Source organism: Pseudomonas sp. Pseusp3 (assembly GCF_047304225.1).
In the GTDB taxonomy this organism is placed as follows: Bacteria; Pseudomonadota; Gammaproteobacteria; order Pseudomonadales; family Pseudomonadaceae; genus Aquipseudomonas; species Aquipseudomonas fluorescens_CD.
The window spans coordinates 1-45874 of the sequence record NZ_JBGLYV010000052.1; the positions used below are offsets into that span (position 1 = coordinate 1).

Annotated in this window: 47 protein-coding genes and 1 pseudogene; 24 read left to right on the top strand and 24 right to left on the bottom strand. The window is 61.4% G+C overall.

Features of this window, described 5'->3' with window-relative positions; genetic code table 11:
• Window positions 1–263: Ppx/GppA phosphatase family protein (locus ACCD00_RS18320; protein WP_413426587.1), on the bottom strand; the 263-nt coding region annotated here is incomplete at its 3' end.
• 177 nt (window positions 264–440) lie between these two features.
• Between ACCD00_RS18320 and ppk2 the strand changes: the two genes are divergently transcribed.
• Window positions 441–1358 (top strand): polyphosphate kinase 2, encoded by a 918-nt coding sequence (gene ppk2 / locus ACCD00_RS18325; protein WP_413426589.1) that lies wholly within the window; start codon window positions 441–443, stop codon window positions 1356–1358.
• Between the two features lie 170 nt (window positions 1359–1528).
• Here the strand turns inward: ppk2 and ACCD00_RS18330 are convergent, their stop codons facing one another.
• The 3 genes and pseudogenes from ACCD00_RS18330 to ACCD00_RS18340 form a co-directional block, all read right to left on the bottom strand.
• Window positions 1529–1867 (bottom strand): hypothetical protein, encoded by a 339-nt coding sequence (locus ACCD00_RS18330; protein ID WP_413426591.1) that lies wholly within the window; start codon window positions 1865–1867, stop codon window positions 1529–1531.
• Window positions 1868–1931: 64 nt separating this feature from the next.
• Window positions 1932–2594: an ATPase gene (locus ACCD00_RS18335; RefSeq protein ID WP_413426593.1), complete on the bottom strand. Its 663-nt coding sequence runs from the start codon at window positions 2592–2594 to the stop codon at window positions 1932–1934.
• Between the two features lie 191 nt (window positions 2595–2785).
• Window positions 2786–3118 (bottom strand): annotated as a pseudogene (locus tag ACCD00_RS18340) (hypothetical protein); the annotation flags it as partial.
• A 216-nt stretch (window positions 3119–3334) separates the two neighbouring features.
• Between ACCD00_RS18340 and ACCD00_RS18345 the strand changes: the two are divergent.
• Window positions 3335–3652 (top strand): NIPSNAP family protein, encoded by a 318-nt coding sequence (locus ACCD00_RS18345; RefSeq protein WP_413426595.1) that lies wholly within the window; start codon window positions 3335–3337, stop codon window positions 3650–3652.
• A gap of 1 nt (window position 3653) precedes the next feature.
• Here ACCD00_RS18345 and ACCD00_RS18350 read toward each other — a convergent pair whose 3' ends face one another.
• The 5 genes from ACCD00_RS18350 to speB form a co-directional block, all read right to left on the bottom strand.
• Window positions 3654–4112, bottom strand: a complete 459-nt coding sequence (locus ACCD00_RS18350) for a GNAT family N-acetyltransferase (RefSeq protein ID WP_413426597.1) — start codon at window positions 4110–4112, stop codon at window positions 3654–3656.
• 211 nt (window positions 4113–4323) lie between these two features.
• Window positions 4324–6012, bottom strand: a complete 1689-nt coding sequence (betA, locus tag ACCD00_RS18355) for a choline dehydrogenase (RefSeq protein ID WP_413426664.1) — start codon at window positions 6010–6012, stop codon at window positions 4324–4326.
• A 17-nt stretch (window positions 6013–6029) separates the two neighbouring features.
• The gene (locus ACCD00_RS18360) at window positions 6030–7604 is read right to left on the bottom strand and encodes a purine-cytosine permease family protein (RefSeq protein ID WP_413426599.1); all 1575 of its coding nucleotides are present in this window, start codon (window positions 7602–7604) and stop codon (window positions 6030–6032) included.
• Window positions 7605–7937: 333 nt separating this feature from the next.
• Window positions 7938–9449: an aldehyde dehydrogenase family protein gene (locus ACCD00_RS18365; RefSeq protein WP_413426601.1), complete on the bottom strand. Its 1512-nt coding sequence runs from the start codon at window positions 9447–9449 to the stop codon at window positions 7938–7940.
• Window positions 9450–9514: 65 nt separating this feature from the next.
• Window positions 9515–10513, bottom strand: a complete 999-nt coding sequence (speB, locus tag ACCD00_RS18370) for an agmatinase (RefSeq protein ID WP_413426603.1) — start codon at window positions 10511–10513, stop codon at window positions 9515–9517.
• Between the two features lie 151 nt (window positions 10514–10664).
• On the opposite strand from speB, the gene ACCD00_RS18375 reads away from it, so the two are divergent.
• The 7 genes from ACCD00_RS18375 (at window position 10665) to ACCD00_RS18405 (ending at window position 17844) form a co-directional block, all read left to right on the top strand.
• On the top strand, window positions 10665–11579 hold the full coding sequence (locus ACCD00_RS18375; protein WP_413426605.1) for a LysR family transcriptional regulator: 915 nt from the start codon (window positions 10665–10667) through the stop codon (window positions 11577–11579).
• 69 nt (window positions 11580–11648) lie between these two features.
• Entirely contained in the window at window positions 11649–13157 is a 1509-nt protein-coding gene (locus ACCD00_RS18380; RefSeq protein WP_413426607.1) for a sigma-54-dependent transcriptional regulator, read from the top strand.
• Window positions 13158–13538: 381 nt separating this feature from the next.
• Window positions 13539–13922: a glycine cleavage system protein GcvH gene (gene gcvH, locus ACCD00_RS18385; RefSeq protein ID WP_413426609.1), complete on the top strand. Its 384-nt coding sequence runs from the start codon at window positions 13539–13541 to the stop codon at window positions 13920–13922.
• Between the two features lie 30 nt (window positions 13923–13952).
• Window positions 13953–15209 (top strand): serine hydroxymethyltransferase, encoded by a 1257-nt coding sequence (gene glyA / locus ACCD00_RS18390; RefSeq protein ID WP_413426611.1) that lies wholly within the window; start codon window positions 13953–13955, stop codon window positions 15207–15209.
• A 139-nt stretch (window positions 15210–15348) separates the two neighbouring features.
• Window positions 15349–16341: a lipoyl synthase gene (gene lipA / locus ACCD00_RS18395; protein WP_413426613.1), complete on the top strand. Its 993-nt coding sequence runs from the start codon at window positions 15349–15351 to the stop codon at window positions 16339–16341.
• Between the two features lie 31 nt (window positions 16342–16372).
• Window positions 16373–17131, top strand: coding sequence for a M15 family metallopeptidase (locus tag ACCD00_RS18400; protein WP_413426615.1), 759 nt, complete (start codon window positions 16373–16375; stop codon window positions 17129–17131).
• On the top strand, window positions 17128–17844 hold the full coding sequence (locus tag ACCD00_RS18405; RefSeq protein ID WP_413426617.1) for a L,D-transpeptidase family protein: 717 nt from the start codon (window positions 17128–17130) through the stop codon (window positions 17842–17844). Before ACCD00_RS18400 ends, ACCD00_RS18405 begins: the two co-directional genes overlap by 4 nt.
• A 28-nt stretch (window positions 17845–17872) precedes the next feature.
• Here the strand turns inward: ACCD00_RS18405 and ACCD00_RS18410 are convergent, their stop codons facing one another.
• From ACCD00_RS18410 to ggt, 7 genes are all read right to left on the bottom strand, one after another.
• A complete protein-coding gene (locus tag ACCD00_RS18410; RefSeq protein WP_413426619.1) occupies window positions 17873–19261 on the bottom strand; it encodes a purine-cytosine permease family protein in 1389 nt (462 codons plus the stop codon).
• Between the two features lie 46 nt (window positions 19262–19307).
• The gene (locus ACCD00_RS18415; protein ID WP_413426621.1) at window positions 19308–20048 is read right to left on the bottom strand and encodes a TorF family putative porin; all 741 of its coding nucleotides are present in this window, start codon (window positions 20046–20048) and stop codon (window positions 19308–19310) included.
• Window positions 20049–20156: 108 nt separating this feature from the next.
• Entirely contained in the window at window positions 20157–21896 is a 1740-nt protein-coding gene (locus tag ACCD00_RS18420; RefSeq protein WP_413426623.1) for an amidohydrolase, read from the bottom strand.
• Window positions 21897–21914: 18 nt separating this feature from the next.
• Window positions 21915–23711, bottom strand: a complete 1797-nt coding sequence (locus ACCD00_RS18425) for an amidohydrolase (RefSeq protein WP_413426666.1) — start codon at window positions 23709–23711, stop codon at window positions 21915–21917.
• 202 nt (window positions 23712–23913) lie between these two features.
• The gene (locus tag ACCD00_RS18430; protein ID WP_413426668.1) at window positions 23914–24936 is read right to left on the bottom strand and encodes a helix-turn-helix transcriptional regulator; all 1023 of its coding nucleotides are present in this window, start codon (window positions 24934–24936) and stop codon (window positions 23914–23916) included.
• A 229-nt stretch (window positions 24937–25165) separates the two neighbouring features.
• Window positions 25166–25699 carry a cysteine hydrolase family protein gene (locus tag ACCD00_RS18435; protein WP_413426625.1) on the bottom strand — a complete coding sequence of 178 codons (534 nt, stop codon included), beginning with the start codon at window positions 25697–25699 and terminating at the stop codon, window positions 25166–25168.
• Window positions 25700–25769: 70 nt separating this feature from the next.
• Complete coding sequence (ggt, locus tag ACCD00_RS18440) at window positions 25770–27497, bottom strand: gamma-glutamyltransferase (protein ID WP_413426627.1); 1728 nt, start codon at window positions 27495–27497, stop codon at window positions 25770–25772.
• Window positions 27498–27633: 136 nt separating this feature from the next.
• Here ggt and ACCD00_RS18445 point away from each other — a divergent pair, with 136 nt between their 5' ends.
• Window positions 27634–28146, top strand: coding sequence for a methylated-DNA--[protein]-cysteine S-methyltransferase (locus ACCD00_RS18445; protein ID WP_413426629.1), 513 nt, complete (start codon window positions 27634–27636; stop codon window positions 28144–28146).
• Here ACCD00_RS18445 and ACCD00_RS18450 read toward each other — a convergent pair whose 3' ends face one another.
• Window positions 28147–28740, bottom strand: a complete 594-nt coding sequence (locus ACCD00_RS18450; RefSeq protein WP_413426631.1) for an NUDIX domain-containing protein — start codon at window positions 28738–28740, stop codon at window positions 28147–28149.
• A gap of 166 nt (window positions 28741–28906) precedes the next feature.
• Here ACCD00_RS18450 and ACCD00_RS18455 point away from each other — a divergent pair, with 166 nt between their 5' ends.
• Window positions 28907–29332 (top strand): GNAT family N-acetyltransferase, encoded by a 426-nt coding sequence (locus ACCD00_RS18455; protein ID WP_413426633.1) that lies wholly within the window; start codon window positions 28907–28909, stop codon window positions 29330–29332.
• 130 nt (window positions 29333–29462) lie between these two features.
• Here ACCD00_RS18455 and ACCD00_RS18460 read toward each other — a convergent pair whose 3' ends face one another.
• Window positions 29463–29813 (bottom strand): hypothetical protein, encoded by a 351-nt coding sequence (locus tag ACCD00_RS18460; protein ID WP_413426635.1) that lies wholly within the window; start codon window positions 29811–29813, stop codon window positions 29463–29465.
• A 149-nt stretch (window positions 29814–29962) separates the two neighbouring features.
• Here ACCD00_RS18460 and ACCD00_RS18465 point away from each other — a divergent pair, with 149 nt between their 5' ends.
• The 9 genes from ACCD00_RS18465 (at window position 29963) to ACCD00_RS18505 (ending at window position 34895) form a co-directional block, all read left to right on the top strand.
• Window positions 29963–30211, top strand: coding sequence for a hypothetical protein (locus ACCD00_RS18465; RefSeq protein ID WP_008015571.1), 249 nt, complete (start codon window positions 29963–29965; stop codon window positions 30209–30211).
• Window positions 30212–30231: 20 nt separating this feature from the next.
• On the top strand, window positions 30232–30561 hold the full coding sequence (locus ACCD00_RS18470; RefSeq protein ID WP_413426637.1) for a DUF6388 family protein: 330 nt from the start codon (window positions 30232–30234) through the stop codon (window positions 30559–30561).
• Between the two features lie 25 nt (window positions 30562–30586).
• Entirely contained in the window at window positions 30587–31291 is a 705-nt protein-coding gene (locus tag ACCD00_RS18475; RefSeq protein ID WP_413426639.1) for a YoaK family protein, read from the top strand.
• 125 nt (window positions 31292–31416) lie between these two features.
• Window positions 31417–31809 (top strand): sulfurtransferase complex subunit TusD, encoded by a 393-nt coding sequence (tusD, locus tag ACCD00_RS18480; protein ID WP_057399841.1) that lies wholly within the window; start codon window positions 31417–31419, stop codon window positions 31807–31809.
• A gap of 1 nt (window position 31810) precedes the next feature.
• Window positions 31811–32173: a sulfurtransferase complex subunit TusC gene (gene tusC / locus ACCD00_RS18485; RefSeq protein ID WP_413426641.1), complete on the top strand. Its 363-nt coding sequence runs from the start codon at window positions 31811–31813 to the stop codon at window positions 32171–32173.
• The gene (gene tusB / locus ACCD00_RS18490; RefSeq protein WP_007986875.1) at window positions 32173–32466 is read left to right on the top strand and encodes a sulfurtransferase complex subunit TusB; all 294 of its coding nucleotides are present in this window, start codon (window positions 32173–32175) and stop codon (window positions 32464–32466) included. Before tusC ends, tusB begins: the two co-directional genes overlap by 1 nt.
• Window positions 32463–32798, top strand: a complete 336-nt coding sequence (locus ACCD00_RS18495) for a TusE/DsrC/DsvC family sulfur relay protein (RefSeq protein ID WP_046037873.1) — start codon at window positions 32463–32465, stop codon at window positions 32796–32798. Before tusB ends, ACCD00_RS18495 begins: the two co-directional genes overlap by 4 nt.
• The gene (locus ACCD00_RS18500) at window positions 32795–33796 is read left to right on the top strand and encodes a glycosyl transferase family protein (RefSeq protein WP_413426643.1); all 1002 of its coding nucleotides are present in this window, start codon (window positions 32795–32797) and stop codon (window positions 33794–33796) included. Before ACCD00_RS18495 ends, ACCD00_RS18500 begins: the two co-directional genes overlap by 4 nt.
• Before the next feature lie 91 nt (window positions 33797–33887).
• Entirely contained in the window at window positions 33888–34895 is a 1008-nt protein-coding gene (locus ACCD00_RS18505; RefSeq protein WP_413426645.1) for a glutathione S-transferase family protein, read from the top strand.
• Between the two features lie 143 nt (window positions 34896–35038).
• On the opposite strand, the gene cysG is transcribed toward ACCD00_RS18505, so the two are convergent.
• The 6 genes from cysG to ACCD00_RS18535 all read right to left on the bottom strand — a co-directional run bounded on the left by cysG (window position 35039) and on the right by ACCD00_RS18535 (window position 42691).
• On the bottom strand, window positions 35039–36433 hold the full coding sequence (cysG, locus tag ACCD00_RS18510) for a siroheme synthase CysG (RefSeq protein WP_413426647.1): 1395 nt from the start codon (window positions 36431–36433) through the stop codon (window positions 35039–35041).
• Window positions 36434–37714: a serine--tRNA ligase gene (serS, locus tag ACCD00_RS18515; protein ID WP_413426649.1), complete on the bottom strand. Its 1281-nt coding sequence runs from the start codon at window positions 37712–37714 to the stop codon at window positions 36434–36436.
• Between the two features lie 16 nt (window positions 37715–37730).
• Entirely contained in the window at window positions 37731–38105 is a 375-nt protein-coding gene (gene crcB / locus ACCD00_RS18520; RefSeq protein ID WP_008015556.1) for a fluoride efflux transporter CrcB, read from the bottom strand.
• On the bottom strand, window positions 38105–39427 hold the full coding sequence (locus ACCD00_RS18525; protein ID WP_413426652.1) for a replication-associated recombination protein A: 1323 nt from the start codon (window positions 39425–39427) through the stop codon (window positions 38105–38107). The genes crcB and ACCD00_RS18525 overlap by 1 nt, the downstream gene beginning before the upstream one ends.
• A 162-nt stretch (window positions 39428–39589) precedes the next feature.
• Window positions 39590–40213, bottom strand: a complete 624-nt coding sequence (gene lolA, locus ACCD00_RS18530; protein WP_413426654.1) for an outer membrane lipoprotein chaperone LolA — start codon at window positions 40211–40213, stop codon at window positions 39590–39592.
• Window positions 40214–40279: 66 nt separating this feature from the next.
• The gene (locus ACCD00_RS18535) at window positions 40280–42691 is read right to left on the bottom strand and encodes a DNA translocase FtsK (protein WP_413426656.1); all 2412 of its coding nucleotides are present in this window, start codon (window positions 42689–42691) and stop codon (window positions 40280–40282) included.
• Window positions 42692–42996: 305 nt separating this feature from the next.
• Here ACCD00_RS18535 and trxB point away from each other — a divergent pair, with 305 nt between their 5' ends.
• The 4 genes from trxB to infA all read left to right on the top strand — a co-directional run bounded on the left by trxB (window position 42997) and on the right by infA (window position 45793).
• Complete coding sequence (gene trxB, locus ACCD00_RS18540; protein ID WP_413426658.1) at window positions 42997–43956, top strand: thioredoxin-disulfide reductase; 960 nt, start codon at window positions 42997–42999, stop codon at window positions 43954–43956.
• 62 nt (window positions 43957–44018) lie between these two features.
• Window positions 44019–44699, top strand: coding sequence for a leucyl/phenylalanyl-tRNA--protein transferase (gene aat / locus ACCD00_RS18545; protein WP_413426660.1), 681 nt, complete (start codon window positions 44019–44021; stop codon window positions 44697–44699).
• Window positions 44700–44755: 56 nt separating this feature from the next.
• Window positions 44756–45463 (top strand): arginyltransferase, encoded by a 708-nt coding sequence (locus ACCD00_RS18550; RefSeq protein WP_413426662.1) that lies wholly within the window; start codon window positions 44756–44758, stop codon window positions 45461–45463.
• Between the two features lie 111 nt (window positions 45464–45574).
• Entirely contained in the window at window positions 45575–45793 is a 219-nt protein-coding gene (infA, locus tag ACCD00_RS18555) for a translation initiation factor IF-1 (protein WP_002553999.1), read from the top strand.
• Window positions 45794–45874: the final 81 nt, after the last annotated feature.

Here is a 45874-nt window from a genome sequence, read left to right on the forward strand (position 1 = left end):
GCACTGGTGGCCACCGCCCGCACGCGCCCGGCCTCGAAACCGCGCAATTTCTTGCCGAATCGCGCCAGCGCCTGCCAGCCCCGGTCCAGCGCCAGCTCATCGAGTGCCCCGCCCTGCAGGCCTTCGGCCAGACGCACCGGCTCACGCAGGGTCTTCACTTCCTGGATGACCATCTGCTGGTTCCGTCGCACCGACTGGCCAATCATCATGCGAAACGCATTGGAGCCCAGGTCGATGGCGGCAAAAAGCGGGGCGTCTTTCATACGGGGTTCCTTGCACATTCATCTGCCGGCAGGCTGGCGGCCGCCGGGGACTCAAGACGGATTGCGAGGATCTTGCCATTGCTTCGATGACACCCGGATGACAACGCTGGGCATCACCACTTCGTAACAAACTGTGACTAACGTCGGCTGTGCCACCCATGACGCGAGTGTCTCACCATGCTTTCCAATCAGGACACCTTGATCCAGCGCATCCACCGCGAGCTGCTCGATATCAGTGACGAAGAGCTGGAACTGGAATTATCGGAAGACGGACACAACCTGGACGCACTGTTCGATGAACACATCGAGGATGGCAGCGAGAAAGAAGCCCGGCGCCGTTACTTCGCCGAACTGTTTCGCCTGCAAGGCGAACTGGTGAAATTGCAGAGCTGGGTGGTGAAAACCGGGCACAAAGTGGTGATTTTGTTCGAAGGCCGCGATGCCGCCGGCAAGGGTGGCGTGATCAAGCGCATCACCCAGCGCCTCAACCCCCGGGTTTGCCGGGTGGCCGCCCTGCCCGCACCCAATGACCGCGAACGCACGCAGTGGTATTTCCAGCGCTATGTATCGCACTTGCCCGCTGCCGGGGAAATCGTGCTGTTCGACCGCAGCTGGTACAACCGCGCCGGGGTCGAAAAGGTCATGGGGTTCTGCAATGACGACCAGTACGAGGAATTCTTTCGCACCGTGCCGGAATTCGAGCGCATGCTCGCCCGCTCCGGCATCCAGCTGATCAAGTACTGGTTCTCGATTTCCGACCAGGAACAGAACCTGCGTTTTCTCAGCCGCATTCACGATCCGCTCAAGCAGTGGAAACTCAGCCCCATGGACCTGGAGTCGCGCCGCCGCTGGGAGGCCTATACCAAGGCCAAGGAAATCATGCTCGAACGCACCCACATCGCCGAAGCGCCCTGGTGGGTGGTGCAGGCCGACGACAAGAAGAAGGCCCGACTCAACTGCATTCATCACCTGCTCAGCCAGATGCCTTATGAAGAAGTCGAGTTGCCCACGATCGAATTGCCGCAGCGTGTGCGCCAGAAAGACTATTCGCGGGTGCCGGTACCGCAGGAAATCATCGTGCCGGAGATTTACTGAACACTCATGAATCAGCGGTGCCCTGCTTGGCGATGAGCAGGGTTACCCGATGAAAGGCCATCAATCCGTCATCGAATCGTCATGTACCAGGCGCCATACTCAGGCCATCCAATGCGTGCTTTAACTTTCTGCTGCCTCTCCCGGCGGCTTTTTTTTGCCTGAAATTGTGCTTACAGACATTCCTGCGCCGCTCGCTCGAACGTCGACGGCACGAACGCCGACGCCAGCAGCTTGCGCTCGTACAGGAACACCTTGCCACCATTCGAGGCCTTGTAGGTTTCGAGCACGTTGTCCGCCGCCACTTTGCTCGGGACGACGATCCGGTAGCTGCGCTGGGTCTGCGACACCGTTGGGTTGAGCGCATCGTGCTGCAACTTCGGCACCACGCAATGGGTGTATTCCTCAGGCGACTTGCTGGTCTGCAAGGTCAGCGTCGGATCGTTTGGTGTGGCACAACCGGCCAGCAGCAACGGGGCGAATACCAGGGTTGGGGCGAAAAAAGTGCGCATGAATCAGGTCCTGAAAAGAAATCCACGGTTCGGGTTGCCCGCCGCTCAATGGACGCCGGGCCAATTAATTTGTCGTAGCGGTCAATCCGGCGGTTACCAGCGCCTTCAACGACGCATCGAACTGTTTCAGTGCAGTCAGTTGCAGGTCGCGTTGCTGTTCGATTTGCGCGGCAATCTCGGGCGCGGCCTTGTCGTGTACCCACACCGACGGCAGTTGTTTCTCCACCGCGCCTTCGGCCTTGCCGATGTATTGCAGATTGGCGTCGTAGAACCGCGCGGCGAAACGCGCCTCGACCCGGTCGTTACGCTGGGTCAGCAATTGGTTGTGGGTATCGAGCATCACCACCACATCCGGGTGGGCCTGCACCAGGGCATCGAGGTTGTCGTAGACCGTCACCGACAGGAAGGTGTGGTGCAGCGAACTCATCAGCCAGTCGATGGCCAGGTCCGGATCTGAGCTGTTGACGAACGCCTGGCGAATCCGCGCATCCAGTGCGTTCTTCGCGCCGTTCACCGCGACCGAGTGGTATTGCTCAAGGTATTGCAGGTTTTCCAGGGTGTTTTCGCTGTAGAGCACCCCGACCGTCTGCCCGTATTGCAGCCCGCCCTGGCTCCCGGTGATGGGCGGCAAATGGCAGTCGCGCGCGCCCTCGGCGTAGGCCGATGCGGTGGATGCAACACTGCCCAGCAACAGGGCAATCACAGCCAGTCGGGTCAACATTTTCATCGCGCAGGTTCCTTGAGCAGCGTATTCAATGCAGGCGATTTTCCGCCTTTGCACAAAAAACAGAACTTGCGATTCTTGATGGTGACTATTGACTGAACCGATAGTGCGGGGCCGCCGACGTCAACCAGCGACAAGCACTTTGTGGGGCGGGGGCGTGCTGCCACGCCCCAGGGGGGCCGGTGGGGTGGGTTTTTAACCGTGTTGAGCTTGACCACATCGCCGGAGATTTTGGTGGTGTAACCGGTCAGAACCCACGCCCAGAACCAGCGTTCCTGCACCTGAGTGTTGATCATGGCGTCACCGCCCCTGGCCTTGATCGCCTCGTCCTGCGCACGCACGAAACGGCTGTTCTGACGGATCGGAATGACGCCGAACAGCAACAGGCCAGTGGCGCTCGCTTCGCTATGGCCCAGGACGGTGTACTGACTGCTGTCGTAATGCTGGGTATTCATGGGAGCACTGTTGCAACCGGCAAGCACCAGACCGAACAGGGTTACCGCGGCCACTTTACTGAGATATTTCACTGAAGACTCCATTGGAAAACGCCCGGGATCCATCTCTCGGACGGCGCGCATTCTAACGAAAATGATGGCCTATTGACATTGTCTCCATGGTAAAAACAGTCCACCCAAGGCATCCGGCGAAAATTCACCGGTCAAAGTCGCGTTCGCTGCTGTGCCGCGCACCGGATGCACATTAGAGTGACGACGGTCCTGAGCACCTCAATCAAGGAGAGAGAAATGGTCACTTGCTACCTGAAATACGTACTCGATCCCTACCAGCTCGACGCCTTCGAGCACTACGGCAAATTGTGGATTCCCCTGGTGGAAAAATTCGGCGGCCAGCACCACGGCTACTTTTTGCCGTCCGAAGGCGCCAACAACATCGCCATCGCCTTGTTTACCTTCCCCAGCCTGGCGGCGTACGAGCATTACCGGCAGCAGTCGATGAACGATCCGCAGTGCCTCGCGGCGTTCAAATATGCCGAAGAGAAGAAATTCATCCTCAGCTACGAGCGTTCATTCATGCGGCCGGTATTTGGCGAACAGGATCGCTGATTCAGTCTTTTTTCAGATCCAGGCAATAGGTGTAGTAACCGGGGTCACGCACCCAGCCCAGGGATTCGTACAAACGCTGGGCGGTGAAGTTGTCGGTGGCGGTTTCCAGGGTCATGCCTTTGCCGCCGGCCAGCTTCGCAAAGTCCCGGGCGGTGTTCATCAGCAATGTGCCGACGCCTTTGCCCCGGGCGGCGGGCGTAGTGAACAGGTCACCCAGCAGCCAGGTGCGATGGGCGTCGATGGAAGAAAAGGTCGGGAACAGCTGGACGAAGCCGAGGTTTTCGCCGTCGCTGTCCCGGGCAAGAAAGATCACCGATTCGTCCCGGGCAATGCGCTCGGCGATGAAGGCGCGCGATTGCGCCAGGTTCGACGGCTGCTCGTAGAACATCCGGTAGGCGTCAAACAAAGGGGCGATCTGGTCGATATGCGATGCGTCGGCGCGCAGGGCCTGTATAGCCATGAGGGTGCTCCATTGCGGTCTCAAGGAATTACAGACTAGCAATGGCGACGGAACTGCGGGGTAAAACTTTCTGAATTCACCGCCGTCCACTGTGGGAGCGGGCTTGCTCGCGAAGAGGTCGTGTCAGTCGACATAAATGTTGAATGACACACCGCTTTCGCGAGCAAGCCCGCTCCCACACTGAGTTCCCACATTGGATCGCGGGTTGCGGTCAGACCCGCACGTTACGCCCCGGCAGCGAAGTACGCTGGCTGCTCTCCCAGCCTTCGACCAGCCCCACCGGTACATCCGACGCCGGCAACATCTGCACGCCACGCACCAGATCGGCGGCGCGTTCGGCGAGCATGATGGTCGGTGCATTGAGGTTGCCGTTCGGCTCGGTCGGGAACACCGACGAATCGATCACCCGCAGACCGGCGATGCCATGTACGCGCAATTGGGAATCGACCACCGCCATGTCGTCCTCGCCCATGCGGCACGAACCGCAGGGATGGTAGGTGCTTTCCAGGTTGTCGCGCACGAAGGCGTCGAGGTCTTCGTCGCTGGTCACCTGCGCGCCCGGGGCGATTTCGCCGTCGCGGAAACGGTCCATGGCTTTCTGGCCGATGATCTCGCGGGTCAGGCGGATACAGCGGCGGAAACCTTCGCGATCCTCTTCCCGCTCCAGGTAGTTGAAACGGATTTCCGGATGCTCGTACGGGTCGGCCGAACGAACCCGCACATAGCCGCGACTTTTCGGTTTGTTCGGCCCGGTAAGCACCATGAAGCCGTGGCCCTTGATCGGCTTGTTGCCGTCGTAGCGCATCGCTGCCGGCAGGAAGTGGAACTGGATGTCCGGCCAGCGCAGGCCCTTCTCGGAGCGGATGAAACCACCGGCCTCGAAGTGGTTGGTGGCGCCCAGGCCGTCCTTGAACAGCAGCCAGCGCAGACCGATCATCAGTTTGCTCAGCGGGTCCATCTTGCTGTTGAGGGTCACCGGTTCCTTGCAGCCGAACTGGATGTACACCTCGGCGTGATCCTGCAGGTTCTCCCCTACTCCCGGCAGGTCATGGCGTATGCCGATCCCGGCCTTGCGCAGGACGTGCGCCGGGCCGATGCCCGAGCGTTGCAGCAGGTGCGGCGAGCCGATCGGCCCGGACGAGATGAGCACTTCGCGGTTGCAATACACCTGATGGGTCTGGCCACCCTGGTCATACATGACCCCGACCGCACGCTTGCCTTCGAGGATGACCTGCCGCGTCATCGCATGGGTGATCACCGTCAGGTTCGGCCGGCCCATGGCCGGGCGCAGGTACGCGTTGGCGGTGGAGCAGCGCACGCCATTCTTCACGGTCATGTGCATGGCACCGAAGCCTTCCTGCATGTAGCCGTTGCAGTCTTCGGTCTTGATGTAGCCCGCCTCCGCACCGGCTTCGACCCAGGCACCGTACAGCGGGTTTTTCATGTGGTTGCCGTTGGTGGTGTGCAGCGGCCCGGTTTGCCCGCGGTAGCTGTCGCCACCCGATTCATAGCTCTCGGCGCGCTTGAAGTACGGCAGGCAGTTGCGATAGCCCCAGCCTTCAGCGCCCAGGGATTCCCACTCATCAAAGTCCAGCGCATGGCCACGGATGTACACCAGGCCGTTGATCGACGACGATCCGCCCAGCACCTTGCCCCGTGGGCAGTGAATGCGCCGGCCGTTGAGGTAAGTCTCCGGCTCGGTCTCGTAGCGCCAGTTGTACTTCTTGGTGTTCATCGGGATCGAGAAGGCACTGGGCATCTGGATCACTACGCTCTTGTCGCTGCCGCCGAATTCCAGGACCAGCACCGAGGTGGCCGGGTCTTCGCTCAGGCGGTTGGCCAACACACAACCTGCCGATCCTGCGCCAATGATGATGTAGTCGTATTTTTGCGTTGCCATTTTTTGCGTGGTCATGACTATCTCCCGACCGTCGATTCAGTGAATACCGGCAGTGGTTGCTGCTTGTGGGTCAGCGTGTCGCCGGTGGTGTATTGCGGGGAGGCTTTTTCGATCTGCTGGATCACCGCTTCTTCGCGCTTGAGGTCGATCGAGCGGCTCAGCCAGTAGTACGCCAGCCCCGACACGATCAGCCCGACCAGCCAGGCAATGTCGATGCTGCCTAGCGCCTTGGCGAGCGGGCCGACATACACCTCGCGCTGTTCAACGCCATCGAAGATGTAGAAGAACGGGATCATCGAGACAAAACCGATGGCATAGGCGGCGATACCGCGCAGTCCCCAGCTGCCATAGATGTTGCCGTGGGGCATGAAGAAGTGCGGGATGGCGTAGCGGCCCTTGCGCACGAAGAAGTAGTCGGTGAGGTTGACCGAGGTCCAGGGCACCAGGAAGTACAGCATCACCACCAGGTAGATCCCCAGCACCGACAGGCCTTTGCCGGAACTCTGGATGCTCAGGGCCACGCCCAGTTGCAGCAGGATCACGAAGCCGATGGCGAGGATGCGAGCCTTGCGCGTCGGTTCGATGTGCCTGATCGAGTCGACGCAGGTCAGCGTGGTCAGCTTGGCGCTGTAGATGTTCATCGCGATCACCGGCAGGAACGCCAGGATGGTGACCACCACCACCGCCGTGCCCACCAGCGGCGACACGGTGTTGCCGACTTGCCCGAGGGCGACCAGCACGTCAGTGGAGTGCAGGTGATCGGCCAACCAGCCGCCTACCGAAATCATCCACGCACCGGACAGTGAAGCCCCGAGGAACACCACCGCGATCAACTTGCCGCTGGACGTGTTCTTTGGCAGGTAGCGCGAGTAGTCCGACACATAAGGCGCATAGGCAATGTTGTAACTGGCGGCTGCGGCAAACTGCGCGATGAAACCGGTCCAGTTGAAACCCAGTGGCGCCGGGGCCGCTTCACCCGCCGCCAGCGCCGGCATGGCCGCGTCCGGCACCCAACCCATCAACACTGCCACGGTCACCAGGCCATACAGCGGCAGCGACAGGAACAACGCCCATTTGAAGCTGCGGTGCATCCAGTCATGGCCGAGAATCGCCAGCACCGCCGCCGGTATGGTCACCGCCACCGCGATCACCGCCGGGTTGAACCCGAACAGTGTGTGCAGCCCCTGCATCATCAGCACCAGGTTGACGATGTTGAAGCCGGCGAACACGAACAGCGTCGCCAGCAATACCAGGATCACCCCGCGATAACCGAACTGCGCACGGGACTGGATCATCTGCGGCAGGCCAAGGTGCGGGCCTTGCGAGCCGTGAAACGCCATGAACAGCGTGCCGAACATGATGCCCAGCGTGCCGGCGAGCGTGGTCCAGAGCGCGGTCAGGCCGACGCTTGGGCCAACGAAGCCGATGGTCATGGTGAAGAAGGTGAAATTGCCGAGGAACCAGAACGGGCCCTGGCTCGACAGTTTGTCGGTGCGCTCGTTCTCGGGGATGAAGTCGATCGAATGCCCCTCGACGACGGATTTTTCGTCGAGGGCGGACACGCTCGTGGCGGACTTGGCGTTAGTGTTCATGACGGACTCTTATTGTTGGAAGATCATGACGAGATAACCGCGTTCTTTTCGCGCGTCCGTGCCGATTAATTTGTAGGAGCGAGCCTGCTCGCGATGGTAGCCAACGATAACGCTGGCAACCTGACACCCCGTGTTGCTCCTGGGTTCATCGCGAGCGAGCTCGCTCCTACAGGGATTGAGTACACTCGTGCCTACCTGGCGTTGTTGCTGAAACCGTACCGGACTGTAGGAGCGAGCTTGCTCGCGATGGTCGTCAACGATAACGCTGGCAACCTGACACCCCGCGGTGTTCCCGGGTTCATCGCGAGCGAGCTCGCTCCTACAGAGGGCGGGTCAGCCTGGCAGCGTGATCCACACCGCCTTGGTTTCGAGCAGGTAATCGAGCTGCTCGGCGCCCAGGTCCTTGCCGAATCCGGACTGCTTGTAGCCACCGAACGGCATCGACGGATCGAGGGTGCCGTGGGCGTTGACGTAGACCGAGCCGGCCTTGAGGCGCGGGATCAGGCTGTGCACTTTCCCGAGGTCGTTGGAATACAGTGCGGCAGCCAGGCCATAAGGCGAGTCGTTGGCCAGGGCCAGTGCCTCTTCTTCATCGTCGAACGGTGCGGTGACCAGCACCGGGCCGAAGATCTCTTCCTGGACAATGCGCATGTCGTTGCGGCAGTGGGCGAAGATGGTCGGCTCGACGAAGAAGCCTGGGCCATCGACCGGTTGGCCGCCGTAGACCAGCTCGGCGCCTTCGGCCTTGCCGGTTTCGATGTACTCGGTCACGCGCTGCTTCTGCAGGGCCGAGACCAGCGGGCCGATGAAGCAGTCCGGGTCCAGGCCCGGGGCCATTTTCAGGGTGCGTGTGTAGGCGATCAGCTCACGCAGGAATTCGTCGTAGACGCTGCTATGAATATAGGCCCGCGTACCGGCGTCGCATACCTGCCCGGAGTTGAAAAACACGCCGTTGGCGACCGCTTGGGCGGCGGCCGGGATGTCGGCGTCGGCGCAAACGATGACCGGTGATTTACCACCGAGTTCGAGGGTCAGGCGCTTCATGTCATCCAGCGCTGCGCGGCCGACAGTCTGGCCGACCGGGGTCGAACCGGTGAAGGTCAGTTTGTCGATGCCGGGGTGGGTAGCCATGGCCGCACCGACCACGCTGCCACGCCCGGTGACGATGTTGATCACGCCGTCGGGGATGCCCGCTTCCTGCACCAGTTCAGCGAAACGCAGGGCCGACAACGAGGTCAGTTCGGCGGGCTTGACCACCACTGTGCAACCAGTCGCCAGTGCCGCGCCGAGCTTCCAGGCCATGGTCTGCAGCGGGAAGTTCCACGGCACGATGGCGCCGACCACGCCGACCGCTTCCTTGCGGGTATAGGCCAGGTAGTTGCCCGGCAGCGAAGGTTCGACGGTACGGCCGTGCAGTTTGGTGGCCCAGCCGGCGAAGTAACGCAGGGTATCGACGGTGCCCTGGATGTCCACGTCCTTGGCGAAGGCCACGGATTTGCCCATGTCGATCGATTCGATTTCCGCCAGTTCGGCAGCGTTCTGTTCGATCAGGTCGGCCAGGCGTTGCATCATCCGCTCGCGCTCGGCCGGTTTGGCCTGACGCCAGGCGCCGCCGTCGAACTGGGCGCGCGCGGCTTGTACGGCGCGGTCCAGGTCATCGACGGTACCCATGGGAATGCGGGTGAGCAGGCCTTCGGTCGAGGGTTCGATAACATCGGAGGTTTCGCCGTTGCCGGACTCGACCCAGGCGCCGCCGATGAACATTTTCTGGACCTTGCCGAGGAAGGTCTGGGTGGCTTCGCTGACGCCGAACTTCTGCAGGTAATTTTTGACGATCGTGTCCATTTTTGTTCTCTCTGCCCGGCAGACAGGTCCTGCCGGGTCACTGGTTTCGATGATCGGAAAGGCTGTCAGACCGGAACGGCTTCACTCTCGGCGGCCCGCACCTTGCCCCGCTCGTGGAAGATGAAACCGATGCTGTTGAGCAGCAGTTGCGCGGCGAGAATCGAGGTCATGCCGGTCGGGTCGTAGACCGGTGCCACTTCCACCAGGTCCATGCCGACGATGTTGCCTTTGCTGCGCTTGGCCAGGGCCTGGATGATTTCCAGCACTTCGTAGTAGAGGAAGCCGCCGTGGCTCGGGGTGCCGGTGCCGGGGGCGATGGACGGGTCGAAACCGTCGATGTCGATGGTGATGTAGTAGTTGATGTTCTGCGGGATCAGCGCCAGCACACCCTCGACGCCGAGGCGACGCACGTCGCGCACCGAGAGGATTTTCGAGCCGGCTTCGTGGGCTGCCTCATAGTCATCACGGTTGGAGGACGACACGTTGCGAATGCCCATCTGGGTCATGCCGACGATGTGATTCATTTCCGAGGCGCGGCGCAGCGGGTTGCCGTGGCCGTAGCGAACACCGTGGCGCTCGTCGACGAAGTCCAGGTGCGCATCGAAGTGAATGATGTGGATCGGGCCACGCCCTTCGAAAGCCTTGATCACCGGCGCGTGCACCGAGTGATCACCGCCGAGCACCACCGGCATCACGCCGGCATCGAGGATCTTGCGCACGGCGTATTCGGTGTTCTTGTTGCTGGTGGCCATGTCGGTGTGGACGATGTCGGCATCACCGACGTCGACCATGCGCACATCCGATGCGGTGAGGTACATCACGTCATCTTCGTGATCGTAGGCGCCGGCATGGCCGAAGGAAAACAGCGTCGATGCTTCACGAATCCCTCGTGGTCCGAAGCGTGCGCCGGAGCGCCACTGGGTGCCCATGTCGTTGGGCACGCCAAGTACCGCGACGTCGGCATCCAGTGCATCCCAATCGGTGCACACCGGGGATTTGCCAAAGGTGCAATGACCCACGAATGGCAGGTTCAGGCGACCGGATTCATAACCGTTGTTCGACATTTCTAGCCTCTCCACTTCTTGTTATCGGCCTGGCGGACTGCAAGGCGACCGCCGTTGGAAAGACTATGGGCGCAGGTTTTCGTGGAAAAAATGCTAAACATCAGATACTCATATCGGCATTACCGATGCATCCCCATGCCGGAGGTCCCCGATGATCCAGCTGCACGATGTCGACCTGAAACTGCTCAGGGTGTTTGCCACGATTGTGCGCTGCGGCGGCTTCTCGGCCGCGCAGGCAGCGTTGAATGCCGGGCAGTCGACCATCAGCGAACAGATGACCCACCTGGAAACCCGGCTCGGCGTCAAACTCTGCCAGCGCGGGCGCAGTGGCTTTCGCCTGACCGAACAAGGCGTGGCGATTCATGAAGCCACCCAGCGCCTGCTGTCGGCGGTGGAGAATTTCTGTATGGACGCCGACGTGCTCAAGCAGCACATCAGCGGCAAGCTCAACCTGGGGATCATCGACACCACGATTACCGACCCCGACTCGCCAATTCCGCGCACCACCCAGCGCTTCGTCTCCCGCGGGCATGACGTGCACCTGAACGTGTACGTCGGCACCCCGGCAGAACTCGAAGAACGGGTGCTCGACGGCCGCCTGCACCTGGCTATCGGGCACTTCCCGATCCATGTGCCGGGCCTGTTGCAATCGCCGCTGTACCAGGAAGCCCTGGGCTTGTATTGCGGCCGGCGACACCCGTTGTTCGGCAGCCAGGCCGAGGGCGCCGAGCTGCTCGAAGAGGTCGGCGCGGGGCGCATCGTCGTGCGTGGCTACATGCAGCAATACGACCTGGAACACCTGGGTATCACCAAGGCGGCGGCCACCGTGGACAACATCGAGGCGTCGGCCATCCTGATCATCTCCGGCGCCTATGTGGGCTTCCTGCCCGAGCACTTCGCCAGCCAGTGGGTGAAGAGCGGCGAGATGCATCAACTGGCGCCCGCAAGTCTGCGCCTGAAGTCGCCGTTCGATGTGATCACCCGGCGCGGCACGGCACCGCCGCCGATCCTGCAGGCGTTCCTTGAGGACCTGGCCGCCAGCGCCCGTAAAACCGCCAAGCCCTGATGTGACGCTCGCCAAATTCAAATTTTGCCGGGCATACTGATTTTAGTTCGCCAACCTTGCAGGCCCGTCATGCGCATCCACGTCACCTTCATCGACCGCGTCGGAATCACCCAGGAAGTGCTGGCCCTGCTCGGTGGACGCAGTTTCAATCTGGACGCCGTCGAGATGGTGCCGCCGAACGTCTACATCGACGCCCCGACCCTCGGCGCCGACGTGCTCGAAGAACTGCGAGAGGCACTTTTCGACGTACGCGGCGTGCAAGCGGTGACCATGGTCGACATCCTTCCGGGGCAACGCCGGCGCCTGCAACTGGACGCCTTGCTGGCAGCGAGTTCCGACCCGGTGCTGGCGGTGGATGACCGTGGACATGTGCTGCTGGCCAACCCGGCGCTGATCGCCCTCTGCGGACGCGAACCGGCCGGTGAATCGCTGACCGCGCTGTTCGACGATGCCGACTTGCAACGCACCTTGATCGATCACCATTTCCGCCTGCCTATGCACGAGGTCAGTCTCGGTGGCCAGACGTTTCTTCTCGATGCAATGCCGATCACCGACGCCGGCGCCCTGCTCACCCTGTATCAACCCAATCGCATCGGTGAACGCCTGTCGGCGCTGCACCACGACCATGCCGAAGGCTTCGATGCGCTGCTCGGCGAATCACCGCCGATCCGCGCGCTCAAGGCGCGTGCGCAACGGGTGGCGGCCCTCGATGCGCCGCTGTTGATCCAGGGTGAAACCGGCACCGGCAAGGAGCTGGTGGCCCGCGCCTGCCACGCCATCAGCCCACGGCACGACGCGCCGTTCCTGGCCCTGAACTGCGCGGCACTGCCGGAGAGTCTGGCCGAGAGCGAGCTGTTCGGCTACGCCCCCGGCGCCTTCACCGGCGCGCAACGGGGTGGCAAGCTCGGCCTGCTGGAACTGGCCGACCAGGGCACGGTGTTCCTCGATGAAGTCGGGGAAATGTCACCGTACTTGCAAGCCAAGTTGCTGCGTTTTCTGAGTGATGGCTGCTTCCGTCGGGTGGGTGGCGACAAGGAGGTGCGGGTCAATGTGCGGGTACTCAGTGCGACCCACCGTGACCTGGAAAAAATGGTCACCGAAGGGCGTTTTCGCGAAGACCTGTTCTACCGCCTCAACGTGCTCAACCTGCAAGTACCGCCGTTGCGCGAGCGCGGTCACGACATCCTGTTGATGGCCAATCACTTCATGCAACAGGCCTGTGCACAGATCCAGCGACCGGCGTGTCGTCTGGCACCGAGTACCTTCGGCGCCCTGCTCGGCAACCGCTGGCCGGGCAACGTGCGGCAACTGCAAAACGTGATCTTTCGCGCGGCGGCGATTTGCGAAAATCCGCTGGTGGACATCGACGACCTCGACATCGCCCGCACCGCTGTTGAACGGCAAAACGACGGCGAAGTCGGCAGCCTGGAAGAGGCTGTGGGCGACTTTGAAAAGAACCTGCTGGAACAGCTTTATCGCAGCTACCCGTCCAGCCGCTTGCTCGCTGCACGGTTGCAGACGTCCCATAGCGCGATTGCGATTCGCCTGCGCAAATACGGGATTCCCGCCAAACCCTGAACCTGGCTCGGTCAAAATTGTGGGAGCGGGCTTGCTCGCGAAAGCGGTGGGTCAGGCGACATTGACGGTGAATGACACACTGCATTCGCGAGCAAGCCCGCTCCCACAGGGGATCAGTGTTGTTGCCGGGTTCTTCGTCTTCAAATCGATACAGCGTAGCGAAATCAAGACAAAACCTTTCCCACCCGCCATTACGGCGTCCGCCCCCACAGCCCGGTTTACCTGTATTCATTTCAATACAGCAGAAATCTCCAGCGCCTTACAAAATCACTCCATGTGATTGATTTAAAACAAATAAATAACATTGGCACCGCCCTTGCTATCACTCCTCCAACCCCGCTCGTCGCCCCGCCTCGAGCCTTAAAACAATAAGGAGTTGATATGAGCCAATTGCGTTTTACCGTCGATCACGAATGGTTGCGCCTTGAGAGCAATGGCCTGGTCACCGTCGGCATCACCGCGTTTGCCCAGCAGGCGCTGGGGGATGTGGTATTCGTTCAGGTACCTGAACTGGGCGCCTTCGCTGCAGGCGCTGAAGTGTCGGTGCTGGAATCGGTGAAAGCCGCCAGCAGTATCGGCATGCCACTGGACGGTGAAGTGGTCGAGATCAACGCGACGCTCGAGAGCACTCCGGAACTGGTCAATGAAGACCCCTTGGGCGAAGGCTGGTTCTTTCGCTTCAAACCGGTCGATGTCGAGGCGTTGAGCGACTTGCTGGATCAGGACGCCTACGAGCGCCTGACCGCAGAACACGCCGACGCCTGAAGCCCACCCCTTCCACACAAGGATCACACCATGTTCAGCAAGCACGACCAGATCAAAGGCTATGACGACGAACTGCTGGCGGCGATGAACGCCGAAGATGCGCGGCAGGAACACCATATCGAACTGATCGCCTCGGAAAACTACACCAGCCAACGGGTGATGCAAGCGCAAGGCAGCGGCCTGACCAACAAGTACGCCGAAGGCTATCCGGGCAAGCGCTACTACGGCGGCTGCGAGCACGTCGATGTGGTCGAGCAACTGGCCATCGACCGCGCCAGACAGTTGTTCGGCGCCGATTACGCCAACGTCCAGCCGCACTCCGGCAGCCAGGCCAACGCGGCGGTTTATCTGGCCCTGCTGCAGGCCGGCGACACCGTGCTCGGCATGAGCCTGGCCCATGGCGGGCACCTGACCCACGGCGCCAAGGTGAGTTTTTCCGGCAAGCTGTACAACGCCGTGCAGTACGGCATCGACACCACCACGGGCCTGATCGATTACGACGAAGTCGAGCGCCTGGCGGTCGAGCACAAGCCGAAGATGATCATCGCCGGGTTCTCGGCTTACTCGAAGACTCTGGACTTCCCGCGCTTTCGCCAGATTGCGGACAAGGTCGGCGCGTACTTCTTCGTCGACATGGCCCACGTCGCCGGCCTGGTGGCCACGGGTCTGTACCCCAATCCCCTGCCCTACGCCGACGTGGTCACCACCACCACGCACAAGACCCTGCGCGGTCCGCGTGGCGGTCTGATTCTGGCCAAAGCCAATGCGGAGCTTGAGAAAAAGCTCAACGCCGCAGTGTTCCCCGGCGGTCAGGGTGGCCCGCTGATGCACGTGATCGCCGCCAAGGCCGTGTGCTTCAAGGAAGCGCTGGAGCCAGGCTTCAAAACCTATCAGGCGCAAGTGATCCGTAACGCCCAGGCCATGGCGCAGGTGTTTATCGAGCGCGGGTATGACGTGGTGTCCGGCGGCACCGACAACCATCTGTTCCTGGTCAGCCTGATCCGCCAGGGCCTGACCGGCAAGGATGCCGACGCCACCCTCGGGCGTGCCGGCATCACCGTGAACAAGAACGCCGTGCCCAACGATCCGCAATCGCCGTTCGTGACGTCCGGCCTGCGCATCGGAACGCCGGCGATCACCAGCCGTGGCTTCAAGGAAGCGCAAAGCATTGCGCTGGCTGGCTGGATCTGCGACATCCTCGATCACCTCGGCGATGCCGACATCGAGGCCAATGTCGCCCGCCAGGCTGCCGCCCTGTGTGCGGACTTCCCGGTCTATCGCGACTGAGCAAACACAACCCCCCTGTAGGAGCGAGCTTGCTCGCGAAGAACCCAAAGGCACCGCGTTAATCCTGAATGCGCGCGTAATCATTGGCGACCATCGCGAGCAAGCTCGCTCCTACAGGTCTGTGCACAAGGAAAGCATCATGAACGCCATTGTCGAATCGGCCGGCAACAGCCCGGCCAAAGTGGAAGTCGGCACCAAACTGCGTGGCGCGCAAAAGGTCGCGCGGATTCCGGTGAAGATCATTCCCACGGATGAGTTCCCGCGCAAACCCGACTGGATTCGCGTGCGCATGCCGGTCTCTCCCGAGGTCGAGCGGATCAAGCAACTGTTGCGCAAGCACAAGCTGCACAGCGTCTGCGAAGAAGCCTCGTGCCCGAACCTCGGTGAATGTTTCTCCGGTGGCACCGCGACCTTCATGATCATGGGCGACATCTGCACCCGGCGCTGTCCGTTCTGCGATGTCGGCCATGGCCGGCCCAGGCCACTGGACGCTAACGAACCGATGAACCTGGCCGTGGCCATTGCCGAACTGCGCCTGAAGTACGTGGTGATCACTTCGGTGGACCGCGACGATTTGCGCGACGGCGGTGCCCGGCACTTTGTCGATTGCCTGCGCGAGATCCGCAAGCTGTCGCCCGGCGTGCAACTGGAAACCCTGGTGCCGGATTATCGTGGACGCATGGACGTGGCCCTGGCGATCACCGCCGATGAGCCGCCGGATGTGTTCAACCACAACCTGGAAACCGTACCGCGCCTGTACAAGGCCGCGCGGCCGGGCTCGGACTTCGAGTGGTCGCTGGACCTGCTGCAAAAATTCAAGCTCGCCGTGCCCCGCGTACCGACCAAATCCGGCCTGATGCTGGGCCTGGGCGAGACCGACGAGGAAGTCATCGAGGTCATGCAGCGCATGCGCGAGCACGATATCGACATGCTGACCCTCGGCCAGTACCTGCAGCCCTCGCGCAGTCACTTGCCGGTGCAGCGCTTCGTGCACCCGGACACCTTTGCCTGGTTCGCCGAGGAAGGCACGCGCATGGGCTTCAGGAACGTGGCGTCCGGGCCGCTGGTGCGTTCGTCCTATCACGCCGATCAACAACTTCATGGAGGTGCAGACGGTTTCAAGCCATCATGATGGTGACTGGTCATGCATGGAGCCGTTCCCGATGTTTCGTTCACCCTGTCTGTCGATGCTGTGCCTGAGCCTTGCCCTGCCGTGCATGGCCGACGAGGCGAAACCCGGGCACATGGTGTATGTGCGCAGCATTGCCCCGGGCATCGGGCAGGACATTCGCTACGCCAGCGCCCACAACTTTACCGGGCACCCGCTCGACGGCTACCAGGCGGCAGAATGCTTGCTGTCGGCGGATGCCGCCAACGCCCTGGTCCGGGTGCAAACGGCGCTTGAAGCCGAGGGCTACGGTTTGAAGGTGTTCGATTGCTATCGCCCGAGCCGTGCAGTGGCGGACATGGGCCGCTTTGCCAGCGAACCCGGTGACCCGCTCAAGACCGAGTTCTATCCACGGGTCGACAAGCAGGATTTCTGGCGCCTGGGTTATGTGGCCCGGGTGTCCAATCATTCCCGGGGCAACACCGTCGACCTGACCCTGACCGGCCCCGACGCCCTGCCCGCCGACACCTGGACACCTGCGGCCACGCCGGTGGATTGCACCGCGCCTTACGGCCAGCGCTGGCACGACGGTGCGCTCGACATGGGCACCGGTTTTGACTGCTTCGATGAGCGTGCACACACCGATTCGACATTGATCAACGCCACGGCCAAGGCCAATCGTCAGCGACTTACCCAGGCCATGGCCAAAGAAGGTTTTGTTGGTTACTCCGCCGAGTGGTGGCACTTCACGTACAGCGGGAATCCGCAGAAGCCGGACGTCATGGACTTCCCCATCACGCCGCTTGCGCCATGAACATTCACCTCAAGACCCTGTTGGTGGCGATTTTTCCGCTGGCCGCAATGGCTCAAGGACTCGACGGCAGCGATCAACTGATCGTGGTCACCAGCAAAAGCTGGGATGACAGTCAGGCCACTGCCCAGCGCTATGAACGGCACGGCCAGACTTTTGAAAAATTCGAAGCCCCCTTTGCGGTGGTGCTCGGCAAGAACGGTATGGGCTGGGGCAAGGGCCAACTCAACCCCGGACGACCTGAAGGGCCGGTCAAACAGGAAGGCGACGGCAAGGCCCCGGCTGGAGTGTTCGATCTGGGCACGGCGTTTGGCTACGAACCTTCAGCCGAAACCCGCCTGCCCTACCTGGCGCTGACAGCGACCATCGAATGCGTGGACGACAGCCAGTCAGCTCGCTACAACGAATTGGTCGACAGCTCGGCCGTAGCAAGAGACTGGAGCAGTTCCGAACGCATGCGCCGCAGTGATGACCTGTACCGCCAGGGCATATTCATCCGGCACAACACCCTGGCCACTCCCGCCGCCGGATCATGCATTTTCTTCCACATCTGGCGCGGCCCCACGGCGCCGACTCGCGGCTGCACCGCCATGGCCCCGGCGGATATCGCGCGGTTGTTCAACTGGCTGGACCCGGGCAAATCCCCGGTGCTGGTGCAACTGCCCGAAGCGCAGTACGAACAGTTGCGTGAGCGCTGGAGCCTACCGAAGCGTTAATCAAATACTTCCATAGGTGCTACCGGTATCAACCCCGCTCAACCGCCACCGCACTCATCGACGGTTTGGCCAGCGCGTAATAGATCACGCCCGGCACCAACAGCCCGACGATCCAGGAAATATCCACGCCGCCCAGTTGCGCAACCATCGGCCCGGAGTAGAAATGGGTATCGACAAAGGGCAGCTGGATCAACACGCCGATCACATAGACGCTGATCCCCAGCACGTTCCAGCGACCGTAGCGCCCGTTCGGGTCGGACAGCGCCGGGATGTCGTAACGCTCCTTGTTGATGAAGTAGTAATCCACCAGGTTGATCGCGCTCCAGGGTGTGAAGAACGTCAGCAAAAACAGGATGAAGTACTTGAACGAGTTGAGGAACGAGTACTGCCCGAGCAACGCCAGCGCAGTGGACGCCGCGACGATCAGCAGCACGAACAGCATGCGCTGGCGGGCAGTGATTTCCAGATGACGGCGAAAGCCGCTGAGGATGGTCGCCACGCACATGAAGCTGCCGTAGGCGTTGAGGGTGGACACCGTGACCTTGCCGAACACAATGCTCAGGTACAGCAAGGACGCGATCACACCGCTACTGCCCAGACCGACAATGGTCGCCACTTCATGCCCGCGGAAATTCGCCCCGGCCAACGCGGCGGCGAACACCCCCAGCACCATCGAAGCCTGAGCCCCCAATACGGTGCCTAGACCGACGGCGGCGAAGGTTTTCCACGACGAAGTCTTGCTCGGCAGGTAGCGCGAGTAGTCCGCCACATAAGGGCCGAAGGCGATCTGCCAGGACGCCGAGAGCGACACCGCCAGCAGGAAGGTGCTCCAGCCGAAATGCCGGTTGTCGAGCAGCACGCCGATGTCGTTGAGGGTCATCAACCGGGTGAACAGGTAGGCGAACGCGATGATGCCCAGCACGCTGGCCACCCGCCCGACCAGGTGAATCACCCGATAACCGAAGATCGTCAGGAACGCGATGCTCGCCGCAAAAATCAGGATGCCGGCGCTGTCGCTGACACTGATCAACTGCGCAATCGCCTGCCCCGACAGCACCGCGCCGGTGGCGCTGAAACCGAGGTACATCAGGCACACCAGAACGATCGGGATCGCCGCGCCATATACCCCGAACTGCACTCGGCTGGAGATCATCTGCGGCAGCCCAAGCTTCGGCCCTTGCGCCGCGTGCAGCGCCACCACCGCACCGCCGAATAGCTGCCCGACCAGCAAGCCGATCAGCGACCAGAACACATCGCCGCCCAGTACCACGGCGAGGGCGCCGGTGACGATGGCGGTGATTTGCAGGTTGGCGCCGAGCCACAGGGTGAACTGGCTGTAGAGACTGCCGTGACGCTCAGCCTCGGGAATGAAATCAATCGAGCGGGTCTCGATCAGGGGACTGCGTTGCGCACTCATGAGGGTGTTTCCTTTGAGGAACTGTTTTTGTTGTCAGGGATAGAACTTAGAAGGTCTTGGTGGCGCTCGCCACGACGGTGACCGAACACAGGTCGTCATAGCCGTACCAGCCACTGCACTCGCTTTTCGTCAGGTCGGTGTCGACATAGCTCAGGCCCCAGGTCACGCCGACGAAATCACGGGTCAGCCTGGCTTCCCACTCGTAGTAAGCCTCGCGGTTGTCGCCGTTGGCGGACCAGAAGGCCGGGTCTTTCACGTCATTGCGCCCCACCCGCAGCTCCAGGCCGACCTCGGCCGGCAGCGTGAACTTGTAGCCGACGTAGGTGTAGAGCGTGTCCTGGTCTTCACCGAAAACGTTCGGTGTGTCGTTCGAGTAATAGGCGCCGAGCTTCACGCCATAGACGTCGAGAATGGCGTAGATCTCGCTCAGGTTGAATTCCGAATTCTTCGGGTAGTCGTACTTGATGTAGCCCAGGTCGAGGCTGATCGCGTCCGTGGCCTGCCAGTAGTAACCGGCGTAGTACTCAAGCTCCTGGCGGGTATCGAAGTCGCCGCCGAAATCCACGCTGGAGGTCCAGGCGCCGATGTACAGGCCGCTGCCGTGCATCAGGGTCGCGCCGCCCTGCACGGCCGGATCGCCCAGGCTTTGCGAGATGCCGCGGGAACGGTAGTCGCTGACGACGCCCAGGGTCATGTCCAGGCTGAAATCGTCGTTGAGGACCAGGCCGTGGCTGGTCAACGGAGCCAAAGCCAGCGTAGCGAGGGTCAATGCTGAAAATGCGTTCATACAATTCTCTTGTTGTTATGGCGTACGGGGAATTTCAGGCATGGCGATGCCATACCCCTCGCGCTGCGAGGGGCTGGCGGTTTTTACGTGTGTCGGGGTGCGCGCAGGTCAGGACGCGGGGGCGTAGACCTGCTTGCCGGCGAAGAAGGTTTTCAGGACTTTGGTTTCGAACAGCTCGTCATCGCTGACCTTGAACACATCGCGGTCGAGGATGATCAGGTCGGCCTGCTTGCCCGGCGCCAGCGAACCGATCTGTTTCTCAAGGCGCAGGGTTTTGGCGGCGTTGAGGGTGTAGGCGTAGAACATGGTCTGGCGGTCGATGCTCTCCTTGGCATTGAGTACGCCCAATGGCCCCTTGCGCGTGCTGGCCTGGGCGATGGCGTTGAACGGATTCGGGCTGGACACCGGCCAGTCGCTGCCACCGGCAATCGTCGCGCCGGCGTTATGCAGGGACCGCGCGGGATACTGGTAGCCGTAGGCAAAGGCACTGATGTAGGGCTTGACCAATTCGACGGTGTAAGACTCGCCGGTGGCCCACAGCAGCTGCATGGAGGCAATCACGCCCAACTGCTTGAAGCGCGGAAACTCCTTGGGATTGACCAGTTGCAGGTGGGCGATGCTGTGCGGCACCGGCGTCGGGTTGAGCTTGCGTGCATACGCCACGCCGTTGAGCGACTCACGCACGGCACGGTCGCCGACCGCATGCATGTGCACGATCCAGCCGCGCTTTTCCGCCGCCACCACCAGTTCACCGAAGTGCGCCGGGTCGGTCAGCAGTTGCCCGTCCTTGTGGCTGTTCTTGTACGGCACGATGACCGCAGCGGTTTGCCCCGGGAACTCGAGAATGCCGTCGACAAACACCTTGATGCCGGGGAATGTCAGGTTCGGCACGCCCTCGAACTGTTTCATCACCGTGGCGATCACTTCCAGATCGGCGGGTTTGCTCTTCGGGTTGGTGACCATCAACGCGGCAACGTGAGCACTCAGTTCGCCGTTCTGCGCCAGCGCCTTGTACAGCGGCAGTACGCCGACGGTTTCCGTTGTGGCTTTGAAGTCAAACAGCGAATCTTCACTGCCGCCGTTCGCCGCAGCGTCCATCCACGCAGTGATACCGTATTGGTTGTTGACCCGCACCGCCTCTTTCGCGGCTTTGAGCATGGTCTCCGGGCTTGGCGCAGGAATGCCGTTGCGCACCAGGTCCCAGCGGGATTCGGCAAAGTAGCCATTGGGGGTGAAGTCCGCTTCATGGCCGACGTAACCGCGCTCCTTCTCCGGCAGGCTTTTGACCAGTGCGGCGTCGATGTTCAGACGCTTGAGCATCGCGTTGTTGGCCCAACCGGTGTGTCCGTCGATGCCGCTGAAGACAATCGGCTGATCGGCCCAGCGTCCCTGATTGAACACCTTGCCCAGCTCACGGCTTTTCTCCCAGTAGGCCGAGCTGACCCCGGCGACGCTGATCACATCGCCGGCCCGGGCACGCCCTGCCTTGTCTTCCTCAATCAGCCACTGTTCAAGCTCCGGCATCGGTTTGACTTCGTCCAGCAGGTTGGCCTTCATGCTGTCGAACGCCCCCACCACCGGGTGGCTGTGGGTGTCGATCATGCCAGGCATCAGCACCTTGCCCGCCAGGTCGATACGTTGGGTCCCGGCATCGGCCAGGGCATTGATTTCGGCATCGCTGCCGACTTTCAGAATCTTGCCGTCCTGCACGGCCACCGCTTGCACCAGAGCCTGGCCAGGTTCGGCGGTAAAGACCTTGCCGTTGAACAACACCAGGTCGGCGGCGGCCATGGCTTGTAGCGAGGACAAGGCCAGCGCGGCGGCCAACAGGTTTGGAATGAATCGCATCGGAACGCTCTCTGGTTTTTATTGGACGGATCGGGAACTGACGACTTGGGAAACCACCTGTGGCGCCAGCCCGAGGAACGGCGCCCTGGCCCATACGACCTTGCCGCCGACCAGCGTCAGCAGCACCTCGTTGCGTCCCAGTTCCTCCTCGGGCACCTGTATGAAGTTCTTGTCGAGTACGATCAGGTCAGCGAACTTGCCGACTTCGACCGATCCCACCACGGCGTCCAGCTTCAGCTGTTCGGCGGCATTGAGGGTGATGCTGCGCAGCACTTCGGCACGGGACAGCGCCGGATCGGCATTGAGTCGCCCGGCGTACTTGGGGCCATAACTGTGCGGGTTGGTGGGGTCGCCGGAACGGGTGACACCGACTTTCAGCGCCAGGAACTCATCGAGGGGATCGACCGGCCAATCGCTGCCAAACGCCACGCGACCGCCGGCATGGGCGATGCTGCCCGAGGGTTCCATTCGTTCGAATCGTTCGGCGCCAAGGTGATCACTGGTGCCGTCGACCGTGGACGGTGCCTGCTGCGCCCACTGGAACGACATGGTGGCCGTGACGTCCAGGGCCTTGAAACGTGAATAGTCGGCAGGATCGACTGATTCGGCGTGAGCGATGGCCGGGCGGAAGTCTTGACCGGGCAGTTGCTGACGCACGTAGGCGACGCTGTCCAGCGCGTCCCGTACCGCGCGCTCGCCGGTGGCATGCAGGTGCGGATCGAAACCGGCCTTGACCGCTTGCAGCAACAGCGGCTTGAGCACCTGCGGCGGGAAGTACAGCTCGCCCAGGTTTTTGCCCGGCGTCCACTTCGGTGCCTGATCGGTGCCGCTGTTGTGCAGATACGGCGTCAACATGGCGCCGGTGTCCGCCGGGGCATTGATGATGCCGTCCATGAACAGTTTGACGTGGCGCATGTTCACGCCCGGCATGACTTTCACTTCGCCCTGGTCGTAAGTGCTGGCCAAGGCCTTGGCCTCGGCGATGGTTTTAACCGGGTCGGCGGCAGCGGCGGCCGGGTCCAGCTTGATCGACAGCAAGGCCCGGGCGGTCAGCTCGCCGGACTGTTGCAGGCGGGTGAAGGCTTTGCCGTTTTCCGGGCCGGACAGTGCATCGAAGAAACTGGTGATGCCTTGCTGGCGCATGGCGTCGAGGGCTGCGCGAACCTGATTGAGTTTTTCCGCGTCGGTCGCGGGCGGCACCACAGCGGCCAACGATTCGGCGGCGCCATCTTCACAGATGCCGTTCGGGTTGCCGGCACTGTCACGTCGGTATTTGCCGTCTTCCGGATCGACGGTGTGCTTGTTGATCCCGGCCAGTTCAAGACCGCGAGAGTTGGTCAGCACGGTGTGGAAGTCGGTGGAGCGCACCTGGATCGGGCGCTTGGTCTTGAGCGCGTCCAGGGTCGACTTGTCGGCGTCGCCGTCGAGCCCGGTCATGCCCATGCGATCCCAGCTGCCGACTTCCAGCCACACGTCCGGGCCCTTGTCCTTTTCGGCATCGAGACAGGCCTGGATGCTTGCCTGAAACTGCGCGCGGGTCATGGTCTGGTATTTCAGGTCGCACAAGGTCATGGCGCGACCGCCATCCGCCGGGTGCATGTGCGCATCGACGAAGCCCGGCATCAGCATGCGTCCGGCCAGGTCGATCAGTTGGGTTTGCTTGCCGATGTAGCCACCGACCCCGGCATCGCTGCCGACATAGATGATCTTGCCACCCGCAATGGCGATGGCCTGCTGCACGGAATCCTGGCCATCGACGGTATAGATGTAGCCATTACGCATGACCGTATCGGCGGGCGTCGCGCCCAACGCCATGCAGGAAAACGCCGTTGTCGATGCAACGGCGATGAACAACCTGGAAAGTCTCAAATGCCTCACCCCTGTTCTTATTGTTTTGAAGCGGCCCGAAGCGACTGCGCAAGCCCTTGTATAGACAGGGCCTACCCTATAGGGCGCAGGGCGCGAATGGACCTCCGCAAATGAGGAGGGGTCAGGCAAATAATTGAAACGGCCGGGATCAGTCCCGGCGCGCGGACTCCGCCAGCGCACCCGGCGAACGCAGGACGGAACCCAGCTCCACCTTGCTTTTCACGCCGAGCTGCAAGTAGCAGTTACGCAAATAGGTGCGCACGGTCGCGGGGCTCAGGGCGAGGATTTTCGCGATCTCTTTGTAGGAATGACCGGCGGCGAACAGCATCGCCGCCGTGCGCTCCCGTGGCGCCAGACCGTCCCCACCCGAGGGGGCTTCGAGGGACAGGATGACGTGTTCGGCGTTGGGGCTCAGGGTCAGGGTGCAGCGGCCCAGGCGGATCACGCAGGGTGCTTTTGACAGTTGCGCAATCACCTCGCCCGGCAGCATTGAACCGCTCCAGCCCGGCAGTTCGCGTTGAATGGCGGCGCACAGCCTGGCTCCGACATACAGCAGGCTGCCGTCCATGCGCGCGACGCCAAAGTCACTCGCGCCGTTTTCGCTGTCGAAGCGAATCATGTCCTGTACCTGAAACCGCCACAGCTGGAACAGGTGATCACAGAACGCCAAAAACAGCTCGGATTCGTTCTCCTCGAAGGCCTGTTCTTCCAGGCCGCGGTAGAGACAGACGAAAAACATCAAGCCGCTTTCGGGCAATTCGTAGGTGATGCTGATCAAGTGATAGAGATCGTGGCGCCGGGCGAAATCGTTGACCGCCTCGCAAGGGTCGTTGAAACCACTGTCACGCACCACCTCACCGGGACGATTGAGCGTGTCGAGGGAGAACTGATCGATTGCCGCCACCGGATGCCATTCGGCGGCAAAGGATTCGGGGAGATTGATGCTTCCGTGCATCCAGCTTTGAAGGGGCACATCAGCACCGGGTGTAGACATTTCGCCCCACCAGGCAGACGCGAAGGGCACCAGTTGACCGAATGCCTGCAGGCCATCGGCGATGAACCGCGACGCCCCGCTTTCCCGCGCCAGACGCCCCAAATGCAATACGCAATGATTGAACGCCCTCAACGTGGCCAACGACGCGTTGTCGTCGACATTCTTCCGCTCCTCCATCATTGCGATCCCGTTCACGGCATGGTCTGTTGCCGGGACGATGCCATAGCGCCGGGAATGGCGTCCAGCGCGCCGTGACAGGGTTAGTGGGTGTAAACAAAATCTGCGAGCAACCGAAACTACTGTGGGAGCGGGCTTGCCCGCGAAAGCGCCGGGTCAGTCGGCATCGACATTAGCTGTCATGACGCCTTCGCGAGCAAGCCCGCTCCCACAGGGGAATGTGGGGGATTCAGAGTTGAATGTCCTTGGCCGGCAACACATCAATCCGCGCCACGGAACCGGTCAGGTGTGCCAGGTCCTTGTTGTGCTCGGCAATGATGTCTTCGGCGGTAAGGTTGCCGTTGTCGACGGTGGAATGTGCGTCTGCCGCCAGCACCACGTCATAGCCCAGTTTCAGTGCCTGGCGCACGGTGGCATTGACGCAATAATCGGTTTGCAGACCACAGATGACCAGGCGTTCGAAGTCCTGTACCGGCACCAACTGTTGCAGGTTGGTCTGATAGAACGAATCGCCAGCGGTTTTGCGTACGCGATGATCTTCGGGCGATGTTTGCAGCCCTTCGGCCAGTTGCCAGCCTGGGGCACCGTGCTTCAACAGGCCTGCCTCTTCTTCGTGCTGGATGAGCACCACCGGAACGCCGGCCTTTCTAGCCCGGGCACTGAGAGCGTTGATGGTGTCGATGACGCGCCTGATCTCGAAGCACTCGTACTCACCGGCACACAAAGCCTGCTGGACGTCGATGATTAATAACGCAGTGGTCATGATTTCCTTCCTTGATATGTCGAGGGGTCAGGGGACGAACATAAGCCCGTCCCCCCTCCAGATACAACCCTCAATAGCCCAGCGACAACCCGGTATTGCGCCGAGGATCGTTGGCCCCGTAGAAACGGTTCTTGCCTACCGGTTTCCCACCCAGGGATGGCGCGCCGACCAGGATCGCCGCCAGGTGGTTGGCGTCCTGCGGACCGGTAAACTTGTGCCCCCAGCTTTCGAGGATTTTCACCGTGTCCGGGCTGGTGGTGAAGGCTTCCAGGTTGGTCTCTTCCGGCAACCACTGTTGGTGGAAACGCGGCGCATCCACCGCTTCCTGGATGTTCATCCCGTAGTCGATCACGTTGAGCATGGTCAGCAAGGTCGCGGTGATGATGCGGCTGCCGCCCGGCGTGCCAACCACCATCACCACTTTGCCGTCCTTGGTGACGATGGTCGGGCTCATGGATGACAGCGGCGCCTTGCCGGGTGCGATGGCATTGGCCTCGCCCTGCACCAGGCCGTACATGTTCGGCACACCGATTTTCGAGGTGAAGTCGTCCATTTCATCGTTGAGGATGACCCCGGTCTTGCTCGCCATCACACCGGCACCGAACCAGTCGTTGAGGGTGTAGGTCACCGACACCGCATTACCCCATTTATCGACAATGGAGTAATGCGTGGTGTTGTTGCCTTCATGGGGCGCTACACCGGGTTTGAGTTCGCTGGATACCGCGGCCTTTTGTGGTTTGATCGCCTCGCGCAGCTTGGTTGCGTAGTTTTTATCCAGCAGGTGGGCAATCGGATTCTTCACGAAATCCGGGTCGCCGAGGTAGCTGTTGCGGTCCACATAGGCGTGGCGCATCGCCTCGATCTGGTAGTGCATGCCCTGGGCCGAGTGATAGCCCAGGTCCTTCATCGGATAGCCTTCGAGGATGTTCATGATCTCGCAGATCACCACGCCACCGGAGCTCGGCGGCGGTGCCGAGACCACGTGGTAGCCACGGTAGTCGCACTCGATGGGCGCCAGTTCGCGGGTCTTGTATTTGTCGAGGTCGGCCTGGGTGATGATGCCTTTGTTGGCCTGGCTGGAGGTGACGAGGGCGTCGGCCACCCACCCCTTATAGAAACCGTCGGCGCCTTTCTCGGAGATCTCCCGCAAGGTCTTGCTCAGGTCCTTCTGCACCAGTTTCTGGCCGACCTGCATCGGTTCGCCGTTGCTGAGGAAGATCGAGCCGGAATCCTTGATGTCCTTCTTGAACATGTCGGTGGCGTAGTCCAGCAGATCGACGTCGCCCTGCTCGAGCACAAAACCGTCTTCAGCGAGCTTGATGGCCGGGGCGATGATTTCCTTGCGCGGTTTGGTGCCGTACTTGGACAGCGCCAGCTCCATGCCCGAAACGGTGCCCGGCACACCCACGGCCAAGTGGCCACGGGTACTCAAATCGGGAACGACGTTGCCCTCCTTGTCCAGGTACATGTTGGCGGTTGCGGCCAGCGGCGCTTTTTCACGGAAGTCGAGAAAGGTCTTGCGCCCGTCCGCCAGTTGAATGGTCATGAAACCGCCGCCACCGAGGTTGCCGGCCGCGGGGTAGACCACCGCCAGCGCATAGCCGACCGCGACCGCCGCATCGACGGCGTTGCCGCCGTTCTTGAGCACATCCACGCCCACATGGCTGGCCAGGTGCTGGGCCGTGACCACCATGCCGTTTTCCCCGGTAGCCGGGGCCACGGAGGCGGCATGGGCGGTCAGGCAGCTGAGTGCCAATGCGGTCGTAATCAGCGATTTGGCAAAAGGTTCGTACTTCATGAGTCGGTCTCTTCTTGTTATTTCGTAGGAAAACGCTTCAAAAGCCGTAGCCAAGTATGGTCGGGATTACGTATTGCGCCTCCCCGTCGAGACAGTATCCTTAACGCCTGTTCAGCAACTTCGCGCGAGCCCTGACATGACCTATACCTGCATCACCGTGGCTTCCCCGGTCGGCCAGTTGAAGCTGGTCGCGAACGGTTCACGACTGGCGGCCATCCTCTGGGAAAACGACAAACCCGGTCGGGTGCGCCTCGGTCCGATGAGCGAAGCGCCGGACAACCCGATCCTGCTGCGCACGGCTGCGCAGTTGCGCGAATATTTTTCCGGCACCCGCGACCGCTTCGAACTGGAACTGGATTTTGCCGGCACGGAATTTCAAAAGAAGGTCTGGTCGGCACTGCTGACCATCCCGTTCGGCGAGACCCGCAGCTACAGCCAGATCGCCGAACAGATCGGCAACCCGACGGCAGTCAGGGCCGTGGGTGCGGCGAATGGCAAGAACCCGATTTCGATCGTGGCACCGTGTCACCGGGTGATAGGCGCGTCGGGCAAGCTCACCGGGTTTGCCGGTGGGCTTGAGGCGAAGGAGTTGTTGCTGACGCTGGAAGGTGGGCAATGGCCCGGCACGGCACGCCTGCCAGGCTTTTGATCATGCCTGGGCGAAGAGGTTTTTCATCGCCGCATACTGCAACAGCATGATGGTCTTGGCATCGCAGATCTCACCGCGGTAGAACGCTTGGAGCGCGTCCTCGAACGCCCACTCCAGCACTTCCAGCTCCTCGGTTTCCGCCTCCAGCCCGCCGCCGTCGCTGACCTTCGACTTCGCGTCGTATTCGGCAATGAAGAAGTGCAACTTTTCCGTCACCGATCCCGGGCTCATGTACGCCTCGAATACCTTCTGCACATGGTGCACGCGATACCCCGTCTCTTCCTCCGCTTCATCGCGGATGCGGTCTTCAGGCGCCGCGCCTTCCAGCAGCCCCGCTGCCACTTCGATCAACAGCCCGTCGTGACCGTTGACGAACACCGGCAGGCGAAATTGCCGGGTCAGTACCACGGTTCGCTTTTCGCGGTTGTACAGGAGAATCGCCGCACCATTGCCACGGTCATAGACTTCCCGGGTCTGGCGTTGCCACACGCCATTGTTGCGTTGGTAATCGAAGGTGATTTTCTTGAGCAGGTACCAGTCGTGGGACAACACCTGAGACTCGACGATGTTGACCCGTTCGGCCGTGTTCGACATGACAACACATCCTGTTATTGGTCTGAGGGTGCACATGTTAAGTGAAAAAGATCAGCGCGTGCTCCCTCAAGCAAGCTGCGCGTTGGCGACGGCTCAACTTTTCGGGGGATGGAACAATCGCTGCAACCGGGATAGGCTGCGGCTTCAATGCCATAAGGATATAGCCATGAACCTGCGTATCGAACTGACGCCAAACCCCACGGAAGAACAACGCCAGGCCATCCTCAAACCGCTTCGCGCCTACAACGGCTCGAAGGCCGAAGGTAACGTGCCTGAGCACATCGCCTTGCTGGTGCGCGACGACAACGACGAGATCCTCGGCGGCCTGCATGGCCGATTGTTTTACCAGTGGCTGTACATCGACTTGCTGGTGGTGCCGGAACAGGCGCGGGGACAGGGCCTGGGTTCGAAACTGATGCGGATGGCCGAGGACCTGGCGCGGGAACGGCGCTGCGTCGGGCTGTGGCTCGACACCTTTGAATTCCAGGCGCCTGGGTTCTACAAGAAATGCGGCTACAGCGAGATCGGGCACATTGCCGATTACCCGCCGGGCCACAAGCACTTCTTCTTCCAGAAACGCTTGAACTACTGATCCATACCGCCCCTGTAGGAGCGAGCTTGCTCGCGATGGTCGTCAACGAAAACGCTGGATGCCTGACACCCCGCGGCGTTCCGATTTTTTTCGCGAGCAAGCTCGCTCCTACAGGGGGAACAGCGTCAGATCAAAGGCAAGTCGCCAACGCCGCCAGCCGGCGCTTGGCCACGAAATCATCCTGCTGTGCGTAGTAGTTCAACACCGTGCCCGAGGCATCGCTGGTCACGTCAACGAAGGACTCCGCCGAGCGGGTGTAGACGGTCGTACCGCCCTTCTCCCCCGGTTGCAGATAGGCAGCGGCATCGACGCCGAACACGGCCTCGTCCTGCCAGGAGAACTGCACGCACTGGGCAACGTCTTTTGCCGGTTTTTCCGAGTTCAGGGTCTTGTACGGGGCCTTGGTGCGGGCATCGTTCATTGCCGAGCCAGCGCATCCAGCCAGCAACGTTACGGCCAGCGCCACCATCAGAATTCGCATTGCATTCACTCATCAGGAAAAAGCGGACTTTATCACCCCGGCAGCCCGTATCGTTCTGCTTTACTGCATTTATACCGCGACAGCGCGCAACGATTCGCGCACCCTGTCGCGCCAATAACGCAGCATCGCTGCCCATGACTGGAAATCTAATGACACCTAATGCCGAGTTCTACAAACCGAGCACTGAATATGCCGACAAGCTGATCAGCCAGATCGGACAGACGCCTTCCTGGATCGCCAAGCGAATCGGCGTCACCGACAAGCGGATTCGCTACATCCTCGACGGCGAAAGAACCGTCAAAGGCGAAACCACGCCAATCCAGATGACCTACACCGAACAGTTTGCCCTCGAATGCCTGGCGGCAGCGGCCAAGGCCAGCAAGAAGCAGTCTTCGTAACCCCCACTCAAGGAGCGACCATGGCGGCAACCGAACAACAACACGAGCTGGCACTGAAAAGGTTTCTCGACGAACGCCCCGGGTTGCGCGAAGAACTCGACCACCTCAACCCGCTGTTGGCTCAGGCCAAGGGCGAAACGGCGGCACAGTATCGCGAGGAACGACTGCACGAAGCGTTTGAAGCTGAAGCAGAACGGCAAAAGTTGTTCGCTTGGGAACTGACGTTGCAGTTAACCGCCGCCACGCCCCTGGACTACGAAGCGCAGCGCCTGGAAGTGCACCGGGAAGTGGCGGAAATGGCCGGCATGGACTGGCTGGAATATTGCGAGTTGAATGGGATAAAACCCTAAGCACTGTTCAGGAAAACCATCACCGATGCTGCCCAACACCACCAGGACCCACGCCAGCCCCGGTCACTTGCACACGCAGAAATGGCGCGGGCGTATAGGCTTGAGCCTGGTGGCCATGCTCTCGGTACTCGCCGGCATGACCGACGCCATCGGCTTCATGGCCAGCGGCGACTTCGTCTCGTTCATGAGCGGCAATACCACCCGGATGGCGGTCGCCATCAGTGCTGGCGACCTTGGGTTGACCCTGCGCCTGGTGATCCTCGTCGCCACCTTCATCGTCGGCAACGCGCTGGGCATTATCGTCAGCCGGCTAGGTGGCCGCCGGGCCCTGCCGCTGCTGCTGTGCATCGCCACCCTGCTGTGCGCCGCCGCGGCCTGGCCCTATGACGCGCAACTGCCGGCCCTGCTGGCGGCGATCATCGCAATGGGCATGCTCAATGCCGCGGTGGAAGAAGTGAACGGCCTGCCGGTTGGCCTGACGTACGTCACCGGCGCCCTGTCGCGTTTCGGCCGCGGACTGGGCCGCTGGATACTCGGCGAGCGCCGTAATGGCTGGCGCGTGCAACTGATCCCCTGGACCGGCATGTTCGCCGGCGCGGTACTCGGTGCCGTGCTGGAACATCACTTGGGGCTCAAGGCGTTGTTTGCCAGTGGCCTGCTGGCTGCAGGGCTCGGGGTGTTGTCGTTGAAGATCCCGCGGCGCTGGCAGTTGGGGTATATGCCGCGCTGACCGAGTGATCGGATCCGACATTTACATTGCTCGCGAAGGGGGCGACACGGTCTACGAGTAAACGCTCTTCGCCGCCCCGCCGATAAAGCATTATCATGGCCGCAGTTTCGCTGATCGAGTCCGTCATGAAGTTCGCCATCGCCGTGTTTTCCGCCGCCCATGCGCCCTCCTCGCGCCGCGCCCTGCTGTTCGCCCAAGCGGCGCTGGCCGGCGGGCACGAGATTGTCCGGCTGTTTTTCTATCAGGACGGCGTCTACAACGCGTCCGCCAGCGTGGTCACGCCTCAGGATGAACCGGACTTGCCCAGGCAATGGCGCACCTTTGTCAGCGACCATCAGCTTGATGGCGTGGTGTGCATCGCCGCAGCCCTGCGTCGTGGCGTGCTGAACGAGGAAGAAGCCAGGCGCTATCAGCGCGAGGCCGTTGCCGTCGGTGCGCCGTGGGAATTGTCCGGCCTCGGCCAATTGCATGACGCGGCGCAGGATGCCGACCGCCTGATCTGTTTCGGAGGCGCATGACATGGCCAAATCCTTGTTGATCATCAGCCGTCAGTCGCCATGGTCCGGCCCGGGCGCGCGGGAAGCGCTGGATATCGTACTGGCCGGGGGCGCCTTCGATCTGCCGATTGGCCTGTTGTTTCTCGATGACGGCGTGTTCCAGCTGGCCGCGAAACAGGACGCCAAGGCCCTTCAGCAGAAAGACCTGAGCGCCAACCTGCAAGCCCTGCCGATGTTCGGTGTCGAGGAACTGTTCGCCTGCGGCGACAGCATCAGCCAGCGCGGCCTGGATCCGAATGGACTGTCGCTGGAAGAAGCCCGGGTATTGACCGCCCACGAAATCACCGCCCTCATTGACCGTTACGACCAGGTGATCACTCTCTGATGTCGACTTTGCATGTGTTGTCTCATTCCCCGTTCGGCGACGAACGCCTGACCAGTTGCCTGCGCGTGATCGGCGCCAACGACGGCTTGCTGCTGTCCGGTGATGCGGCCTATGCGTTACAGCCCGGCACTGCGCCGTTCACTGCGCTCAGCGCCCGTGGCCTGAAGCTGTTCGTCCTGGCCGAAGATGCCCAGGCCCGTGCGCTTGCGGTTCCAGACTGGGCCTTGGCCATCGATTACCCGGCCTTCGTCGAACTGTCGATTCACTACGACAAGGTCAACAGTTGGCTATGAATGCATTGACGGTCGGCGCCCGCGCCATCGAGCTGGACAAGGACGGTTTCCTGGTGGAACTCAGTGACTGGTCCGCCGATGTGGCCAGTGCCCTGGCGGCTGCCGAAGACATCGAGTTGACGCCCGAACACTGGGAAGTCCTCGAACTGCTGCGCAGCTTCTACGCCGAATTCCAGCTGTCACCGGCCACCCGCCCGTTGATCAAGTACACCGCCCTGAAACTCGGCCCGGAAAAAGGCAACAGCCTGCACCTGAACCGACTGTTCAAAGGCACTCCCGCCAAACTCGCCGCGAAACTGGCGGGCCTGCCCAAACCGACGAATTGCTTATGACCGACTACCCAGCACTGACACTCGAAACGCCTGCCGAGCATCCGTTCGCCCAATTCGTGCGGATCCTTGGCAAAGGCAAACGCGGCGCCCGTGACCTGACCCGGGCCGAGGCTCGCGAGGCCATGGGCATGGTGCTCGATGAAAAGATCGAGCAAACCCAGCTCGGCGCCTTCCTGATGCTGTTGCGGCACAAGGAAGAAAGCGCAGAGGAGATGGCGGGCTTCACCGAGGCATTGCGCGAACGCCTGAATCCTCCGGCACTGGCGGTAGACCTGGATTGGCCGACCTACGCCGGCAAGAAGCGGCACTTGCCGTGGTATCTGTTGGCGGCCAAGTGCCTGGCACAGAACGGCGTGCGGATATTCATGCACGGCGGCGGCGCCCACACGGCCGGTCGCCTGTACACCGAGCAACTGCTGGGCGAATTGAACATCCCGCTGTGCCGCAATTGGCAACAGGTCGGCTCGGCGCTGGATAACGGCGGCCTGGCCTTCATGCCGCTGGTGGACTGGGCACCGCAGCTGCAACGGATGATCGACCTGCGCAACACCCTCGGCCTGCGCTCGCCGATCCACTCGCTGACGCGGATTCTCAATCCGCTGGGCGCGCGTTGCGGCCTGCAGAGCATTTTCCACCCCGGCTATCAGGCCGTTCATCGCGATGCCAGCGGGCTGCTCGGTGATACCGCCATCGTGATCAAGGGCGATGGCGGCGAAATCGAGATCAACCCGGACGCCGACAGCCACCTGTACGGCACCACCGGCGGTGCGAGCTGGGATGAGGAATGGCCGCAGTTGTCCGCGCAGCGTCACGTCAAACCCGCCTCGCTTGAACCTGAACATTTGAAAGCGGTGTGGCGTGGTGACGTGGTAGACAGCTACCCGCAAATGGCCTTGATTTCGACCATGGCCCTGGCACTGCGTGGCCTCGGACAGAACCGCGAACAAGCCTTCGAAACCGCCGAGCAATACTGGGCCGCTCGCAATAAATCGATTTAACCGATCATTCGCGCCCGATCTTTGCGCTTTTTGTTCGAACTCATCGGAATAGACTCAACCCCAACGATTATCGGTTTCGGGAGTCTTGAACATGGGTTTGTTAGTGGATGGCCGCTGGCAGGACAAGTGGTACGAAAGCAGCAAGGACGGCGCGTTCCAGCGTGAACAGGCGCAGCGTCGCAACTGGCTGACCGCAGACGGCAAGCCGGGACCGAGCGGCGTCGGTGGTTTTGCGGCCGAACCCGGGCGATATCACCTGTACGTGTCCCTGGCCTGTCCGTGGGCCCATCGCACGCTGATCCTGCGTAAACTCAAAGGCCTCGAAAAACTCATCGACGTTTCGGTGGTCAGTTGGTTGATGCTGGAAAACGGCTGGACCTTCGAGCGGAACCTGGGTTCCACCGGCGACAAGCTCGATCATTTCGACTTCATGCACCAGCGCTACACCGCCGACACTGCGGACTACACCGGCCGAGTCACCGTACCGGTACTGTGGGACCAACAGCTCAAACGCATCGTCAACAATGAATCATCGGAAATCATCCGCATGTTCAATGGTGCCTTCGACGATTTGACCGGTAACGACCTGGACTTCTACCCGGCGCCGCTACGCGCAGATATAGACGCATTGAACGAGCGGATTTATCCGGCGGTGAACAATGGCGTATACCGCGCCGGGTTTGCCACGTCGCAACAGGCTTATGAAGAAGCGTTCGATGAGGTGTTTGCCGAACTGGACCGACTGGAGCTGCTGCTGGGCGCCAACCGCTATCTGGCGGGCGAGTACCTGACCGAAGCGGACATCCGCCTGTTCACCACGCTGATTCGCTTCGATGCGGTGTACTACGGGCACTTCAAGTGCAACCTGCGCCGGATTGCGGATTATCCGAACCTGTCGAACTGGCTGCGGGAGATTTACCAGTGGCCCGGGATTGCCGAGACGGTGGACTTCACCCACATCAAGCACCACTACTACGCCAGCCACCGCACCATCAACCCGACTGGAGTGGTGCCGAAAGGTCCGGTGCAGGATTTCACCGTGCCCCATGACCGGGAGCGGTTGAGCGGGAAAGGGGTTTGGCGCAAGGGCCGGGGTTGATCCGGGTACTGCAGAGCTTTCAAGGGCCTCTTCGTCGGATCGCCGCCCGGAGCAAGCCCGCTCCCACATTTAACCGCGTTCTTCAGAGAGTACTCGGTCGAATGTGGGAGCGGGCTTGCTCGCGAATGGGGGCGACCCGATTGCTAGACCTGCCCCTGAGCCCCTTCGAACCACGCCAGTTTCTCGCGCAATTGCACCACTTCCCCCACGATCACCAATGTCGGCGCATGCACTTCATGCTCCGCCACCAGCCGTGGCAAGTCCGCCAGGGTGCCGGTAAACACCCGCTGGTTGACCGTGGTGCCCTGCTGGATCAACGCTGCCGGGGTATCTTTGCCGCGACCATGCTTGATCAACTGCTCGCAGATGATCGGCAAGCCCACCAGTCCCATGTAGAACACCAGGGTTTGCGCCGGCGCGACCAAGTCGGCCCATGGCAAATCGCTGGAGCCGTCCTTGAGGTGGCCAGTGATGAAACGCACCGACTGCGCATAATCGCGGTGAGTCAGCGGAATCCCGGCATAGGCCGCGCAACCGCTGGCCGCCGTGATCCCCGGTACGACCTGGAACGGGATGCCCTGCGCCGCCAGTTCTTCAATCTCTTCACCACCACGACCGAAGATGAACGGATCACCGCCCTTCAGTCGCACCACACGCTTGCCCTGTTTGGCCAGATCCACCAATTGCTGGTTGATCTGATCCTGCGGCACGGCGTGATCGGCACGGCGCTTGCCGACATAAACCCGCTCGGCGTCGCGACGGCACAGTTCGAGAATCGCCGGCGCCACCAGGCGGTCGTACAGCACCACGTCGGCTTGCTGCATCAGGCGCAAGGCACGGAAGGTCAGCAGGTCGGGATCGCCCGGGCCGGCGCCCACCAGATAGACTTCGCCGGTGGCAACCGGCGCTTCGCCATCGATCTTCGCTTGCAACAACCGCTCGGCTTCAGCACCCTGCCCGGCCAGTTGCCGATCGGCAACCGGGCCCTGGAATACATCTTCCCAGAACGCCCGACGCTGCTGCACATCCGGAAACAGGCCTTTGACCTGATGACGGAAACGCGCCGCCAACCCGGCCAATTGACCGTAGGTGGAAGGAATCCAGGTTTCGATCTTGGCGCGGATCAGGCGTGCCAGCACCGGCGCATCGCCGCCGCTGGACACCGCGATGATCAGCGGAGAACGGTCGACGATCGCCGGGAAGATCACGCTGCACAGGGCTGGCGCGTCCACCACGTTGACCGGCACGCAACGCCGATGGGCATCGGCGGAGACCTGCGCGTTCAGCACTTCGTCGTCGGTGGCGGCGATGATCAGCCCGCAACCGTCCAGGTCCGTTTCGGCGTAGCCACGCAACAGGCACTCGCCACCGCTGCCGGCAACCAGTTCGCGCAGTTGCGCTTCGATTTCAGGTGCAACCACCCGCAGCAGCGCACCGGCATCGGCCAGCAGGCGGGATTTGCGCAAGGCAATCTCCCCCCCACCGACGACCAACACACGACTGCCGCGAAGGTTGTGAAACAGCGGCAGATATTTCATTTAGCCGATGACCTCAATGCCACCCATGTACGGCTTCAGGACCTGCGGTACACGGATCGAACCGTCGGCCTGCTGATAGTTCTCGAGCACCGCGACCAGGGTACGCCCCACCGCCAGGCCGGAGCCGTTCAGGGTGTGCACCAGTTCCGGCTTGCCGGTTTCCGGGTTGCGGAAGCGTGCTTGCATGCGACGGGCCTGGAAGTCGCCGCAGTTGGAGCACGACGAGATTTCGCGGTATTTGTCCTGGCTCGGGATCCACACTTCCAGGTCGTAGGTCTTGACCGCGCTGAAGCCCATGTCACCGGTGCACAGCGCCAGGGTGCGATAAGGCAGATCCAGCAGTTGCAGGACTTTCTCGGCGTTGGCGGTCAGGCCTTCCAGTGCTTCCATCGACTTCGACGGCTCGACGATCTGCACCATTTCAACCTTGTCGAACTGGTGCTGGCGGATCATGCCGCGGGTGTCACGACCCGATGCGCCCGCTTCGCTGCGAAAGCACGGTGTATGGGCAACGAACTTGATCGGCAGCAGTTTCGAATCGACGATTTCGCCAGCAACGATGTTGGTCAGCGACACTTCGGCGGTCGGGATCAGGTACAGATCGGCTTCGCCTTCGCGCGCGATCTTGAACAGGTCTTCTTCGAACTTCGGCAACTGGCCGGTGCCTTGCAGCGCCGGGGCCTGGACCAGATAAGGCGTGTAGGCCTCTTCATAGCCGTGCTCGGTGACGTGCAGGTTGATCATGAACTGCGCCAGGGCGCGGTGCAGACGGGCAATCGGGCCGCGCAGCAGGGCGAAACGGGCGCCGGACAGTTTCGCGGCGGTTTCGAAGTCCAGCCAGCCGAACTTCTCGCCCAGGGCCACGTGGTCCTGGACCGGGAAGTCGAAAGCCTTCGGCGTGCCCCAGCGGCGCACTTCAACGTTGCCGTCTTCGTCATCGCCAACCGGCACCGATTCGTGCGGCAGGTTCGGAATGCCCAGCAGGATCGAATCCAGCTCGGTCTGGATCGTGTCCAGTTCGACTTTACCGGCGCTCAACTCGCCCGCCATGCGCTCGACGTCCGCCATCAGCGGCGCGATGTCTTCGCCGCGCTGCTTGGCCTGACCGATGGATTTGGAGCGCGCATTACGTTCAGCCTGCAGTGCTTCGGTGCGGGTCTGGACGGTCTTGCGCTGTTCTTCCAGCGCTTCGATGCGCGCAACATCCAGCACAAAGCCACGGGATGCCAGGCGGTCCGCTACGTCCTGAAGGTTGCTACGTAACAGTTTGGAATCGAGCATGTCGGTTTCTCGTTTATCAAAGTTTGGTCAAGGACAGGCCGGCCCAGGTGGCAAGCAGCCCGCCGAATACGCTGAGTGCCGCATAGCCCAGGGCCAGCGGCACTTGCCCGCTTTCCAGCAGGCGCACCGTATCCAGTGAAAAGGATGAAAAAGTCGTCAGCCCCCCGAGGAAGCCGACCATCAACCCGGCACGCACCTCGACAGGCACCTCCGGGCGTATCAAAAACAGACCGTATAGAACGCCGATCAGCAAACAGCCCACGATATTAACGGCCAGCGTCGCGGTATAGAAGTGCCGCGGCCAATTCGCATTGATCCAGTTGCCCGTGGCGAAGCGCAACAATGTACCGGCTACCCCGCCAACGGATACCGCAACGATCAAAGGAAGCACTATTTTCTCCGCTGCCGGGGGCTTAAACGGTCGAGTTTCGCCAGGTGATTGAGCTTTTCGCCGATTTTCAGTTCCAGGCCACGGGGCACCGGCTGATAGAACGGAATCGGCTCGAGCTCTTCCGGGAAGTAATCTTCCCCGGCGGCATAGGCGTCCGGCTCATCATGGGCATAACGGTATTCATCGCCGTAGCCCAACTGCTTCATCAGCTTGGTCGGTGCGTTGCGCAGGTGCAGCGGCACCTCCAGCGAGCCGTGCTCGGCGGCGGCGCGCAATGCAGTTTTGAAGCCCATGTACACCGCATTGCTTTTCGGCGCGCAGGCCAGATAGGTGATGGCCTGGGCCACCGCCAGTTCACCCTCGGGGCTGCCAAGGCGTTCCTGCACTTCCCAGGCCGCCAGGCACAAACTCAGGGCGCGCGGGTCGGCATTGCCGATGTCTTCGCTGGCCATGCGCACCACGCGCCGGGCCAGGTACAACGGATCGCAGCCACCGTCGATCATCCGCGCAAACCAGTACAGCGCGCCGTCGGGATTGGAGCCGCGCACCGATTTGTGCAGCGCGGAAATCTGATCGTAGAACGCTTCGCCACCCTTGTCGAAACGCCGACGGGTATCACCGAGCAGGCTTTGCAGCAGGTCGGTGCCCATCTCGTTGTTGTCTTCGGCCAGATCCGAGGCGTTCTCCAGCAGATTCAGCAGGCGCCGGCCATCGCCATCGGCGGCGGACAGCAGCATCTGGAAGCCCTCATCGCTGAGGGTCAGGTTGCGCTTGCCCAGACCCCGCTCTTCGGTCAGCGCACGGTGGACCAGCTTGCGCAGAGCCGCTTCGTCGAGGCTCTTGAGCACATAGACCCGTGCCCGCGAGAGCAACGCGTTGTTCAATTCAAACGAGGGGTTCTCGGTGGTGGCGCCGATGAAAATCAGCGTGCCGTCTTCGACATAGGGCAGGAACGCATCCTGCTGGGACTTGTTGAAACGGTGCACTTCGTCGACGAACAGGATGGTGCGCTTACCGTATTGCCCGGCCTGCTGCTTGGCGATTTCCACCGCCTGACGGATTTCCTTCACGCCGGCGAGCACCGCCGACACCGTTTCGAAGTGCGCATCCGAGACTTCCGCGAGCAATCGCGCCAGCGTGGTCTTGCCCACACCCGGCGGCCCCCAGAAAATCATCGAATGCAGGGCACCCTGCTCCAGCGCTTCGCGCAAGGGCTTGCCGCGAGCGAGCACGTGTTCCTGGCCGACGTACTCATCCAGATTGGTCGCGCGCAAACGGGCGGCCAGGGGCTGGGCGATGGGGGTGCTGCGAAACAGATCCATGACTACTTGTGAAACCTCACTGGGCCCTGATGTCAATCAACACAATTCCTGTAGGAGCGAGCTAGCTCGCGATGGTCGTCAACGATAACGCTGGCGACCTGACACCCAGCGGCGCGCTCAGGTTCATCGCGAGCGAGCTCGCTCCTACAGAGGTTCTGCGTTTTATTCCTGGATTACATCGGCACCCTTGGGGATGTCGAACTTGAACTTGGACGCCGGGATCGGCTCGTTGGCCTTCACGCCGGTGAACAGGATATTGGTACGCTGACCGACACTGTCGATCAACTGCATATCATTGACCAGGCCATTGCGGAACGACAGGCGCAGGCTGTCGAACAAGGTGTCCTTGGTTTTCGGTTTCAGGGTGAAGTCGATCACGCCGCCGGCTTCCTTGGCGCTGATGTCGAAGCTCTGGCTGATCTTGGACACGTCACCGGACAGCAGCAACGCGGGCGTCTGGGTCAGACGCTCATCGAGTTTCTTGATGGTGGCCTGTTCCAGGTCCGGGTCCCACAGGGTGACCTTCTTGCCATCGGAGACCATGGTCTGCTCGGCTGGCGCATCGGTGTGCCAGTAGAACAGGCCCGGACGCTGCAACGACATGTCGCCAGCAGTTTCCTGCAACTGGGTGCCGGTGCCGTCCAGGGTCAACTGAGAGAAACGTGCGGTCAGGGTCTGGGATTTTTCCAGCAATTGGGTCAGGCGTGCCACGTCCTTGTCATCGGCCTGGGCCGAAAGCGTGGTCAAAGCCAGTACCGGCAGCAACAGCATGCGGATCAGACGCATGGGAGTCCTCATAACATTCGTGGGAGTGCGAGCGGTGCCACAGGCACCACCCCTTTCATACTCGGGTCAGTCGCGCACCGGGCCCGGGGCCAGGACTTCACGCGAACCGTTGGTGTTCATGGACGTCACGACCCCAGCCATTTCCATGGCTTCGATCATGCGCGCGGCGCGGTTGTAGCCGATTTTCAGCTTGCGCTGAACCGCGGAAATGGAGGCGCGACGGCTTTCCAGCACGAACTGCACCGCTTCGTCGTACAGCGCGTCGGCCTCAGGATCATCGCCATCGCCGCCACCGCTGCTGCCTTCAAAGCCGCTACCCGCCTCTTCGACGCCATTGAGAATGTCGTCGTTGTATTCCGGCGCGCCACGCAGCTTCCAGGCTTCCACCACGCGGTGAACCTCGTCGTCGGACACGAAAGCACCGTGCACACGAATCGGCAGGCTGGTACCCGGCGGCATGTAGAGCATGTCACCGTGGCCCAGCAGTTGCTCGGCGCCGCCCTGGTCGATGATGGTCCGGGAGTCGATCTTGCTCGATACCTGGAACGCCATGCGGGTCGGGATGTTGGCCTTGATCAGGCCGGTGATCACGTCCACCGACGGACGCTGGGTCGCGAGGATCAAGTGAATACCCGCCGCACGAGCCTTTTGCGCGATACGTGCGATCAGCTCTTCAACCTTCTTGCCGACGATCATCATCATGTCGGCGAATTCGTCGACCACCACCACGATGGTCGGCAGCTTGCTCAGCAGCGGCGCTTCGTCGTGAATGCTCTCGCGCTTGTACAGCGGATCGCTCAACGGTTCGCCGGCATCCTGGGCTTCCTTGACCTTGGCGTTGAAGCCCGACAGGTTGCGCACGCCCATCTTGGCCATCAGCTTGTAGCGGCGTTCCATCTCGGCAACGCTCCAGCGCAGGGCGTTGGCGGCGTCCTTCATGTCGGTGACCACCGGGCACAACAGATGCGGAATGCCTTCGTAGATCGACAGCTCCAGCATTTTCGGGTCGATCATGATCAGCTTGGCGTCTTCCGGGCCGGACTTGAACAGGATCGACAGGATCATCGCGTTCACACCCACAGACTTACCGGAACCGGTGGTACCGGCCACCAGCAGGTGCGGCATCTTCGCCAGGTCGGTGATGACCGGTTTACCGCCGATATCGTGGCCCAGGGCCAGGGTGACCGGGGATTTGAAGTTGTCGTATTCGGGGGTCGACAACACCTCGGAGAAACGCACGATCTGCCGGTCTTCGTTGGGAATCTCGATACCGACCGTAGTCTTGCCCGGAATCACTTCCACCACGCGCACACTGGTCACGGCCAGGGAACGGGCCAGGTCCTTGGCCAGGTTGGCGATGCGGCTGACCTTGACGCCGGCGGCCGGCTGAATTTCGTAACGGGTAATCACCGGCCCCGGATGAATCGAGTCGACCGTGACTTCAACGCCGAACTCCTTGAGCTTGATTTCCAGCAGGTGGCCAACCGCAGCCAGGGATTCAGGCGAGTAATTGAGCTGTTTCTTTTCCGCGGGATCGAGAATCGAGATCGGCGGCAAGGTGCCTTCCACGGCGCTGTCGACGAACAGAGGTGCCTGCTTCTCTTTTTCGACGCGTTTGCTCGGTGCGGCAGGCTTTGGTGGCGCGGGCGCGATCACCGGCGGCACCTGCTTCTCGCGTTCGGACATGTGCTTGCTCAGGGCTTGCTCACGCTCGATCAAGCGTTCCTTGACCTTGGCCTGCTCGCGCTTGTCGGAGACGGTCGGCGCAACCACTTCATCCATACGGTCGTCGACTTCACGCAACTGGGCGACCAGCTGCTTGCGCTCGGTACGGGCCGCCCACCAGCGATTGGCCGCGCCCTGGAACAGTTCGAACAGGTCGAGGGTGATCTTGCCGGTGATATCCATCACCTTGAACCAAGACAGGTCGGTAAACACCGTCAGGCCGAACAGAAACAACGCGATGAACAACAGGGTACTGCCCTGGATATTCAGGGCGTTCCGGGCCAGGTCACCGAGGCTTTCGCCCAGCGCACCGCCCGCACCGGCCGGCAGACCGGTCGCGGCATGGAAATGGATATGGGCCAGAGCGGCGCCCGACAGTACCAGGAACACCAGGCCGATCAGGCGCCAGGAGAACAGCCAACCGCTCCACTGCCACGGCTCGTGACGCTGGCGGAAGATCTGGTACGCCTTGATCGCCAGCAGCAACGGGAAGATGTAGGCGAAGTAACCCAGCACCATGAACAGGATATCGGCGCTGTAGGAGCCCGCTGGCCCGCCGAAGTTCTGCACGTCGTCGATCTTGCTGTTATGGCTCCAGCCCGGATCATCCTTGCCATAGGTCAACAAGGCCATCATCAGGAACAGGCACAAGGCACCGATGGCGATCAGCGCACCTTCCTTGAGTCGGTAGTGCAAGTGCTGGCGCCAGAGCGGAACGACGGCTGGTTTAGGTGCTGCGGTGGATTTCTTCAAAACGCTTCTTTTCCTGCGCCATGGGCGCGTCCATCTGGTGAATGTCTAAAAAAACTGGCAAAAAACTGCCCAATCCAGGCAGGTAAAAAGTTAACACGCGTAACCGGGACTACTTTTAACACTGCGCCCCGGTTTTTATAAACACGGCGCGCACTGAATATATGTAGCACGCACGGCATTGTACGGGTTTGTACGCACGACGCCATGCTTGAGACCCTTGGGTGTAGCATAGTCAACAGCACATGACATGCTGTTCAATTTGAGCATGCATTCTCTTTTGTGACAAAGGCTTATGAGGTGTTTTTATGAGCGAAGCGAAGCATTCCCGCCTGATTATCCTGGGCTCCGGCCCTGCCGGTTACAGCGCAGCCGTTTATGCCGCCCGCGCCAACCTCAAGCCCGTTGTCATTACCGGCATACAGGCAGGTGGCCAGCTCACCACCACCGTCGAAGTCGATAACTGGCCAGGCGACGTCGAAGGCCTGACCGGGCCGGTCCTGATGGAGCGCATGCAAAAACATGCCGAACGCTTTGCCACCGAGATTGTTTACGACCACATCCATACTGCCAAGTTGCAACAACGGCCGTTCGAACTGATCGGCGATGGCGGAACTTACACCTGCGATGCGCTGATCATTGCCACCGGCGCTTCTGCGCAATATCTGGGCCTGTCCTCGGAAGAAGCGTTTGCCGGCAAAGGGGTTTCGGCGTGCGCGACCTGCGATGGTTTTTTCTATCGCAATCAGGTGGTTGCGGTGGTCGGCGGCGGCAACACGGCGGTCGAAGAAGCGTTATACCTGTCGAACATCGCCAAAGAAGTGCACCTGATCCATCGGCGCGACAAACTGCGCTCGGAGAAAATCCTCCAGGACAAACTCTTCGAAAAGGCCGCCAATGGCAATATCCGCCTGCACTGGAACCAGAATCTGGACGAAGTGCTTGGCGACGCCAGTGGCGTGACCGGTGCCCGCCTGCGGGACAGTCACACCGGCGAAACCAGGGAACTGCCGCTGGCCGGGGTGTTTATCGCCATCGGGCACAAGCCCAACACCGACCTGTTCAACGGACAGCTGGAAATGCGCAACGGGTATCTGCTGGTCAAGGGTGGCAGCGAAGGCGATGCCACCGCTACGGCGATAGCAGGCGTGTTTGCCGCCGGCGACGTGGCCGACCACGTTTATCGCCAGGCCGTTACGTCTGCCGGGGCCGGTTGCATGGCGGCGCTGGACGCTGAAAAATACCTCGACGACATTCCTGCCGTTTGAAGGCAAACTTGATCGCGAGCCAACACCCACCACTGCCCTCCCCTTCTGCAAGCCCGGATGCCATGCTGACTTGGTTACAACGCAACACCTTGCATTTCCCACCGCTGGAAAAGGCCATGCGCGACCCCAACGGACTCCTGGCTGCCGGCGGTGATCTGTCCGCCGACCGGCTGGTCTCGGCTTATCGCCACGGCTGCTTCCCATGGTTCTCCGAAGGCCAGCCGATCCTCTGGTGGTCTCCGGACCCGCGCACGGTTTTGTTTCCCGACGAACTGCACGTCTCGCGCAGCCTGAACAAACTGCTGCGCCAGCAACGCTATCAAGTGACGTTCGACGCGGATTTCGCCGCCGTCATCCGCGCCTGCGCGGCCCCCCGGGATTATGCCGATGGCACCTGGATCACCGAGGCGATGCAGGATGCCTACATCGAACTGCACAGGCGTGGTCACGCGCATTCGGTGGAAGTGTGGGACGGGGACGAACTGGTCGGCGGGTTGTATGGCCTGGCGATGGGCCGGCTGTTTTTCGGCGAGTCCATGTTCAGCCGTGTCGACAACGCCTCGAAATTCGGCTTTGCCACACTGGTTCGACATCTGAAAGACTCGGGTTTTGTACTGATCGATTGCCAGATGCCCACCGATCACCTGCACAGCCTCGGAGCCCGGGCGATACCCCGCCGCGAGTTTGCCAGCTATCTGGCCAGGTACCTGGACCAACCCAACGCCGCCACCTGGGTTTGCTGAGCGTCTTTTGCCAGCGTGGCTTACACTTAATCCAAAGCACTACCCGAGGGTTGATCATGACCGAGTTGGCGCGCTTGAAGTTCTATGCCACTCAGCCGCACTCTTGCAGTTATCTGCCCGACGAGCAGGCCACGACCCTGTTCCTCGACCCTAGCCAGCCCATGGATGTGCATGTCTATGCAGACCTGTCAGAGATGGGCTTTCGTCGCAGCGGCGACCATCTCTACCGGCCGCATTGCCAGAACTGCAATGCGTGCGTTCCGGCGCGCATTCCCGTGGGGCAGTTCACGCCCAATCGGCAACAGAAACGCATTTTCAAGCGCAACGCGGATTTGCAGGTGCGTCCGGCCAGGCCCTGCTTCAACGAAGAGTACTTCAACCTTTACCAACGCTATATCGAACAGCGTCACGCCGATGGCGATATGTACCCGCCAAGTCGCGACCAGTTTTCGACATTCCTGGTGCGGGACCTGCCGTTTTCACGCTTTTATGAGTTCCGCCTGAACGGCCGGCTGCTGGCCGTCGCCGTCACTGATTTACTGCCGAACGGTCTTTCGGCGGTCTACACCTTCTACGAGCCCTCCGAAGAGCGTCGCAGCCTTGGGCGCTACGCGATCCTCTGGCAAATCGCCGAGGCCAGCCGGCTTGGGCTGGAAGCCGTCTACCTCGGCTACTGGATCAAAAACTGCAAAAAAATGAACTACAAGACTCAATATCGCCCCATTGAGTTGCTGATTAATCAGCGCTGGGTGGTTCTAAACTAGAGCCAGCCCTAAACCCCTTGGCTTAAACCCCACTTTTCGGGCACAATGCACGCCGCTTTTGCCTGGCGCAGTTGCACCGGGCCATTCACTGGACACCGAGGGCTTTACTGCATGTCGAAAGAAGACAGCTTCGAAATGGAAGGCACTGTCGTCGACACCCTGCCCAACACCATGTTTCGTGTGGAGTTGGAAAATGGGCACGTCGTAACCGCGCACATCTCCGGCAAGATGCGCAAGAACTACATCCGTATTCTTACCGGCGACAAAGTGCGCGTCGAGCTGACTCCCTATGACTTGAGCAAAGGGCGCATCACCTACCGCGCGCGCTAAGGTTGGAGCGAGCTTGCTCGCGAAGAACCTGAGGGCGCCGCGTCAAGTCAGACTCCCCGCATCATCGTTGACGACCATCGC

Excerpts from the sequence above, each read along its gene's own strand:
- ppk2 (WP_413426589.1), top strand. The coding sequence starts at position 441 with ATGCTTTCCAATCAGGACACCTTGATCCAGCGCATCCACCGCGAGCTG.
- ACCD00_RS18330 (WP_413426591.1), bottom strand. The coding sequence starts at position 1,867 with ATGCGCACTTTTTTCGCCCCAACCCTGGTATTCGCCCCGTTGCTGCTG.
- ACCD00_RS18335 (WP_413426593.1), bottom strand. The coding sequence starts at position 2,594 with ATGAAAATGTTGACCCGACTGGCTGTGATTGCCCTGTTGCTGGGCAGT.
- ACCD00_RS18345 (WP_413426595.1), top strand. The coding sequence starts at position 3,335 with ATGGTCACTTGCTACCTGAAATACGTACTCGATCCCTACCAGCTCGAC.
- ACCD00_RS18350 (WP_413426597.1), bottom strand. The coding sequence starts at position 4,112 with ATGGCTATACAGGCCCTGCGCGCCGACGCATCGCATATCGACCAGATC.
- betA (WP_413426664.1), bottom strand. The coding sequence starts at position 6,012 with ATGGCAACGCAAAAATACGACTACATCATCATTGGCGCAGGATCGGCA.
- ACCD00_RS18360 (WP_413426599.1), bottom strand. The coding sequence starts at position 7,604 with ATGAACACTAACGCCAAGTCCGCCACGAGCGTGTCCGCCCTCGACGAA.
- ACCD00_RS18365 (WP_413426601.1), bottom strand. The coding sequence starts at position 9,449 with ATGGACACGATCGTCAAAAATTACCTGCAGAAGTTCGGCGTCAGCGAA.
- speB (WP_413426603.1), bottom strand. The coding sequence starts at position 10,513 with ATGTCGAACAACGGTTATGAATCCGGTCGCCTGAACCTGCCATTCGTG.
- ACCD00_RS18375 (WP_413426605.1), top strand. The coding sequence starts at position 10,665 with ATGATCCAGCTGCACGATGTCGACCTGAAACTGCTCAGGGTGTTTGCC.
- ACCD00_RS18380 (WP_413426607.1), top strand. The coding sequence starts at position 11,649 with ATGCGCATCCACGTCACCTTCATCGACCGCGTCGGAATCACCCAGGAA.
- gcvH (WP_413426609.1), top strand. The coding sequence starts at position 13,539 with ATGAGCCAATTGCGTTTTACCGTCGATCACGAATGGTTGCGCCTTGAG.
- glyA (WP_413426611.1), top strand. The coding sequence starts at position 13,953 with ATGTTCAGCAAGCACGACCAGATCAAAGGCTATGACGACGAACTGCTG.
- lipA (WP_413426613.1), top strand. The coding sequence starts at position 15,349 with ATGAACGCCATTGTCGAATCGGCCGGCAACAGCCCGGCCAAAGTGGAA.
- ACCD00_RS18400 (WP_413426615.1), top strand. The coding sequence starts at position 16,373 with ATGTTTCGTTCACCCTGTCTGTCGATGCTGTGCCTGAGCCTTGCCCTG.
- ACCD00_RS18405 (WP_413426617.1), top strand. The coding sequence starts at position 17,128 with ATGAACATTCACCTCAAGACCCTGTTGGTGGCGATTTTTCCGCTGGCC.
- ACCD00_RS18410 (WP_413426619.1), bottom strand. The coding sequence starts at position 19,261 with ATGAGTGCGCAACGCAGTCCCCTGATCGAGACCCGCTCGATTGATTTC.
- ACCD00_RS18415 (WP_413426621.1), bottom strand. The coding sequence starts at position 20,048 with ATGAACGCATTTTCAGCATTGACCCTCGCTACGCTGGCTTTGGCTCCG.
- ACCD00_RS18420 (WP_413426623.1), bottom strand. The coding sequence starts at position 21,896 with ATGCGATTCATTCCAAACCTGTTGGCCGCCGCGCTGGCCTTGTCCTCG.
- ACCD00_RS18425 (WP_413426666.1), bottom strand. The coding sequence starts at position 23,711 with ATGGCGTTGGGCGCGACGCCCGCCGATACGGTCATGCGTAATGGCTAC.
- ACCD00_RS18430 (WP_413426668.1), bottom strand. The coding sequence starts at position 24,936 with ATGGAGGAGCGGAAGAATGTCGACGACAACGCGTCGTTGGCCACGTTG.
- ACCD00_RS18435 (WP_413426625.1), bottom strand. The coding sequence starts at position 25,699 with ATGACCACTGCGTTATTAATCATCGACGTCCAGCAGGCTTTGTGTGCC.
- ggt (WP_413426627.1), bottom strand. The coding sequence starts at position 27,497 with ATGAAGTACGAACCTTTTGCCAAATCGCTGATTACGACCGCATTGGCA.
- ACCD00_RS18445 (WP_413426629.1), top strand. The coding sequence starts at position 27,634 with ATGACCTATACCTGCATCACCGTGGCTTCCCCGGTCGGCCAGTTGAAG.
- ACCD00_RS18450 (WP_413426631.1), bottom strand. The coding sequence starts at position 28,740 with ATGTCGAACACGGCCGAACGGGTCAACATCGTCGAGTCTCAGGTGTTG.
- ACCD00_RS18455 (WP_413426633.1), top strand. The coding sequence starts at position 28,907 with ATGAACCTGCGTATCGAACTGACGCCAAACCCCACGGAAGAACAACGC.
- ACCD00_RS18460 (WP_413426635.1), bottom strand. The coding sequence starts at position 29,813 with ATGCGAATTCTGATGGTGGCGCTGGCCGTAACGTTGCTGGCTGGATGC.
- ACCD00_RS18465 (WP_008015571.1), top strand. The coding sequence starts at position 29,963 with ATGACACCTAATGCCGAGTTCTACAAACCGAGCACTGAATATGCCGAC.
- ACCD00_RS18470 (WP_413426637.1), top strand. The coding sequence starts at position 30,232 with ATGGCGGCAACCGAACAACAACACGAGCTGGCACTGAAAAGGTTTCTC.
- ACCD00_RS18475 (WP_413426639.1), top strand. The coding sequence starts at position 30,587 with ATGCTGCCCAACACCACCAGGACCCACGCCAGCCCCGGTCACTTGCAC.
- tusD (WP_057399841.1), top strand. The coding sequence starts at position 31,417 with ATGAAGTTCGCCATCGCCGTGTTTTCCGCCGCCCATGCGCCCTCCTCG.
- tusC (WP_413426641.1), top strand. The coding sequence starts at position 31,811 with ATGGCCAAATCCTTGTTGATCATCAGCCGTCAGTCGCCATGGTCCGGC.
- tusB (WP_007986875.1), top strand. The coding sequence starts at position 32,173 with ATGTCGACTTTGCATGTGTTGTCTCATTCCCCGTTCGGCGACGAACGC.
- ACCD00_RS18495 (WP_046037873.1), top strand. The coding sequence starts at position 32,463 with ATGAATGCATTGACGGTCGGCGCCCGCGCCATCGAGCTGGACAAGGAC.
- ACCD00_RS18500 (WP_413426643.1), top strand. The coding sequence starts at position 32,795 with ATGACCGACTACCCAGCACTGACACTCGAAACGCCTGCCGAGCATCCG.
- ACCD00_RS18505 (WP_413426645.1), top strand. The coding sequence starts at position 33,888 with ATGGGTTTGTTAGTGGATGGCCGCTGGCAGGACAAGTGGTACGAAAGC.
- cysG (WP_413426647.1), bottom strand. The coding sequence starts at position 36,433 with ATGAAATATCTGCCGCTGTTTCACAACCTTCGCGGCAGTCGTGTGTTG.
- serS (WP_413426649.1), bottom strand. The coding sequence starts at position 37,714 with ATGCTCGATTCCAAACTGTTACGTAGCAACCTTCAGGACGTAGCGGAC.
- ACCD00_RS18525 (WP_413426652.1), bottom strand. The coding sequence starts at position 39,427 with ATGGATCTGTTTCGCAGCACCCCCATCGCCCAGCCCCTGGCCGCCCGT.
- lolA (WP_413426654.1), bottom strand. The coding sequence starts at position 40,213 with ATGCGTCTGATCCGCATGCTGTTGCTGCCGGTACTGGCTTTGACCACG.
- trxB (WP_413426658.1), top strand. The coding sequence starts at position 42,997 with ATGAGCGAAGCGAAGCATTCCCGCCTGATTATCCTGGGCTCCGGCCCT.
- aat (WP_413426660.1), top strand. The coding sequence starts at position 44,019 with ATGCTGACTTGGTTACAACGCAACACCTTGCATTTCCCACCGCTGGAA.
- ACCD00_RS18550 (WP_413426662.1), top strand. The coding sequence starts at position 44,756 with ATGACCGAGTTGGCGCGCTTGAAGTTCTATGCCACTCAGCCGCACTCT.
- infA (WP_002553999.1), top strand. The coding sequence starts at position 45,575 with ATGTCGAAAGAAGACAGCTTCGAAATGGAAGGCACTGTCGTCGACACC.